This is a genomic window from Psychrobacter sp. S4(2024) (assembly GCF_036861305.1).
Taxonomy (GTDB): Bacteria; Pseudomonadota; Gammaproteobacteria; order Pseudomonadales; family Moraxellaceae; genus Psychrobacter; species Psychrobacter cryohalolentis.
Genome location: NZ_JAZAQR010000002.1, coordinates 171,339 through 229,009, shown reverse-complemented (window position 1 = coordinate 229,009; position 57,671 = coordinate 171,339). Strand labels below are relative to the sequence as shown.

Below are 57,671 nucleotides of genomic sequence, written 5' to 3'. Positions count from 1 at the left end.
GGTCGTGGCCTTTAAAGTCGCCGTCGGTGATAGCGTGAAAAAGGGCGAGCCATTGGCTGTCATTGAAGCGATGAAAATCGAACATACCATTACTGCACCGACAGATGGCGTGGTGGCAGAATTGTTATTTGGCGCGGGTGACTTGGTTGCTGATGGTGATGAGCTGCTGCGTATTGATAGCCAAGAGAATCAGTAAAAAGGACAATCTGTATGAGTATCTCGTACCCAAAACACGTCACCATCGTCGATGTCAGTCCACGTGATGGCTTGCAAAATGAAGCCATGACCGTGCCGACTGCGGTTAAGCAAAGGCTTATAAGTGACTTGATTGCCGCAGGGGTTAAAAAGCTCGAGGCTACTAGCTTTGTCTCGCCAAAGTGGGTACCGCAAATGGGCGACAATAGCACGCTGTTAGAGGCACTTGCAGCCACACGCCACAGTGATGTGAGCTATTCGGTATTGGTGCCGAACATGCGCGGTTTTGAAAATGCTATCGTGCATCGTCCTGATGAGATCGTCATCTTTGGCTCAGCAAGCGAAACCTTTAGCCAAAAAAATATTAATTGTAGTATTGATGAAAGTATTGAGCGTTTCGCGCCCGTGGCCGCTGCGGCTAAAGCGCAAGGAATCAAAGTACGCGGCGTTATCTCTTGCACGGTCGGTTGCCCCTATGAAGGCGAAATTGACCCACGCCAAGTGGCTTATGTCACCAAGCGTTTGGTTGAGATTGGTGCTGAGCAGATTGGCATTGCTGATACGATTGGTGTTGGTACGCCGCTCAAAGTACAGTGGGCGCTACAAGCTGCATTAGAATATGCTGATATCAGCATGTTGTCAGGGCATTTTCATGATACTTATGGTCAAGCGTTAAGTAATACCTTAGCTGCCTTACAAATGGGTGTCAGTGAATTTGATACCTCCGTCGCTGGACTTGGTGGTTGTCCTTATGCCAAAGGCGCAACGGGCAATGTCGCAACCGAAGATGTGGTATATATGCTGCATGGTATGGGTATCAGTACTGGCATTGATTTGGAAAAGTTGGTCGTGGCAGGCGAGCGTATCAGTGCGTTTTTAAAGCGTCCGAATGGCTCAAATGTGGCACGTGCCATTATCAATAAACGTCAGTCTTAAACAGCATAGTCAATCCACTATAAAAGTCTGATAGCGTTAACCTCGCTTGAAGTATTCAATATATATCGACACTCGGTTGCCTTGTCAGATTTTCACATTGAATTGACTATGACTTCAAAAATGACATTATAAATACAGTTACAGTAGTTTTAAAAAACAGATTGAAATTCGAAATTTAAAAATATCAAAACACAAGGAATGGTTATGAGTTTACCTGGATTGAATTTTCAGCTTGGCGAAGATATCGATGCCTTACGTGATATGGTACAACAGTTTGCGGCTAATGAAATAGCCCCACGTGCTGCCGAGATTGACAGTAGCGATGAGTTCCCAATGGATTTATGGCAAAAGATGGGTGATATTGGCCTACACGGTATTACCGTTCCTGAAGAGTACGGTGGCTCTAATATGGGCTACGTCGCACATATGGTGGCGATGGAAGAGATTAGCCGCGCTTCTGCCTCTGTAGCGCTGAGCTATGGCGCGCACTCAAACCTATGTATCAACCAAATCAAACGTAATGGTTCAGAGGAACAAAAGCAAAAATATCTGCCTAAGCTCATCAGTGGCGAATTCATCGGTGCTCTAGCTATGAGTGAGACAGGCGCTGGCTCAGATGTGGTCAGTATGAAGCTAAAAGCCGAAGAAAAAGACGGTCATTATGTGCTAAATGGTAGCAAAATGTGGATTACCAATGGTCCTGATGCTGATGTGATGGTGGTTTATGCCAAAACCAATCCTGAGCTGGGTGCTAAAGGCATGACGGCTTTTATCGTTGAAAAAGGCATGGAAGGCTTTGGTACGGCACAGAAGCTCGACAAACTCGGTATGCGTGGTAGCCATACTGGTGAGATGACTTTTAATAATGTAACCGTACCTAGCGAAAATATCTTGGGTGGTCTCAATGAGGGTGTTAAGGTACTGATGAGCGGACTAGATTATGAGCGTGCTGTATTAGCCGCAGGTCCTATCGGCATCATGCAAGCAGTGATGGACAATGTTGTCCCTTATATTCACGATCGTAAGCAGTTTGGTCAAGCGATTGGTGAGTTTCAGCTTATTCAAGGCAAAGTCGCAGACATGTATACGATATTGCAAGCAGGTCGCAGCTTCTTGTACACTGTCGGTAAAAACCTTGATATGTTGGACGCGCGCGGTGCTGGTCATAGTCGAGAAGTACGTAAAGACTGTGCCAGTGTGATTTTATGGTGTGCCGAAAAAGCCACTTGGATGGCAGGCGAGGGTATTCAAATCTTTGGTGGTAATGGCTATACCAACGAGTATCCACTAGGTCGTTACTGGCGTGATGCCAAGCTATATGAGATTGGCGCGGGTACCAGTGAGATTCGCCGTATGCTGGTTGGTCGTGAATTGTTTAACGAGACTAAGTAAAAGTTACTGAGTGTTTATTAGATATGAAGTTCAAAATAAAATCGATACATTGATATCCTCGTGCTAATGGGCTAAATTTTTCTTGCGTGCTGTTCACAGGCGTAACAGAGTCTGCGAACAGCTCATCCCTTTAGCCCTCTGTATTGCTCTCAAATCAAATAGACATAAAAAAGCAGGACGTTTTAAGCGTCCTGCTTTTTTAATTTCTAGCTTATAAAATTTTTTCAGTCATCATGCCTGTTTACTATGATCAAAATAGCGCGCAAGACCATTTAATAATAAATCGTCACGCAGGCGCACTGGGCGGTTGACGTGTTGGGCGATAATAGCTGCATCACCGCCAGTCATGATCACTTCAAAGTTGGGATGACGTGTGCTAATCTCGTTAATAGCACCGACGATAGATAGTAGTATCCCGCGATGTACCGCATCTTGCGTGGTGAGACCTTGGCTAACATTATCAAAAGTACCGTTAGAAATGGTGATTTGCTTGGTACCAGAAAATAGCGACTCGCGTTGCAGGTAAATACTAGGGAAAATATAACCGCCCAAATGCTCTGCATGGTCAATCAAATCAATGGTCACTGCTGTACCACAACCTATCACACATTGACGTTTGGTTCTATCCACTGCGCCGAGCATTTGTAGCCAGCGATCACAGCCAAGCTGCTCATCATTATAAGCGCTTTTCATAAGTGGATAATTGGCATCGACATGGACAAATTCAAACGGGATATTAAGGCGACTGAGCGTCTCTGAGACTTTGACATTGAGATCATCACCGAGCACCGATGAGATACCGATAAAGTCAGGGGCATAACGCTCAAAGCGGTCGGTCAAACCCATGAGTAATTCGGCAGGTGCTTGCAAATGTTGCTTGGCATCATGTGAGACTATCTGTCCGATATCATCGGTTAGCCAGTATTTAAGGCGGGTGTTGCCGAGATCAAGCCAGAGCATAAAATTCCCTTTAGATAGAGCGCATTCAGTAAATGCTTTAAGCGTTATCAATAACGTCGATGCGTCCGGTAAAAAGCGCAGAAATATTACCGTTATCTTGGCGTAATTGCAAACATCCATGTGTATCAATACCGCAAGCATAGCCAGTGAGGATCTCTGTTTGACCGTTGTGCTCTTGGCTAATACGTAAGCGCCTTCCTGCTAGTGCATCCATTGAGTCAAATTGCTGTAAAAAGCTGTCTAAATTATAGGTTTGACCGGTTGGTTTCTCTAACCCTAAATGCTCAAAGCGTGTCATTGCTGCCATTAATGCTTTGCTCATTTGTTGATAAAGCTCTCGTAGACTTGGCAGCGTACTTGCTGGTTTATCTGGCGCTAGCAGCTGCTCGATATCTTGTAAGCTAATGGCTTGGTAGCTCATACCTTCGCAGGTTTGGGCAGTAAGCTTGGGAGTTGCTTGTACATTAAGACCAACTCCCATCACCACGCCGACCAATTTGCCCGCTTGGGTAACCGGCTCAATTAATATACCAGCAAGTTTGCTAAATTGAATAATTTGAGTGCCTGATATGGCTTCATCTGCTTCAGAGAGAGATTGATAAAATCCCAAGTCATTCGCCCATTTTACCCCGATGGGCGTTAAGTCTTGAGCATGTAATTGTTCATTTAATGTTTGAATAACAGGCATTTTTGCCAGCTCAATACCGATGATTAACGACAATAAACCGCTAATCGGCATATGTGCTGGATAATATAACGATAGATAAACATTGCCACATGGTGATTGCCACGAGCGTCCATGTTGTCCACGACCTGCGCTTTGGGTTTCGGCAGTCATTAAATGCATTTCATGGGCATTGAGCGTGCGATCCTGTACTGCTGCGATGAGCTCACTATTAGTCGAGACGCTGCTAAGTAGGTGCCGATGGTTAAGTTCTGGCAAATGAGTAAGCCGGTGAGACTTAGAGTCGCAGTTAGATAAAGAGTCGAGTGGCAGCATACGTTTTTTCGCTGTGGTTAATAGAGCAAATGTGATAAATGAGGCAGGGGAAATCTTTGATATACTGAGCGATGGTCACAAATATTCAATACAGAGTAGATAGGATAAAGGTCAATGTGAGATTTGGCAAATGCAATTAAGCGTATGATAAGTAAATGCTGAAAAGATAAAGTAATCTAATAAAAAGACGCATGATAAAAGGCTGATTCAATGATGTTATATGTATGGTTTGTGATTGCAGGGGCGTTTGCTGGCGTCAGCGCCGGCTTGTTTGGCGTCGGTGGCGGTATGATTATCGTACCAGCATTGGTGTGGATTTTTGCGGCTTATAATTTTCCTCCTGAAGTGGTGACCCATTTGGCGATTGGCACTTCCTTGGCGACCATCGTTGTGACTTCGATCAGCTCATTAACTGCGCATAATAAACGCGGCGGTGTACGTTGGGAAGTATGGCGCAAGATGGCATTGGGCTTGGTCATCGGTAGTCTGGTTGGTGCCGGTATCGCGGATATGATTGATGGCAAGGTATTGCAAGCCATCATCGGTGTTGGTGCATTACTGGTCGCGGTAAAGATGCTATTTTTATCCAATAAAGAGCAGCTCGGTAAGCCGTTGCCATCTACTGGTGGACAGTTTAGTGCGGGCACGGGCATTGGTATGGCGTCTTCTATCTTTGGTATTGGCGGCGGTAGCTTGACCGTGCCATTTTTAAACTGGGCAGGGCTAACGATGAAGCAATCGGTCGGTACGTCTGCCGCTTGTGGTTTACCTATTGCATTGGCTGGTGCAGCAGGATTTGCATGGTTTGGTCAAGATGTAGTTAATATGCCCGAAGGTACGATAGGCTTTGTCCATATCACAGGATTTTTATGTATTTCCGTTGCTAGCTTTGCGATGGCAAAGGTCGGTGCCAAACTTGCCCATGTATTGCCTGCGCTCACGCTTAAGCGAGCTTTTGGCATATTATTGTTATTTGCGGGTGGACAGTTATTGTTAAGTGGGATCGGGGTAATTTAGGTTTTACTTTTTATCAATTGCATCGAGCCCCAAACGCATCCATTTTCTTGCCAGCTCGTCACGGTCAGTGAGCATATTCCACAGCGCATCTTCACTAAATATAGAGTGCTCTTTACCTGAGTGCTCAATTGGCAGATCTGCTTCACGATCCGCCATCCATTGTGGATTAAGATAATAATCTTTCAACTCGTTTAGCAATGCTTCAGCTTGCAAAAACTGCTGTTGCGCTTTGAGCTGCTGGCGGTATAGTGCGCACCATTGCTCATATTTTTGCTGTAGTTCTTGCGGATTATAGCTAGTCATTTTAATTCTCTTGATTTTTAGTGTTTAAATTAATGATATTGATTTTAAGCCCTATTATAGCGTCCCTCATAAACCCTAAAAATTTAGCACAATTTGAGGTAGAATAGCCGCCTGTTTTCGCCATATTTACTGATCCTTCATGCGCCTAAAATCTCTCAAGCTGGCAGGCTTTAAATCCTTTGCCAATCCAACAACTTTTACCTTTCGTCATGGCATCACCGCCATTGTCGGGCCAAACGGCTGTGGCAAATCCAACGTCATTGATGCCATTCGCTGGGTGCTGGGTGAGACCTCTGCCAAGCAATTACGCGGCGGGGCGATGAGTGACGTTATCTTTGCTGGTACGCAAGATAAAGCCGCCAAAAGTGCCGCCAGTGTTGAACTGACTTTTGAGCATACCCAAGATGAGCAGACGGGTATTCGCCATGAGTTTAATTTATATCAAGAGTTGTCCGTTCGCCGTCAGGTAAATCTGGAAGGACGCTCGGACTACTTTATCAATAGCACGCGCTGTCGTCGTCGTGATGTGGTCGATGTATTCTTGGGTACGGGTCTTGGCGCGCGCAGTTATGCCGTCATCGAGCAGGGTATGATTGGGCGTATTGTTGAATCTAGCCCACTGCAGCTACGTGAATTTATCGAAGAGGCGGCAGGGGTGTCGCGCTATCAAGCGCGCCGTGAAGAGACGCAAAAGAAGTTAGAAAAAACTAAAGACAATTTGGCACGTCTGCATGATATGCAAAGCGAGCTGGTCAGCCAACAAAAACGCTTGTCTAAGCAAGCCGCCAGTGCTGAGCGTTATGAAGAGCTGGCGTTAACGCTTGCTGATATTAAACAACAACTTGCCATTCAACAGTTATATCAAGCCAAACATAATCAGCAGCAGCAGAAAATCGCTCATGAGCGTATTGCCACTGAGGTTGCAACCTTACAAGCCAACTATGACACACTAAAAGCCAAACAGGATAAGCTTGCTGCTCATATCAATCAAGAGCAGTGGCTCAAAGACGATGCTCAAAGTAGCCATTATCAGCAGCAATTAAGCTATCAACAAGCAGAGCATCAATTAGGCGATGCCAAGTCACAGCTGACTGCTATTGAGCAACAGCTTGCCAGTTTAGAGCAGCAGCGTCAGCAAGCAGTCGATGAGATTGAGCGCTTAAAAGCTGAGCAAGCCGAGCAGCAGACTGTGCTAGAAGCATTGCGTCCGCAACTCGATGAACTTAACAGTAAACGCGATTCGCATAAACGCAACGAGCAGCCATTACAGCGCGCCTACCATGACGCGCAAAATCAGCTATCACGCTTGCAAGATAATGCGCGCACGCTTGAACAACAGCAAGCCATTAATAGCCAAGCACAAAAACGTTATCAGCAAAATCATGATAAGTGGCAGCATCGTCACACAAACTGGCAGCATTTATGGCAGCAACTACAACAGTCACTATCACCAGTTGCAAGTGCTGGTTTGCAAGATAATTCTGATACGAATAATTTGCAGCAGACATTAGCGGCGCAAGTTGCTGAGCTAAACAAACAATTGCAGCAGATTGAACGCCAACAAGACAGCGTCGATGAGCGACTGTCTGAGCTACAACCGCAAGCGCAGGATTTACAACAGCAATTGCACACGCAGCAGCGCGAGTCGAGCGAGAGTGAGAAGCGCCACGCGGTATTGGCAGGCGAGTACGATACTTTGCATCAGATATTGCATCCTAAACCTATTCCAAAATCGCAACCGCTTGTTCATGCAAAAACTGCTGATGTTAAAGGCGATTTAGGAAGCGAAATAGTCAGTGATTATAAAGAGCTGTCCATATCAACCTTGCGCGAGCAGATTGAGCTAAGCGCGAAAGGCAAACAACATGCGCAATTACTCGATAGCGTATTGGCGTTGTGGTTGGATAGTCATGTATTGGTTTGCAATCAAACCATGCAGCCAAGCATTGATAACACGAGCGATGATTCTGAGAAACTACACAGCTTATGGCAAGCGCTTGAATACGATTTGGATAGTCTGTTTACTTATCAAATGGCACAAAACCAGCCTATTTCTAATAAAGATAAATCGTCAGTAGGTATGGGTCACAGCTTATGGTTATCTACAAAGCAAAATGAGGCAAATACAAAACCATTTATCAGTAAATTGCCAGATACTCTAAGTGATAAAGTACTATCTCTATCAGAGCTGATTAGCGCGCCGAACTTAGCGCTTTGGCAGCAATGTTATTTATATCTTGCGCAACCTGAGACAAATAATCAGCAGACTCTTGATACGCTCACTGATATTTTAAAAGTATTGCCATCATCAGCCATTTTGCTAACGTCTGATGGCTGGCTTATCAGTCGTCAGGGGACGATTAATCTAAGTAAGTTTGCTGGCACGCAAAATGGTCAAAACGATAGCAATAGTCAATTTTTAACTCAGCGTTTACAGCAGCGCAGCCGTCTGCAAGTGTTAGAAGAGTTGCTTGATGAGTTTGAAGCCAAAATCCAAAATCAGCGAAAGGCTATTGCTAATAACCAGCGTAACTATGATGCACTAACGGTCAGCTTAGAAGAAACCCGTGCGCAAGCTGAGCAATTGACCCGTGACCAGCATAAATATCAGCAGCAGCTCACCACTCAACGTGCTAATGCTGAGCGTCTACAAGCGGACAGCCAACGCTTAAGCGCTGATAAAATAGCCCTTGAGCAAGAGCAACAAGAGTTAGCTCAAGAGGGACAAGCGCTCACTCATGAGCAGCAAGATATTCAAAGCCAGATAGTAGCGTTAACACCGCAAATATCTGATGCTCGAGCGACAACGCAGCAATTACAAGCTGAGCGCAGTGAGTTAAGTCGCACCCGTCAGGCAGACGAGGATAATTGGCAAGCATTGCAGCTTCGTATCCAGCAGAGCGAGATGCGTTTAGAGCATGGCGTAAGCAGCCTTATGCGTGCGACCGAGCAACACGATAAGTCACTGCAAAGCGAGAAAATTTTACAGACAAATTATGAACAGCAGCAAAGTAAGCTGCCAGAACTGCAAGCAGCCCTGCAAACAGTGCAAACGGCGCGTGATGAGCAGCAGTTATTATTAACAGGGCGCGAGACAGCATTAACGGCACTTAAGCAAGAGTATAATCAGCAGCAGGTCGAGCTAGATACGCTGCAACATACATTGCAAACTCAGCAAAGCGCGCTTGCCCATCACTCGACCGAGTTGGCACTAAGCGCGGCGAGGTTAGAGGATGCTAGTAGCCATACACAAGAAGCGCTAGATGCGTACTCTAATGCGAGTCATAAATATAAAGCGCAGTCGGATATATCACAGCAGCCACAACATCAGCAACAAGTGATAAGCGTCTCAAACTTATTGGCAGATTTTATCGCTCATGATCGCCGTGTGCGTCCAGACAAAATCGCAGAATTAGAATCTGAGTGTAACAAGCTTGAGCAGCAATTAAGCAAAATTGGCGCAGTTAATCTTGCAGCCGTGGCAGAGTTGGCAGAAGTTAATGAACGTTTAGAGCCACTGGCGCAGCAGACCGCAGATATTGCTGCCAGTATGCAAACATTGACAGAAGCGATTGCCTCGATTGATGAAACTACCAAGACACTATTTATGCAGACACTTGATGCGGTTAATAATGAGCTTGCTAACTTATTTGCCAAAGTCTTTGGTGGCGGGCAAGCAAGCTTAACCCTAAATACTGAGGATATGCCTGCTAATGCGCCAAAATCAGAACAGTGGCGGGCAGGGCTGACTTTGATGGCACAGCCAAAAGGTAAGCGTAATAGTCGATTAGCCGTGTTATCAGGCGGTGAAAAAACCCTGACCGCGCTGAGCTTAATTTTTGCGATATTTAAGCAGCATCCAGCCCCATTTTGCGTGCTTGATGAGGTTGATGCGCCGCTTGATGATGCTAATGTCGCTCGTTTTACCAGTCTCATTCATGAATTAGCAGACGATTTGCAGTTTATCTTTATTAGCCATAATAAATTAACCATGCAAATTGCTGATGAATTAAAAGGTGTTACCATGCCAAGCGCAGGGATTTCTACCTTGGTCAGCGTATCGCTCGATGAAGCCGCACTTTATATTGCTGAATAGCAAAAATAGTGATAACTGGCAGCGATTGTCAGTGGTATAGTTAGGGGTCAGGGCAGAAGGTCACGCAAGTGTGTCAGCCTCACGGTAAACGATGACTATATGGTGACGATGTTAATTAGCCATGCTAGACTATTGCCATTTATTCCCTCTTATGTATTCTCTTTTGTCGTAGATTAGGATTATTTCTCATGACCGCTATTCAGTTTATATTGATCGCCATTGCTGCATTGATTGTGCTTGCCGGGCTAATTATGGTCATGCGTAGCTTTAAGCGTCGCAAAAATGCAGAAGCTGCCGCGGTCAATTATGATAAAAACGGTATTCCTATCATACCGCGTCATGAGCGCAATATCGTCGACCAGCCAGATTTAGACGACACGATCGCTGGCGAAACCAGTATCACGCCTGACCGCAGTTATCTGAATGCAGTCGTTGAAGATGCACCTTTGAGCCAAGCGCGTCAGCAAGACGATGCACAGCTGATGTCTGGATATGATAATGTCAGTAGCGATGTAAACGATAGCTATAGCCAAGTAAATGATGAAGATTATGCGCGCTGGCAGGCAGAGCAGCATAACGATAATAGCGAATTTACTTCTGCTGCTGAGCAAATGAATATCGAACAAGAGCCTGATGCGTTTTCAAGCTTGGTATCGGCAACTGACAGCCTGATGCCATCTATTGATACGGCAGAAGAGCCAAGTTTCAATGATAATAGCCCGATACTTGATCAGCATTTATCAGAGCCAGTCGATGATACGCAAAATGCACCACTTATCAATGCCAAAGACAATATCAATATCACCATCTTGCCGCACCAATATCGTGACCGTCCAGCAGCGTTGATTCGCGGTCGTGATTTATTGGCATTGATCGATAAATATGGTCTGCGTTATGGCGCGATGAATATGTTCCATCGCTATGAGCAAAAAGACGGCACCGGTATGCTATGGTTTAGCATGATGGGCATCACCGATAGTGGTATCGCGCCTTTTGATCCGCATAGCGTGGCGACCAATAACTATAACGGTGTGGTAGTTTTCTTATCGTTGCCGCATCCGCAAGCGCTGCGCAGTTTCGACAGTATGATGAGCATCGCTTATATGATGGCAAGCGATTTGGACGCTGTGATGCTAGATGAGGAGAACGACCCAATCACGCCTGAATACAAGCAACAATTACGCAACCAAGTGCGCGATTATGAAGGTTGATCGCTACCAAAGTTAATTACAATTGATAAATAGTATCAGTACTAAAAAAGGCAAATAGCGATGACGTTATTTGCCTTTTTACTTTTTCAAACCATTCATTTTCATTAAAAGTTTATCCGAGTATCTTGCAAACTTGTTATCATATCGACATCTTGAATTGCAAAAAAAAGACACCGACTATGACTAACCCTATCGCACCGCTTACCTCTAAAGACATCAATACTGCAAAATCTGCAGCAAACGAAGATGCTATCGTGGCTCAAATGCGCACGTTTATTGATGCCCTTAAGCAGCACAATTATGCCTATTATGTGCTCGACAATCCCATCTTAGAAGACAGCGAATACGATCAGTTGCGTCGCTCTTTATTGGAGCTTGAGGAAGAATATCCCGATTTGGTACAGCCTGATAGCCCAATCAATCAAGTCGGCGATATGCCGCTATCGGCATTTACGCAAGTGACCCACGATATCCCTATGCTATCGCTTGGTAACGTTTTTGAATACGATGATTTGCGTGATTTTATGCGCCGCGTTAATGACCGCTTAAGCGTGGCTCAGCAAAACCCTGAATACGAGATGGAGCTAAAGCTAGATGGCTTGGCGGTATCACTCAAATACGCTTATGGCAAGTTTGTCCAAGCGGTGACACGCGGTGATGGGCAAACCGGAGAGGACATCACCCAAAATGCCAAAACTATCCGTAACTTGCCGCTATGGATTCCTGCTGCAAGCGATATTGAGCTATTAGAAGTGCGCGGTGAGGTACTGATGCCAAAGGCAGGTTTTGAGCGTTTGAACCGCCTTGCTGAAGAAAAGGGCGATAAAACTTTTGCCAATCCACGCAATGCTGCTGCTGGAAGTTTAAGACAACTTGACCCCGCCATTGCCGCCAGCCGTCCGCTCGCATTTTACTGTTATTCAGTCAATCAAGGGTTACCTGAGCATATCAAAACTCAATCAGCAGCGCTTGCTTGGCTAAAAACCATTGGCTTTACCGTCAGTGCGGTCGAAGTAGTGCAAAATCCACGCGAGGCTCAAGCCTATTATGAATCGGTAAAAGAGACACGTGGCGAGCTGCCGTTTGAGATTGATGGTATGGTCATCAAGGTAAATAGTCTTGCATTGCAGCAGCAGCTTGGTTTTTTATCACGTGAGCCGCGCTGGGCAACCGCTTATAAATTCCCTGCCGAAACTGTCATGACACGCTTGCATGCTATCGAGTGGCAAGTCGGACGCACTGGCGCGATTACGCCCGTTGGTAAATTAGAACCCGTGAAAGTCGGTGGCGTCACCGTCAGCAATGTCACCTTGCATAACTTTGGCGAGATTCAGCGCTTGGATGTGCGCGCAGGTGATATGGTCAGCGTCCACCGTGCAGGGGATGTGATACCTAAAGTGACCCGTGTTTGGACAGATCAACGTCCAGAAAATTCTGAACCGGTACAGCTACCGTCGACCTGCCCAGTATGCGAATCGCCTGTGGTGCTGCCCAAAGATGAAGCGTTGGCGCGTTGCACTGGTGGGCTATATTGTCCCGCGCAGCAGGTCGAGGCGCTCATTCACTTTGTCTCGCGTCGGGCGATGGATATCGATGGCTTAGGCGCAAGTTGGCTGGTCAGCTTTTTTGAGCACGGTTTGGTCAAGACTGTCGCCGATATTTATCAATTGCACAATCATCAAGACGAGCTGATTACGCTTGAGAAACTGGGCGAAAAATCCGTACAAAACATCATTAGCGCTATCGAAGCCAGTAAGCAGACGACGCTCGCACGCTTTATCTATGCGCTGGGTATTCGCGGTGTTGGTGAGACGACTGCGCAGAATCTTGCCCAGCAATTTGGCGATTTAGACAGCCTAATGACAGCGGATATCGAAAAGCTACTGCAAACGCCTGACGTCGGCGCGATCACCGCTGAACTTGCTTATAAATTCTTCCGCGCACCGCATAATATCGAAGTCATCACGGCACTGCGCGAAGCGGGCGTGCATTGGGATAAGGTCGAGCAGGTAGCGTCAGAAGGATTGCCACTCGATGGGCAAACGTGGGTCATAACGGGCACGCTCGATAGCATGGCGCGTGATGAAGCCAAAGCCAAACTGCAAGCACTCGGGGCGAAAGTCTCAGGTAGTATCTCGGCAAAAACCACCGCGCTACTGGCAGGTGATAAAGCTGGCTCGAAAATGGCTAAAGCTGAAAAACTGGGTGTGAAGGTGGTGGGTGAGGAAGAGTTTTTGGCGATGGTTGGTGAGAACCGTTAAAACAAAGCACGGCTTTGTTAGGTTCGCAAGAGAAAATTCCTTAAAGGGAATTTTCTGGGTAAGTTATTCTTTAATAAATAGCTCGTCTCTAGCGCAATCGCAAAAGACAAAAGCATGGCCTCAGCATCGCTTGCTTTAATAGGGGGCAAATATGCGTTTAATGGTTCACTCGGCGCTCGTCCCTCGCGCAAAAAAATCGCATATATTTGATTAGGGTGCGGTGCGCCCAGCGCACTACTTGGAAATAGTGTTTTCCAGTGTTAGATAACGAGTAATTGAGCGTTCAATAACTTTTGCAGAACATTGCTTAATCAAAATTTTTATATTTATGCATTGAGCGCACCTTAGATCATTGACCAAAAATATGATGATGGTATAGTCAGTCCTAAATAAAAGAAATACAAAAATTATAAGGTGCTACTGGTACCAATTTTTCTTGCTGACTGTGCCTACGCAGACAGAGGCTGCGAATAATTAATCCCAGTGGCACTGTATTCTTTTAAAAGTGTATCTACTATAGTTATAGATTCTGTAACTATAAGATATGTAGTTTATATTTTATAGATATTCTCAGCGTTTAATCGACAAGCGTAATAATGATAACCACCGATATAGCTCATTACTCCACTGTTCTCAAACTGCAAAATTGGGTAGTTTCGTAGTGCGCTGGCTTGAATGAGAATATTTTCATAACCGCTTAAATATTCTTCTTTTGAACTTATGGCGTAAACTAAGTTCAATATATGAAGGGCAGCGAGAGCGTTCAATAAGTTTTTAATGTTAGCTTGATGAAAGTTTTCTGGACGCTGATGTTTAACATCATTATAAGCACTCCACCATTCAAAAGCTTTGTCTTCTTCAGATAATAGCTCAAAAGGTCGAAAAGTAAGCTTTTCATTACTAATGTCAAGAAATATCTTAGAATCACTAATTATAGAGAAGTGCTTTGATAGCATTTCTCTATGATGCCTCATATTTGGTTGTTTAATTGAAGTTAAGTTTAAATTACTTCTTATGTGTTTGAGGACACTGTCTATATCGGTACAAACTGCGAAAAATAATTGCATATTCTTAAAAGAATAGCTTTTATAGTTTTTTTCATGAATAGAAATATATTCGCTAATTTCTTTTAAACTATTTTCTAAAGATAAATAGTGTGACCAAAATTGATTTGTATTTTCGATGGTACATCTAGGCTCACTCATTATCTTTTATCGCATCAGGTTTAATCTCAATCGGTAATATCAACCCTTTTGCAAATTCCCCAGCCAACACATAATCATAGCTGCTGGCAGCGACATCCGGCGTAGTATGAATGATCAGCTTCATATCTTTATCATCAGTCAGCTCATGCGAAACATAGCTTTCACTCAGCTGATCCAACGCTTTAGATAGTGCCTCATTACTTGCCATGCTTATCGTTAGATTATGCTGAGCCGTTGCATTATCTACCTTGAAATACTCTGCATAATCGCGGACATTTTGGCTATCAAGCGCAAACGGATATTGATAGTTAGCGAGATCGGCGGGCTTTTCGCCGCTATCCATAACTGACCAATCTATCGTATTTGCTACCGCTGAGCCCGTTGTCGATACCGATGTATCCGTTTTTTTAGTAGTATCCGCACTATTATCGCAGCCTGAAAGCGCCCACATACTGGCAGTCGTAATAATGAGCATAGTTATAAGACGCTTTGGCATCGAGGTATCCTATTTATGATAAGTCATGAGATGTTTTGATAGAGGCGCTATTTTGACAGCTTTCTGTGTGCTTCTCTAGCGAAATGCAAAAAAGGATGCTTTTCACTCTAGCAATTTCTTATTCTAGTAAGTCAGATAAGAAGACGAGTTTTCTATAAACCGTTTAACAGAGGAAGCACAAAAAAAACAGCCATCTTTCGATGACTGTTTATAGTAATGCTAAGCTTAACAATTATAGATTTATCATTATTAATGAATGATTAAACCGAAATAACTATCTACCTACTTGGCAGTTTACTTGGTATTCTTTACCATTTGCCCATTTCATAGCGAAGATACCTTTGTCGGCTTTCATGTGCCATGCATAGACCACTTCTGGATTTGACTCATTCACATAGCTTGCTGTATCGGCTTGAACAGCGCCATTCAAGATAATTGGCTGGTTTGCCCAGTTTACTTTAGGCAAAGTGGCGTTTAGCATTACTTGCTTCTTATTGATTGACTGCTTTGCCAAGATTTTGCTGCCATCAGTACAGGTATAAGGTGCTGGTGCCATACGGTCATAAGCGGCGTCAGTCACACTTTCTGAAGCAGGTGTATTTGGCGTAGTAGGAGCGGTAGTCGCACAAGCGCTTAATAGGGCAAGTGCAGGTAGAGCAGTAGCAAGTTTGGTTAGGGTATTCATGGCATTCTCCAAAAATATAAAAGTCATCGTGTATTTGTTATTAACTATGCGTTAAGCATATAGCGCATATAGTATCCAAAACTCACTTTATAGAATGTTAGAAATTGTTTGTTACGTGTTCACTTGGTTACTTAAACACTGATTACTGTAACGATTGATTTAAGGATGCTTAATGAATTTCTGATTTGCTTATTTTCAGCAAGCAGCATAATCAATTTCAAGATCAAATAAAAAAGCGCCTATCAACGTGTGGCTGATAGGCGCTTATCTAATCAGGCATTAGCTAATAGATATTATTGATCCACTGTATGACAGAGGATCATTTATGATTTGATTACTTGGTTTTACGCGGTGGTAGACCCGTATGCTGAGTTTGGAAGTTGCCTTTACTCACATTCTTTTTGCCGCCAGTAGTTTTGCTCGAAGTACCTTTATTTGACCAGCTGTCAGCTGTTTTATTGCTACGTTTCACCGAGTCATTACCCAGACGGCTGTTTTTCTTACGCGCTGATTGATAGCTGTCTTGCGCCGCATCACGACCTTCTAAGCTGGCATTAAATGGCGGGATTAAGCAGCCGCGATTTTTACCAATCAAATCACCGCGCCCCATATCTTGCAGGGCTTTACGCAGCATTACCCAGTTTTTTGGATCATGATAGCGTAAGAAAGCTTTGTGCAATTTGCGCTGCTTACCTGATTTGACGATATCCATATCACCTTCGTCACGGCTGATTTTATGCAGTGGGTCTTTATGCGTGTGATACATGGTGGTCGCGGTCGCCATTGGGCTTGGGTAAAACGCCTGTACTTGGTCAGCGCGGTAGCCATTACTTTTGAGCCAAAGGGCAAGATTCATCATATCTTCATCTTTGGTACCCGGATGGGCGGCGATAAAGTAAGGAATCAAATACTGCTCTTTGCCCGCTTCTTGGCTGTATTGCTCAAACATGGCTTTAAATTTGTCATAATTACCCATGCCCGGTTTCATCATTTTTGATAAAACGTTTTCTTCTGAATGTTCAGGGGCAATTTTTAGATAACCACCGACATGATGGCTGACCAATTCTTTGACATATTCAGGATCTTTAATCGCCAAATCATAACGTAGACCAGAGGCAATAAGGATTTTCTTTACGCCTTTGATATCACGCGCTTTACGATACAACTGTGTCAAATTGCTGTGATCGGTAATCAGATTTTCACAAATATCAGGATAAACGCAAGACGGTTTACGGCAATTCTTCTCAATAGTTTCATCTTTACAGTTTAGACGATACATATTGGCCGTTGGACCACCAAGATCAGAGATAACACCGGTAAAGTTCGGCGCAGTATCACGAATCGCTTCGACTTCACGTAGGATAGATTCTTCTGAGCGATTTTGGATAATGCGTCCTTCGTGCTCGGTGATAGAGCAAAAAGTACAACCACCGAAACAGCCACGCATAATGTTGACCGAAAACTTAATCATGTCATAAGCAGGGATACGCGCATCGCCATAACTTGGATGCGGCAGGCGAGCGTATGGCAAGTCAAACACGTAATCCATCTCTTCCGTCGATAAAGGAATCGGTGGCGGATTGAGCCACACATCGATAGAGGTATGTGAGTTACCGGCGCCACTGCTATGACGCTGTACCAACGCGCGTGCATTACCCGGATTGGTCTCAAGATGCAAGATACGGCTAGCATGAGCATAAAGCACAGGGTCAGATTTGACATGCTCATAATCAGGCAGACGAATGACGGTTTTCTCACGCGGCGGCATTTTAATTTTATGCTTACGTGCTGTCATCGGTTTAGTAAAGCCACGCATTTGTACGACTTGTGTCTCTTCATCGACTTGGTCAGTATTCAAGATTTTATTGGTCACTGGCTCAGATACAAATCCTGGATATTGCCCTGACATTCCTGACATTGATTGTCCAACAGGAGAGGCGCTAGGCTTATCTTGTTCGATTGAGCATTGATCAAGATCTTCGGTCATCACATACGGGTTGATGATCGGATCGACACGGCCAACGGTATCGACGTCGTTACTAGCGACTTCGGTCATGCCTGCTTGCCAATGACGGCGCGTCGGCGTGAGCAAGTACGCTGTACCGCGCAAATTGCTCATTTGCTCAAAGCTATAGCCTTTTGATAGACCATGTACCACATCGACGATGGCGCGCTCAGCATTACCATACAATAAAACATCAGCACGGGCATCAAGCAAAATACTACGGCGTACTTTATCTGACCAATAATCATAATGCGCAATACGACGTAGACTGCCTTCGATACCGCCTAAGATAATCGGCACATCAGGATAGGCTTCACGGCAACGCTGACTATAGACGATAGCCGCGCGGTCAGGACGTTTGTCCGCGACATTACCCGGCGAATAAGCGTCATCACTACGGATCTTACGATCAGCCGTATAACGGTTAATCATGCTGTCCATGTTGCCCGCCGTCACGCCATAAGCGTAGACAGGTTTGCCAAGTTCCATAAAGGCATCTTTACTTTTCCAATCTGGCTGAGCAATGATACCGACGCGGAAACCTTGTGATTCTAGTAAGCGCCCGATAATCGCCATACCAAAGCTTGGGTGATCGACATAAGCATCGCCCGAGATAATGATGACGTCACAGGCATCCCAGCCAAGCTCATCCATCTCTTTGCGGCTCATTGGCAAATAAGGCGCTGGCTCGTAGCAGCTTGCCCAATGTTTGTCGTAGTCGTAAAGGGGTTTGGTGCCTTGTTTAAAGGCGGTGCGGGCGATGGTATCGGCAGACATGGGATAACCTTAATCAGAAAATCAGAAAAAATGCATATATATAATAGCCATTATAGATAACGGTAGTTGATGGCTAATTTAAAGGCGCTCATTTTAACATGAATAACGTTCATGATGTAATAAACGTATTAGCGATAAGTTATTGATAGCGCAGAGTAATCTATGGATAGCTATTAGGCAAAAAGCAGCTATCAATCTAAATAAATCTTCGTACCACTCTTGGTAAAGTTCATCACAAATTGACTCTTAAAATTACGTACATTATTTTCGTAAGTGAGCAAATTGCGAGTGAACTGATGATAATCCTTCATATTTTTAGCACTCACCATAAGCATAAAGTCAGCATCGCCAGATACTTCATAACAGCTCATCACTTGCGACTGGGCATTCATCAAACGCTCAAATCGATGCTGCATAGAGTTATTGGAGCGCTCCATCTCTACCATCACCACCGCCGTCAAGCTATAACCAACCTTATGAGGGTCTACTATAGCGACTTGCTTAGTGATCACCCCATTGTCTATCAGCGCTTGCACACGACGTTGAGCCGTAGCGATAGACACATTGACGTGTTCTGCAAGGGTTTTTAAGGGCAATGTCGCATCATCTTGCATCAAATTCAAAATGGACTTGTCGGTCTTATCTAGTGGCTGATTCATAGAGTTTCGCTTTAAGGTAGAGACATTAACAGAGGATGATTACAATTCGCTTACTATAGAAGTATTGTCACTATTAGAAGTATTATCACTATAAATCATAAAGTAATAAATTATTAGTAATATAGGTAACTATAAGATAAATATATTCACATTAAGATAAATATAGAGGTTTTTTCGCAATCACTAGCTATAAACTAAGCTTTATATATTAGAAAATAATAATCTCTATCAAATAGTGTTCTCACTGCTCATGCAAATAAAGGTGCTTTATGTCTACTTCAATCCTAACCAATACTATAGCATCGACTTTGTCACGTTTCCCAATGCCAGCAATGTGGACCAAAGGCAGCGTACAGCAGCGCACTTTAATGATGGGTGTAGCGCTAGCAGTCTTATCCAACGTATTGTTTGGCGTACTGTATGCTTACAGCAGCTTTTTAGCGCCGTTATCAGGGACACAAGTGTTTATCTGGCGGATGCTAGCGATGTGGGCCGCACTGATAGGATATTTGCTTATTAGCGGGCGTTTAGGTTTGCATATGGATAAACTCAAAGCATTAGGCTCTGTTAAACAATGGGCATGGTTGCTATTGCCCACACCAATATTCTTAAGCCAGTTTTGGTTATTTATGTGGGCGCCAGTCAATGGGCAGGGCGTACAGACCGCGATGGGTTATTTTTTATTTCCATTGATGATGGTGGTGTTTGGATGCGTATTGTTCGGTGAAAAACTAAGTCGCTTACAATGGTTGGCGGTTGCTTTTGCCGCAGTTGGAGTCGGTAGTGAAATTATTCGTACGCAAAGCGTCTCGTGGGCAACGCTATGGGTCTGCGGTACTTATCCTGTTTATTATATTTTGCGCCGTTTGCAAGGTATTGGCGCAGTTACTGGGTTATTGGTTGATTTAACCATATTCGCACCATTTACTTTGGCGTACTTATTTTTTATTGCCCCAAGTAGTTTAAGCTTAGTCAGCGGCTCTGGGTTCTTTATTGCGATGCTGGTAGGACTCGGTGTTATGAGCGTGCTGGCCATGAAAACCAACGTCGATGCCAGTCAAATGCTACCAATGAACATTTATGGCATGATGAGTTATTTGGAGCCAGCATTACTATTTATCTTAGCAATAACCGTTTTGGGCAATCCTTTTGAATCGGCGATGATTTATAGTTATGGTCTTATTTGGATCGGGATAGCTTGTCTGATTGTGCATGGTGTACGTCAATTACGCCGCGCCCATCAACAATCGCAAACGACAGAAATTGCACCAGTTATTTGAAAATTAATAAATAAGAGTAATCGAATAAATAAAAACGGACGATTCAACATTATGCTGAATCGTCCGTTTTTTTAAGATTAACACCAATCTTTTGAAAGAGGGCTTTAATCTAAATCCTTCTTAAAGCCACGCTGCTTATCACGTTCCCAATCACGGTCTTTAAGCGTTTTACGTTTGTCATGCTGTTTTTTACCCAGTGCCAAGCCAATTTGACATTTTACCAGCGAGTTTTTCCAATAGCAGGATAATGGCACGCAGGCATAGCCTTTTTGGTTGACTGCACCCATTAGCTTTTCGATTTCGCGGCGATTAAGCAGCAGCTTACGGGTACGGATACTATCAGGGCTGACATGCGTCGAGCTAGATAGCAGCGGCTGAATATGCGCGCCAAATAGGAATGCCTCATTATTACGAAAAATAATATAAGCTTCCGTAATGGTCATTTTGCCTGCGCGAATGGCTTTAACTTCCCAACCTTGTAACGACAGACCTGCCTCAAATGTCTCTTCAATAAAGTACTCATGACGAGCCTTTTTATTGGCACAAATTTGATTTCCCGGTTTTTTTGATTTTTTTGACATAATGTCTCCATAAGGACTGCTTAAATATATCTTGTCCCTATATTTCTAGTCTTACTAATTCCTCATCCTAACCCTTAAATGCGAGTTATTTTTTATAAATGCTAAACAGATGAGTCGAACTGGCTATTGTAACAAAGCTTCCGCTGCAAATGTAGCCGCGCTGTTAGGACAAATGTAGCAGATAAGTATTAAGTTTGGATAAAATTTGCTAGCATATAGCTTATTATTTTATCACCAACCACATTGGTCCTGCTATGAGCTCTTCTGCTACTTCTTCAAAATTGCATACCAAGATTCTATACCCTGGCACCTTTGACCCCATTACCAATGGTCATGTGGACTTAGTGACGCGCGCGACCAAATTATTTGACGAGGTGGTGATTGCAGTGGCATCTGGTCATCATAAAAAGCCGTTATTTAACTTTGAAGAGCGTGTGGCTTTGGTCGAGACCGTATTTGTTGATTTGCCGCAGGTATCCGTCATAGGCTTTGAGGGCTTGCTAGTCGATTTTATGCGCGAAAAAAATGCCACTGCTGTCTTGCGTGGTTTGCGTGCGATGTCAGATTTTGAATATGAGTTTCAACTTGCCAATATGAACCGCGAGCTTGATGAAAATTTTGAAGCCGTATTTTTGACGCCTTCGCAGAATTACTCATTCATCTCGTCGACCATGATTCGCGAAATTGCTAAGCTCGGCGGTGATGTGACAAAATTTGTGCCGCCTTGTGTCTCTGAAGCTTTTATTCAAAAGCTCGGTAATAAATAGGTCGCGTATCTGTGTTAGATTGCGTATTTCTTAATAAATAGAAATGCCTGATAGAAAAAAAGGAGCAGTCTATGGCGTTGTTAATTACGGATGAATGCATCAACTGCGATGTGTGTGAGCCTGCCTGCCCAAACGAAGCCATCTCAGAGGGCGATGATATTTATGTCATCGACCCTGACTTATGTACCGAATGCGTCGGTCATTTCGATGAGCCGCAATGCGTGGTTATTTGCCCTGTCGATTGTATTCCTCATGATCCCAATCATATCGAAACCGAAAGTGATTTGATGTCTAAATACAAACGCATTACTGGTCAATAAAATATGACAACTGTATCAACCAACGATTTTGACCAGCAGCATCTTTGGCACCCGTATGCCAGTCTACCACCGACTTATCCCAATATCGTGATTGACCGTGCTGACGGTATTTATATCGTTACTGAAGATGGTACGCGACTGATTGATGGTATGTCGTCATGGTGGGCAAGCGTGCACGGTTATAATCATCCCAAATTGAATGCGGCGATGATTAAACAATTGGGCAAAATGGCGCACGTCATGTTTGGTGGTTTAACCCATCAGCCAGCGATAAACTTGGGCAAAAAACTGCTGTCAATTGTGCCTGCCGGACTGGATGCGATATTTTATGCCGATAGCGGCAGTATCGCGGTAGAAGTTGCGCTTAAGATGGCATTGCAATATCAAATTGCCGCCAAGCGTCCAACCAAGCAGCAGTTTGCCTCGACCCATTCAGGTTATTACGGTGATACATGGCATGCGATGAGTGTCTGCGACCCTATTAATGGTATGCACAGTCTCTATGGTAAGCAATTACCGATGCAACACTTTGTCGCAGCGCCACCAATGGGATTTGAGCGTGACTTAACCCAAAGTGAGCGTGAGGCATTAACGGAGTTTTTTGTCAAAAATAGCGACCAGCTTGCTGGATTTATCATTGAGCCGATTATCCAGGGCGCAGGCGGCATGCGCTTTTATAGTCCTCAGTATTTTCAGCTCTTACGCCAATTGTGTGATGAACATAACGTGGTATTAATTGCCGATGAAATTGCCACCGGTTTCGGGCGTAGCGGCAAGTTATTTGCGTGTGAACATGCTGCTATTAGCCCTGATATTATGACGATTGGTAAGGCACTGACCGGCGGTTATATGACTTTTGCCGCGACCTTATGCACGCGCACTATTGCCGATACCATTAGCCAAAGTGATTACCCGTCACTGATGCATGGTCCGACCTTTATGGGCAACCCGCTGGCATGTGCCGTTGCTTGTGCGTCGATTGATTTAATACTGTGCTATGATATTGAAGCGCGTACAGCAAATATGCAATCTGTCATGGAGCAGCAACTTGCGCCAGCTGTGAGTTTAAATGGCGTTGCTGAGGTACGCTGTTTGGGTGCTGTAGCAGTGATTGAGCTGCAAGAAGCCGTTAATATGCCAGTCTTTCAATCCTTACTGATTGAAAACGGCATTTGGGTGCGACCCTTTGGGAAATTGGTTTATATTATGCCGCCCTATGTGATTACCGATGATGAACTTACCACTCTTTGCCAAGCGTTATTAAAAGTGGTCAGTAGTTATTTAACGCGAAAGGATTAATGATGAGCGTGCTCTTTGTTTCAGGAATTGATACCGATATTGGCAAAACTTATGCAACCGGTATGATTGCTAAAGCCTTAATGGAGCAAGGCGTTAATGTCATTACCCAAAAACTGGTGCAAACGGGCGTCGCAAGAGATTTAATTAGCGGAAAAATGGGAATTGCTGACGATATTATTACTCATCGTCAGCTGATGGGCATTCCGCTACAGCCGTGTGATATTGATAGCACCACTTGCCCGTATCGTTATGAGAAACCTGCGTCACCGCATTTATCCGCCGCACTTGCCAGTGAAATTCTTAATACTGATGTGATTACAAGCGCTACAAAAAATTTGCAAGCGGATTATAAGGTGGTGCTTTTAGAGGGGGCAGGGGGCTTATTAGTACCCATCACTGAGCAATTATTAACCTTGGATTATATTGCTAAACAAGGCTATCCGGTTATTTTGGTCACATCAGGTCGGCTGGGCAGCATCAACCATACGTTGCTAAGTTTAGAGGCGATAAAATCTCGTGGTCTAGACGTTCATAGTGTCATTTATAATCATATTCACGACAATGCTGCTCAGACGGATACAGAGATAGCCGCTAGTACGATAAAATTTTTGCAAAACTATTTAGCTGAGCATCATCCAACGGCGCATTGGTTAGCCTTACCTGTACAAGAGGATAATGGGTTTAGTAACACAGATTTTATACTCCCCCAAAACTTTGTATAAATCACCGCTAAAAATAAGCCAAAAAAACTTTCCGAAAGCAATATGAATTTTGCTATACTAGCGCGCTTGGTAGACTAGGCAATCGCCGCTGCACACTGGTAACAGACATGCAGGGGAGGAAAGTCCGGGCTACATAGGGCAGCGTGCCAGCTAACGGCTGGGCAGGGTAACTTGACGACCAGTGCAGCAGAGAGTAGACCGCCTTTAGTGTCTGACACTATCGGTAAGGGTGAAAGGGTGCGGTAAGAGCGCACCGCGTGGCTGGCAACAGTTCACGGCATGGTAAACTCCACGCGTAGCAAGACCAAATAGGCATCGGCATGGCGCGGCCCGCGTTCGATGCGGGTAGGTTGCTTGAGCGTATTAGCGATGATACGCCTAGAGGAATGATTGTCCACGACAGAACCCGGCTTATCGGTTTACCAACCTTTTTAGCAATGTTTTAAACATGTTTCTTTATTAGCTAATTTTTAAAGAAGCACAGCAGTACCGGTTTGGTGTTTTAAAATTGCGCTTATTTTGAATTTAATTCAATTTTTTTGCAAAAAATGCCTTTTAAGGGTTGACGTAAGTCACTCATATCGGCATAATACCGAGCCTAAAATGGCGATGTAGCTCAGCTGGTTAGAGCGCATGACTCATAATCGTGAGGTCAAGAGTTCAAGTCTCTTCATCGCCACCATTTTTAGCAAGACCTGTAACATTAAAAATGCCAATCATTATTTGATTGGTTTTTTTTTGCCTATTTTATGGCTAAAAATAAATATCTACTCATAGAATCTATATCAGATCTAACGAAGTAAATATTCTTGATTTAAAGCTTGCTTGTCTACCTTCATTTATAAAACCAAGGCTTGCTGACAAAATCCACTTACTTTATAGTGGAAAACTGCTAGAATACCCTCACGTGCCTGCGCGTAGTTATAACTAATAATCAGCGCTGTAGGCACTTCACTTGCTACAATACGGTTTGCTTAATGTAGTGATATTGGTGTATTGACCGATATTAACTATGAATAAGTATTCTATTGTTGCCATCTGACAGTATTTATATTCGTTATTCAATCCTCCATTATTTAGTAGGCGCTTTGTGACTGCATTAGCCAATATTCGTAACTTTTCTATTATTGCCCACATTGATCATGGCAAGTCGACCCTTGCCGATCGTTTTATTCAAATGTGTGGCGCGCTGCAAGATCGCGAGATGCAGGCGCAAGTCCTCGATTCTATGGATATTGAGCGTGAGCGTGGTATCACGATCAAAGCGCAGTCGGTGACGCTGTATTATGACCATCCAAATGGTGAGCGCTATCAGCTGAATTTTATTGATACGCCTGGTCACGTGGATTTTTCTTATGAAGTCTCTCGTTCCTTAGCGGCTTGTGAAGGCGCGCTATTGGTTGTTGATGCCGCGCAAGGTGTTGAAGCACAGTCGGTTGCTAACTGTTATACCGCGGTCGATCAAGGCTTAGAGGTCATGGCAGTTTTAAATAAAATTGACTTGCCACAAGTTGAGCCTGAGCGGGTGATTCAAGAGATTGAAGACATCATTGGTATTGATGCCGTTGATGCGCCACGCGTGTCGGCAAAATCTGGTCTCGGCGTTGATAAACTGCTTGAGGCGTTGGTTGAATTTATTCCTGCACCAACAGGTGATCGTGACGCACCGCTGCAAGCGTTGATCATTGACTCATGGTTTGATAATTATTTGGGCGTTGTATCATTAGTCCGTGTCCGCCAAGGTACGATAAAAAAAGGTGATAAACTTTATATTAAATCGACCAAAGATGCGCATCTAGTCGGATCAATTGGTGTCTTTACCCCGAAGCCGTTAGATACGGGTATCTTAGAAGCGGGTGAAGTGGGCTTTATTATTGCGGGTATTAAAGATATTGCAGGCGCGCCAGTTGGTGATACGATTACGCATGCCAGTACGCCTGACGTCGATCGTATTCCTGGATTTAAACAGATTACGCCGCAAGTGTATGCCGGTATGTTCCCTGTAGAATCTACCGACTTCGAAAAATTCCGTGAAGCACTACAAAAACTGCAAATTAACGATGCGTCGCTATTTTTTGAGCCAGATACCTCAGACGCGCTAGGCTTTGGTTTTCGTTGTGGCTTCCTCGGTATGCTGCATATGGAAATTATACAAGAGCGCCTAGAGCGTGAGTATGACTTGGATCTGATTACTACTGCACCTTCTGTTATTTATGAGATTGTAAAAAAAGATGGCAGCATTATCTATGTTGATAATCCATCAAGACTGCCTGAACCGAATAATATCGAAGAGTTCCGTGAGCCGATTGCTCGTTGTCAGATTTTAGTACCGCAGGATTATCTCGGTAACGTTATGACGCTTTGTATTGAGCGCCGCGGTGTGCAAGTCGATATGCGCTTTATGGGTCGTCAAGTGCAGCTCATTTTTGATATTCCGATGGGTGAAGTGGTCATGGACTTCTTTGACCGTCTAAAATCAGTGTCACGTGGTTTTGCGTCACTTGATTATAATTTTGAGCGTTATCAGGTCGATAAATTGGTTAAAGTTGACGTTCTGATTAACGGCGACAAAGTCGATGCGCTTGCTATGATTGTCCATGAAACTCAGTCGCGCTACCGTGGTAACGCACTGGTGACCAAAATGAAAGAGCTGATTCCGCGTCAAATGTTTGATGTCGCTATTCAAGCGGCAATTGGCAGCCAAATTATCGGGCGTAGTACTGTGAAAGCCATGCGTAAAGATGTCTTGGCTAAGTGTTATGGCGGTGACGTCTCGCGTAAGAAAAAGCTACTGTCTAAGCAAAAGGCCGGTAAAAAACGCATGAAGCAAGTGGGTAACGTCGAGATTCCACAAGAAGCCTTCTTAGCCGTATTGCAGGTAGATTAGATTATTAATAAATGAATCATCATTGCTGTTTTTACGGATGTCATCATTGGATAAGTAGCTCGCTAATAGGCAATTAAGTATGGATTTTGATTTCAATTTGATTTTAGTGCCATTAACCATAGGTTTGGGTATTATTTGGCTATTAGATAAGCTGACACTGAAACAGCGTAAAACACGGGGTCGCGGTAAAGAGAGCTTGCTGGTACGCTGGGCATATGATTTTTTCCCCGTGCTGGCGGTAGTATTAATTGTGCGCTCGTTTTTAATTGAGCCGTTTAATATTCCGTCGTCCTCGATGGTGCCAACGCTATATACGGGTGACTTTATTGCCGTCAATAAGTATGCTTATGGTGTTCGTTTGCCACTGACTTATAATAAAGTAATCGATACTGGCACGCCTGAACATGGCGATGTTGCCGTTTTTCGTTATCCAGAGAACCCAAGTATTTATTATATTAAGCGCGTCATTGGTCTGCCGGGTGATACGGTTAGTTATAATCAAGGCACAATTGCGATTAATGACGTGCCTGTTGCTACTCAAGCCATTGATTTTGACGCCAATGCAGAGCTGACGTCACAGTTATATTCGTCAGGGGAAGTTGCTCCGGGTCAAATGCTGACAGAAGAGAATGCTGCTGTGATGGGTCAGCAAGAAGAAAGCGACGCAAAATATTTTAAAGAAACTCAAGGTAAGCATGAGTATGTTGTTCGTTATTTGAATGGTATGAACAGCTCGCAATATGCGCCATTTTTACAGCAACAGTCGCCAGAAGTGGTGAGCTCAGAAGGCAATGAATGGCGTATTAATGTGCCTGAAGGTCAGTATTTTGTCATGGGTGATAACCGTGATCGCAGTGCAGATGGACGCTTTTGGGGCTTTGTTCCTGATGATAATTTAGCAGGAAAAGCAGTATATATTTGGATGCATAAGCCGCCAGGTCTACAGCTACCTACTTTTAAACGTAATGGTGCTATCGATTAATGACATCAATGTTCTATAGATATATTTACCGACAAACGTTTTGTGCTAATATTATGGCTATTCAATGCAATGATATTTAGCTTATAAACATCCACTAAGAAATAGTGTTTTCTAAGCTAGATACATTACAAATATAGCTATTTTTCGTTGAGAGGTATTATGGTGCAACAGTTATCTGGCTTATCTACACAGCGTGGTGCTAGTGTCACGAGTATCGCTTTTATTATCATCGCTTTGGGTGTTGCTGTTAAATTGATTGTTGCCATTGTGCCAGCACAAATTGGCGATTATCAACTGACCAAAACCTTGAGTGCGCAGCTTCAAGAGTCTAATAACAAGAAAGAGACTGCCAAGCAGTTCGTCGAGCGTGTTGATAAGCAGTTGTCTATCAATGCTGATTACGATACCAAAGCAGAGGATGTATTTACCTTTAAAGATAAAAAAACAGGTCAGTTGGCTATCTATAAAAAATATGAAAAAACCAATACGCTCTTTGGAAATATTGATATTGTGAATCGCTTTGAAGGCGATATCGATCCTACAATAGCAGAGTAATTCGATTTTCTAAAATACGAGCAGCAACGATCTAACAAGCCAGTACTCTAGAAAACAGTTCTTTATGAGCTGGTTTTTTGTATTTAATATTTTTAAACGTTACTATTTAATGACCTTAAATAGTACAACAAAAGGGATAATCATAAGCCACGCATGAAACCAACTTCGCAGTATCCTCAGGCGGTTCCTAACCCACCAAAAAATAGCCTGTCTGATGACACGCTTATTATTAGCTCAGAATTTATTCAACGCTTAGCAGTATTAACGCGCAAGTTGGGTTATGTGTTTAATGATTTAAGTCTACCTAAGCTGGCACTCACGCATCGCTCGTTTGATAGTAAAAAGAACTATGAACGCTTAGAGTTTTTGGGTGATGCATTGCTAGGTATGATAGTCGGTGAGGCGTTATATCATCGTTATCCAACCCAAAACGAAGGTCGTCTGACCCGTATGCGAGCGACGCTCGTGAGGCAAGAATCCTTGGTCATTATCGCTCAAAATCTAGAGCTGTCTAATCAGCTAATATTGGGTGTGGGTGAGCGTAAAGGTGGCGGACGCAATCGTGCTTCTATATTGGCGGACGCCGTCGAATCCTTGATTGGTGCTATTTATTTAGACAGTCAAGATATGAATATCACACGAGAATGTGTATTGTCTTGGTATGGTGATTTAATTGATAATGTCAATGATCAAAAAGCCCTAAAAGATGCCAAGAGCCGTTTACAAGAATGGCTGCAGTCGAAGCAATTTGACTTACCACATTATGAGTTGATGGAAACACGCGGTAATGCCCCGCATCAAATATTTGTGGTACGCTGTCAGGTAAACATTCTTAACTGTCCTGATATTACCGAATCTGGTGAAAGCCGCCGTATTGCTGAGCAAAAAGCGGCAGAATTGATGATTAATCAACTTCATAAGCTGCCAAGTGTGCCTAAAAAACGCAGCTAATAGTTTTTGTAATATTACTCTGATTTTATATTGCTGAATTGATAGTAATGCCTTTAAGACTATCATTTCTATATTGTAAAAACGCTCATTCTTTAACGAATTAGTATTGCAACATCAAATATTCTTAACTTGATAACAGTGCTGCTATTTATGTCATATGCGCATACAGCAGTTTAACTGACGATAACCTCCACAGGATTACCCTATGAGCAATCATACTGACTTGCCATTAAACAATGAAGATAATGCCACAAATATGACCGAAAATACTGACCTAAATACAAGTACAAACAATGCAGTAGACATGAGTGAAGTAGAAATCAACGAAACAGAAAACAATGTAGTAGATAACGATTCAGCAATCGAAGATTTCTTTTCACCAAATAATGGTGCGCTTGCTGCTGAAGGTTTCAAAACCGGCTATGTCGCCATTGTTGGTCGTCCAAATGTCGGCAAATCAACGCTGATGAACCATTTGTTGGGTCAAAAGCTGTCCATTACCTCACGTAAACCACAAACGACGCGTCATCGTATCCATGGTATCTTGTCTAATGATGAGATGCAGGCAGTATTTGTAGATACCCCCGGTATTCACCGCAACGAAGTACGTGCTATCAATGAACGCATGAATAAAGCGGCCGTCTCTGCATTGGTAGATGTTGACTTAGTTTTGTTTGTCGTTGATTCTGATCAATGGCGTGACGATGATTTACTGGTTCTACAAAAGCTTGGTGATACCAATTTAAATGTGGTTTTAGTGATTAATAAAGCAGATACCTTAAAAGATAAAGGCAGCGTTTTACCGTTAATGGAAACCTTTAATGATAGCTTTGATTTTGCTGATATCGTTCCCGTTTCTGCATTAAAGAATCAAAACTTGGATCGTCTGCAAGAAGTAATCGCATCACATTTGCCAGTCGCTGCGCCAATTTATGATACAGAACAAATCACTGATCGCTCAGAGCGTTTCTTAGCCAGTGAAATTATTCGTGAAAAAATCATGCGCAGTGCCGGTGATGAAGTACCTTACGATTTAACGGTACAAATTGACGGCTTTAAAGATGAAGCGGCTCATACTGACCCAAAAACTGGTCGTCCACGTAAAGCCTGTACCTTTATCGATGCCACTATTTATGTTGAACGTAGCGGGCAAAAAGCGATTGTGATTGGTGACAAAGGGCAACGTATCAAACAAGTCGGTATGGATGCTCGTAAAGATATGGAGCAGCTGTTTGATAAAAAAATCATGTTAACGCTGTGGGTAAAAGTTAAGCGCGGTTGGTCGGATGATGAAAGAGCCTTGACCAGTTTAGGCTATTAAAAATATTAATAGCGACTCTCTTTTATATTGAGTGAACTATAGCTGAGGTAATAATCATGCGTAACGAAGCGTTAATCGGTTATTTATTACATCAGCGCCCTTATCAAGAAAAGCGCGCCTTATATTATTTATTTTCTCAGCAGCATGGGGTGATACATGGTATTGGTAAAAAAGGCGCGCCACTATTTATGCCTTTACAACTCTTTGCTACTGGCAAACGTGATCTCAAAACATTCAGTCAAATCAATATAGCCTCTTTTAGTTCAGTCCATACACAAGCTGTCCAAGATGATAATGCAGCAAATGTAGATATACGACATCAAGAAAGCATTACAGGTCAGCATCAATATGCAGCCTTGTATTTGAACGAGATATTGTGGCGATTATTGCCTACTGAAGATCCTATGCCCATATTATGGCAGCATTATCAAAACAGCCTAGATGCGCTCAAAAAACCCCTAACCGCTGACGAGCTACGTCTGTGCTTGCGCCAGTTTGAGAGCTATCTATTTAATGAGTTGGGATTTTCACTGACGTTACATCAAGACAGCCTTGAAAACCCTATTGAGCCTGAACAGGCTTACCGATTCTTACCCGATATGGGCTTAGTGCCGACTTTGCATACAGAAGATGGCGAAAGTATGGTTGGTCATGCGGTTTTTAAAGGGAATGATATTTTGATAATGGTAGAGCAAGGGTTGTCCGTTAGTACTCTGAACGCATGGTCGCGTTTACATCGGCAGTTGATTGATCATATGCTCGATTATCAACCGCTGCAAAGTCGTCTACTTTGGCAGCAGCAACAGCGTTATCAACTATAAAGCGTACTTAACAATAGAATATGTTCACAACTACTTATCATCAATAAGCTATTTTTAGTAAATAATCTAACTATTAATAAAAGGATTTTTTATGACGGATACAGCGCAGATTTTGCCGACTACTACATTAGAGCAAAATCCACAAAATACTTCAAAAAAACCACTCTTAGGTGTCAACGTTGACCATGTGGCAACCTTACGTCAAGCACGCGGTGTGAGCTATCCAAGCCCACTAGCTGCAGCTCTTTTGTGTGAGAAAGCAGGTGCTGACGGTATCACTATTCATTTACGTGAAGATCGCCGTCATATTCAAGATGCCGATGTATATGAGATGGCAGGGCAGCTGACTACGAGAATGAATCTAGAGATGGCAGCAACGACTGAGATGCTAGAAATAGCCTGTCAAGTCAAACCATATTGGGTATGCCTAGTGCCGGAAAAACGGGCTGAACTGACTACAGAAGGGGGGCTTGATGTGGCAGGGCAGCTAGCTTCATTGACAGATTATGTCAGTCAGTTACAAGCAGCAGGTATCAAAGTCTCTTTGTTTATTGATCCAGAAGATAAGCAGATCGAGGCAGCAGTTAATTGTAGCGCTGACGCAATCGAATTACACACAGGTTCTTATGCTGAAGCAGGTCTGGCAGGTAAAACAGATAGGGTAAATGTAGAGCTTGAACGTATTAAAAATGCAGTGATTACCGCTAAACGAGCTGATAGTAAACTGTTGGTCAATGCTGGTCACGGTCTAACACGTGATAATGTTCATGCGATTGCCCAAATTGACGGTATATATGAGCTAAATATTGGTCATGCTTTGATAGCAGATGCGCTATTTGTGGGGATAGAGCAGGCGGTTATTATGATGAAAACAGCGATGCACCGATAGCTACGACAGTTTATTCTTAGCTTATATTGATATATCATTATGTACCACATCCGGTCGGATGGTTTTCGTTAGGTTTGTAGGTAATACCGCCTGTCTGATTAAAAGAGATTTGGTACATGGTGTGATTATAGGTTGAGGTTGGACAGTATTTAATATGTCCGAAATGCCCACGAGGACTGCCGCTATCGCCCCAAAATTTAGTGTAGTGACGGTTATTACCGACCCGTAAATATAAAGTACTGTATTTTGGGTTCAGCGCTTGGTCTTCTAACAAATCATCAATACCAACATCAAAATTGTTATTATTATTTTTATCCGAGAATAATAATAACTTTTTAAAGCTGTCTCTATGGCAAAGACCACCACCATTAGATAAGCAAACCAGTAAATCCTGTCTTCTAATATGACTTTCAGCTTTTGCTAAAGTCAAGGTAGTGTCTATTTGGCTTGCAATACGTCTGGCTTCCATACTTGCCAACTGAGTCAAAATATAAGGTGTGGCAATCATTAATATAATAGCTAAGATAGCAATGGTTACGATTAATTCTACTAAATTAAACCCACGTTCATCATGGCGTTTAGAATCCTTCGAGCATATTGGAAGTGTTATATATGATATAGCCATAATGGACTGCCACCTGTATGAAAGGGATAGCTAAGATGGTTTTAAATGTTCATTGTGTTTTTAAATTTGTTGTTCTTGTCACTATTTGTTTTATCAAGTTGCATTACTAATATAGTGAATAACAAAAAAAGCCATTAATCGAAATAAGTAGAATATTGTTTGTTTCTATAATTGTAAATATAAACCAAATATATGTCTACTGTCAAAGAATGTTTCAATTCGTGAATAGATGCTTTTAATAATAGAGAAAATTAACTACTTGTATTAAAATGAGTTGCAACAATAGGTAGGAATCGTTTCATCATCTATTGCGACCTAACATACAAAAGATAAAGAGTGTAAAGTGTGTTAGCTCTCAGTAAGTTAAGCGGGCTAATGTGTTTTAGTTATGACATTATCGTGTAATAATGTGTAGCTGGTTTACGAAAAAAGTTGTAAACTGAATTGATAATCGCTAAGCTACGTCTTAATTGGTTTTGCTTTGTAATTTTAAGTTCGTAAATGATGTTTGTTTTTGAGCAATAGTTTTGCTTAATGCACTACTAAAATTATCCTTTGGAGGAAGTTTCATGAAATTAAATAAAATTGCTTTGGCTTTGTTTGCCATCACAGCAGCCCCACTAGCAGCTAACGCTGGCGTAACTATCAGCCCATTATTACTTGGTTATCATTATAGCGAAGGTGCTGATGAAGAGCAGCTTTCAACTATGGGTACAGCTACTGGTGATAGTTTCTATAAAGAGAATGGTTTATACACTGGTGCTGCACTAGGTATCGAATTGACTCCTTCTACTCAGTTCCAAGTAGAGTATGGTGTATCAAATACTGATGCTGTAAATCGTGCTGGTACTGTAACTAATGATGCTGAACAAGAAATGATTTCTGGTAACTTCTTGATCGGTACTGAGCAGTTTACTGGTTATACTGATAGTGCATTAAAGCCATATGTATTGGTTGGTGCTGGTCGTTCTAAGATTGAAGTTGAAGATGCTGCTGGTAACTTCGTTACTGGTTCTAAAGATACTATCGGTAACCTAGGTCTAGGTGCTATGTACCGTATCAACGACGCTTTAAGCCTACGCGGTGAAGCTCGTGCGATTCATAACTTTGACGAAAACTGGTGGGAAGGCATGGCTTTAGCCGGTCTAGAAGTAGTACTTGGTGGTCATTTAGCACCTGCAGTAGCTGTTCCACCGATGCAAGAGCCTGATGTTCAAACGCCACCAATCGTTGTTGTTGAATCTGATCTTGATTCTGATGGCGATGGCGTACCTGATAGCATCGATGCTTGCCCAGGCACTCCAATGAATGTTGTTGTAGATGAGCGCGGTTGCCCAGTACCAGTAGATATTACTGATGAATTGAAAATGGAACTACGTGTATTCTTTGATAACGATAAATCAGCTATCAAAACTCAGTACAAACCTGAAATCGCTAAAGTAGCAGAGAAGATGCGCGAGTATCCTAACTCTACCGCTCGTGTTGAAGGTCATGCTTCTAAAACTGGTCCATCAGCACGTTATAACCAACGTTTGTCTGAAGCCCGTGCTGTTGCTGTGAAATCTATGTTGACTAACGAATTTGGTATTGCTCCAAACCGTCTATCAACTGTTGGTTATGGTTATGATCAACCAATCGCTGACAACAACACTGAAGAAGGTCGTGCTATGAACCGTCGTGTTTATGCCATCATCACTGGTGACAAAACAATGACTGTTGAACAAACTAAAGATATGGTTGTTCAATAAGTACTAGCTACTAATTATGTAATAAGCTAATTAGTTACAAAAAAAGTCATCCAATGGGTGGCTTTTTTTTATTTATGTATCGAGAAAAGTAAGTTATTACATAAATTTATGATGTAATAATGCTATACTAGCCACCCAAACACTTTGTAAATTGACAAAGTGTACATTAGCATAGCTATCTGTACGATGGATTCATCACCATAAGTCTATGTTTTACTTCTATTAATTATCTAGCTGTACCTATTGTATGGTTACTTAATCATAGCGTAATACTACTTATCTGGTTAATGGCAAAAGTTTATCCAGCGGTGCTTACTGCTACTGCATTTTTTTAAGACGAAACGAGCATTTTATATGGCGAACGATATCAAACACCTGCGTAACATTGCAATTATTGCCCACGTTGATCACGGTAAAACAACTTTGGTTGATAAGCTATTACATCAGTCTGGTACTTTTGGCGACCGTGCAAATATTGCTGAGCGTGCAATGGATTCAGGTGATATTGAGCAAGAACGTGGTATTACTATTTTGGCGAAAAATACAGCCATTCGTTGGACAGATAACACTGACGGTACTGAGTATCGTATTAATATTGTGGATACCCCAGGTCACGCCGATTTCGGTGGTGAAGTTGAACGTGTAATGTCTATGGTTGACTGCGTACTTCTAGTGGTTGATGCTGTTGATGGTCCAATGCCACAAACTCGTTTCGTAACGCAAAAAGCGTTCGAGCAAGGTCTAAAGCCTATTGTTGTTATCAACAAAATTGACCGTCCTGGTTCACGTCCTGATTGGGTAATGGATCAAATTTTTGATTTGTTCGATAATTTAGGTGCAACTGATGAGCAATTAGATTTCCCAGTGGTATATGCTTCAGCATTGAATGGTATTGCAGGTCTAGAAGCTGATGATTTAGCTGATGACATGACGCCACTGTTCAAAACTATTGTTGATGTTGTACAGGCCCCACAGGTTGATGCAGATGCACCTTTCCGTATGCAAATCTCAAGTCTTGACTACAATAGTTTCGTTGGTGTTATCGGTATTGGTCGTATTCAGCGTGGTAAAGTAAAAACCAATACACAAGTAACTGTCATTGATAAAAGTGGCAATACCCGTAATGGCCGTATTTTGAAAATTATGGGTTATCATGGTCTTGACCGTATTGATGTTGAAGATGCACAAGCTGGTGACATCGTTTGTATTACTGGTATTGATTCGCTTAATATCTCAGATACGATTTGTGATCCTAGTGCTGTCGAAGCATTACCAGCATTGACGGTTGATGAACCTACCGTTTCTATGAACTTCCAAGTAAATAACTCACCTTTTGCTGGTCGTGATGGTAAGTTTGTAACCTCACGTAATATTCGTGAGCGTCTTGAGCGTGAATTGATTCATAACGTAGCATTACGTGTTGAAGATACAGAATCTCCTGATAAATTTAAAGTATCAGGTCGTGGTGAGCTGCATTTATCTGTACTTATCGAAAACATGCGCCGTGAAGGTTTCGAGATGGGCGTTTCAGGCCCAGAAGTTATTGTCAAAGAAGTTGATGGTAAGCTACAAGAGCCGTATGAAAATGTTGTCTTCGATATCGAAGATGCGCATCAAGGTCCTATCATGGAGCAGGTTGGCTTGCGTAAAGGCGAGATGACCAATATGGAGCTTGATGGTAAAGGTCGTATGCGTATTGAAGCGACAATGCCTGCCCGTGGTTTGATTGGTTTCCGCTCTGAGTTCTTAACCCTGACTTCAGGTACCGGTATCATGACGTCAAGCTTTTCACATTATGGTCCACAGAAAGTTGGTGAGGTGGGTGCTCGCTCAAACGGTGTCTTGGTTTCTATGGCAAAAGGTGTTTGCTTAGGTTTTGCTTTATTTAACCTACAAAAACGCGGTAAATTATTTGCTGAGCCGCAGCTTGAAGTTTACGAAGGTATGATTATTGGTCTTAACTCACGTAATGATGACATGGCAGTTAACCCGACGACTGGTAAGCAGTTAACCAATGTTCGTGCTAGTGGTACTGATGAAGCATTGACACTGACTCCAGCGGTTAAGTTTACGCTTGAGCAAGCACTTGAATTCATCCAAGATGATGAATTGGTAGAAGTAACGCCAAAAGCGATACGTATTCGTAAACGCTACTTGACTGAAAGTGAGCGTAAACGTTATGGTCGTAAGAAAGGTGCGTAATATTGAACAATAAATAGTGGTTATCCATTATTTGGTTTCGCATTAAAGATATCTAGTGAGCAACATAGAATAGTTGGTATACCACTGTTCTATGTTGCATTTTACATAGAATAGAAAGACAATAGTCGAATGTCACTTACTAAAAAAAACGAGTAATCTTACGGTTATTATTAAAATCCCAAGTTGGATGCATCATTTACACGCTTATCTTATGATCAATAAGATTTTTGAGGAGATAAAACATGAGTATGGTATCTGAGTTTAAAGAATTTGCTTTAAAAGGTAATGTGATGGATCTGGCCGTTGGTGTGATCATCGGTGGAGCATTCGCTACAATCACAACGTCTTTAGTAGAGGACGTGATCATGCCCATTGTTGCTTTTATCGTCGGCGGCGAAATTAATTTCAAGAATATGTTTTTGATACTGGGTGATGCGCCCGAAGGCGTGGCAAGAAACTATGATGCCCTCAAAGCTGCTGGTATTCCTGTATTGGCTTATGGTAGTTTCATTACCGTACTGATTAACTTTCTAATCTTGGCGTTTATTATTTTTATGATGGTAAAAATGGTCAATAGATTGCGCCGTGCAGATGAGGTAGAAGAAGCGATAGAAGAGCCATCAGAAGAAGTGCAATTGCTTCGTGAAATTAGCGCCAAGCTTGGCAATATTAATAAGTAAACACATTTTACTGACCTTCAGATTAAAAAATAAAAAAGGCTAACGTCATGTTAGCCTCTTTTTATTGGATTTCTTATAATTACTTAATGGTAGTTATGTTTAGGGTCTAACGACAACATAGTCATTGGTATTAATAATAATCTCTGATGGTTGATCAACGACGATACGCACAACGTTATTATCAACGATTTGCGATTTGTAATAGTTGTCTTCAGCAACCGTACAGCCTAAGCAGCGACTCATGGCATTCCATGGTTCAACAAAGAGCTTCTGCTGTGCTTGGTCAGCATTACCGCCGATCAAAGAGAAGGGCAAACTGACGATGTAAGCGGCTGTACCTGCGACAGCTGCTATCAACTGTAATGGCTTGCCGACAACGGTATCTACAGCCATGGTCTCATAAGAGGGACCAAAATCTGTTTCATCAATCTCTATCGCTGCTAAAGCGGGCTGCATACTTGCAAAAGCTAAGCTGGCACTTATCAATATAGTTGATAGCGTATATTTTACGGTGCGTTTGGTGTTAGCCTGAGCAATCATAATGATGTCCTAAAACTCATAAGTAGTATGGTAAATAGCTGCTGCTATTTTTCCATAGAAATAGAAATATTGCGGCAACGACAGATAGCGTATATATTACGGTCAAATAAATGGTTTGCACTATTTATGTAAGTGCTAGCACTATTAAAGCAATATATAGGCTAATAAGCAACAAAAATGCGCAGCATATAAGGATATGTTTATGAATTGCTCTATTTTAATGACCAGTAGTTAAAGAGCGCCGAACTGGTCTATTTAAGTAAATATTGAAAAAAAATTAATATTGGAAAATCTAGAATCTAATTAATTGGCTGACAAGCAGGGCAGTAGACACTGGCACGTCCATTGAGCTTGATATTCTCTAAAACTGAATCACAGTGCGGACAAGTTTCACCTTGTCTACCATAGACATTCAAGGTCTGCTGGAAATAACCTGTTTGACCATCAGCAACCGTAAAATCACGTAGTGTTGAACCACCTAGCTTGATAGCTTTCTGTAAAATCGTTTTGATATGGGCGACTAAAATTACTATTTGGTCATATGATATCTTATTCGCTGGAGTAGCAGGATGGATGCCTGAGAGGTATAAGCTCTCAGTGGCATAGATATTACCAACGCCGACCACAGCTTGCTGCTCCATAATAACTGACTTGATGGCTCGTTTGATAGGCTGCTTTTTAAACGATTTGCTGTTTTGAGTCTGGATGGATTGTTCACTACGTTGGATAAGATAATACAAATACTCTGCTGTGAACGCATCTGATAATGGCTCAGGTCCTAAATGGTTTAGTAGTTTATCCCCGTAATCCTCAAGCCATAAGATAGAGCCGAAGCGTCTGGGGTCATAATAATGTAGCTGAGTTTGAGTATCGTCAGCGCCGATAAAACTCATAACCAAATGATCATGTTTGCGCTTATGGCTTGCGTGACTGTGTTGTTGCAAGCTACCTGACATCCCAAGATGAACCAAAAGCTGTCTCGGCTGTAAATTCCTAGGTTCAACAGAAGATGAAATGCCATCATCAGCTAGCGGTATAAAATTGAGGATTAAATACTTTGCCCGTCGCTCAACGCTGTCCAATGTATAATCAATCAAATCTGCTAAATTATCAGGCATCGACCAACGCAGCTTTGGTTGAAAGACTTGTACGTTGGTGACTTTTTGTCCTAATAAAGGCGTCAGACTGGTTTTTGTCGTTTCTACTTCTGGTAACTCAGGCATAATATTTTATAAAATCTCTATTAAGAATTAAAGGTATTATCAGGCAACAGCGCGGCGAGCATGTAAGATACCATGCTGCTGTTCAAGCTTAGCAAGTAACTTGGATAAATGTGCCAGCCCCGACACTTCAATATGAAACTTTAAAAAGGCAATATTATCATCATTGCTCAGAGTTTGAACTTGACGAATATTGACGTTTTCTTTATCAATAATTTGGGTTAAATCGCGTAATAAACCCCGCCTATCATAGGCCTCTATATGAATATCAACCGGCTGATAGCGACCAGATTTAATCTTCCAAGCTGCCTTGATTTCGCGTTCAGGATCACGTTCAATCAGGCGCAGATATTCAGGGCAACCACGATTGTGGACACTGACACCACGCGATAAAGTAATGTAGCCCGCGATAGGCTCACCGTGCACAGGGTGACAGCAGCCTGCCAAGCCAACTTCAATATTATCCAAGCCATCGATTTGGATTTTGTAAGCATCGAGCTTACCTGAATCTCTTTTATCGATAATAGGAGCAAAATCTTCTTCAGATCTTTCAGGCTCTAAATGCAGCTGACGAGAGATATGACTGGTAAGCTGATTTAGACCAATTTCTCCCGTCACCAAACCAACCACAATATCGTCGGTATTGTTGACATTAAAATGTTGCGTATAATCGTTTAAATCGATGCTGTTCGGATGTACCGATAGACGTTCAAGCTCTTTACTGAGCATCTGACGCCCGATTTCGATATTCTTATCGCGATCTTGTTTGTTAAACCATTGACGCAGTTTTGAGCGGGCACGATTGGTATGAATATAGCCTAGTGAAGCCACTAGCCAGTCGCGATTGGGCTCACGTGAAGATTTGGTGATAATCTCAACTTGCTCGCCCGTTTTGAGCTGATAAGTTAGTGGTACATAACGCTGATTGACCCGCGCTGCTTGGGCGCGGTTACCGACCTGCGTATGAACATAATAGGCAAAATCCAGCACAGTCGCGCCTTTTGGCAACTCCGTAATATCGCCATCACGACTAAATATGTAAATACGTTCGAGTTCATCAAAATCAACCAATTGCTCTTCTTCATCATATTCAACTTCCTCTAATTCATCACCGGTTGATAAAGATGAGCGCGGCTGATTATTGATAGACAGCAATTGACGTAAAGAACTGATTCGCTGATTAAGGTAATTGTCCTTTTTATTTTTGAGCCCTTCTTTGTAGTTGACATGGGCACACATGCCAAGCTCAGCTTCAAAATGCATCTCTTGAGTACGAATCTGTACTTCAAGCGATTTGTTTTCAGCGATGACCGCAGTATGGAGTGAGCGATAACCGTTAGATTTTGGATTGGTAATATAATCGTCAAATTGCTCAGGAATATAACGCCATAACCCGTGTACCAATCCTAGCACGTGGTAACAGTCTGAAGGAGTGGTGACCAATACTCGCAGCGCACGGATATCGTACAGCTGATCAAAAGACAATCCTTTAAGCTTCATTTTTCGATAAATAGAATAAATGTGCTTCACGCGTCCTGAAACTTCGCCTTCAATACCAGATTCTGCTAAAGACTCGTTCAGTCTATCTTGTACACGCTGGATATAAGACTCACGCTCGCTACGCTTTTCTGATAATAGTTTGGCAATTTCTTTATAACGATCAGGGGCAAGGTAGCGAAAGGCTAAATCTTCAAGCTCCCATTTCAGCTGGGCAATACCCAAGCGATGTGCCAATGGCGCATAAATAGTCATGACTTCACGCGCCACGCGAGCTTGCCGAATTTCATTGGAAAAGGTCAGCTCGCGCATAGCAAAAGTGCGTTCAGCAAGCTTAATCAGTACTACTCGAACATCGTTGGTGACTGAGATCAGCATGCTATAAATATTCGATAATTGATCCCGCTGATTATTTACGAAGTGATCTTCTAAGCGCTTATTGCTTTCGATAATCTCAGACAGTTGTCCCATCGCCAAGGTATCTTTAACCAAGGTTGAGATATCGGTGCCAAACTTTTTTTCGATTTCGCTAAGACTAATAATCGATTTGCGCGCACTGCGATAGAGCATGGCAGCGACAAGGGCATCTTCGTCTTGATAAAGGTAAGTTAAGATATCAGTCATGCCGATACCAGTCACGTAAGCGCCCGAACGCTCCGATTCACTGGTATTCATGTGATTACGGACGAATGCACAGGCAGCGCTAAGATTGGGTACTGAATCTTGCCCAATACGCTTTGCAACATTATCAAGCCAAGTAGGTACATCAATATTGATTTGATTTAAATCTAACGCTTCAAGCTCTTGCTGTGAAAACGCCTCGGATTCATCAAGGATTTTATCCCTTAGATAGTCATTTTCAAGATTTGAGTCATGACTGTAGTAGGCGTAATTAACAGAGCGATCAAAGGTAGTATGGAGTTTATGAGTGGCAAGTTGATACTTGATATCTAGTGGGATTTGAGCATAGCTATTGGCAGACTGGTGCGAGCGTTGACTCGCGACCAGTTGCGCTGCCAAAGTTGCACTGTCGGCTTGCGTGGTTTGTCCATCTACCAGCGGTAATCCTTCACGAATTTTTACCATTGCCCACTCCTCTTAGCTATTTTGACTTGATAATAACGCCATCTACAATGCTAGAGCTAAACATGAGCTTGCTATCGATAAATGGTCAGTTATAAATCAATACAGCCGCTAAAAAATCCATTTTTTAGCAGCTATAAAATCAATTATAGGGATCTTGCATAGAATTATGAGCGCTTAGACTCACTATGTTTTATAAATAATAAAAACAGTGACTATTATTATCGCATGTTGCGATGACAAATCAAGCAAGGCTCTGTAATGATAGCGTTAGCCGCATGTGCGAGTAACGCAGATATCATTCTTAAATTGCAGCTATTAACGCCTCTAAAAATCATAGGTTAATACTACACTCTGCCATTACATACGGTTTAAGCAGATACTTTTTCAAAGCGCGCGATGGACTCAACGTGACCAGTATGACAAAACATATCCATGACGCCAGCGTGAGTCAAACGATAACCTTGTTCAAGCAATGCTTTGGTATCGCGAGCAAGTGTAGCAGGATTACAGGAGACATAGACAATCCGCTCGGCGTTAAACTTAGGCAAATATTGCATAATCTCCCACGCGCCAGAACGCGGTGGATCGATAAGCAGCGCATCAAACCCTTGGTTAGCCCACGGTTTGTCCGTACAGTCATGCGTCAAATCTTGGCTATAAAACTCAGTGTTATTAATGCCATTACGGCGCGCGTTATCAGCGGCGCGTGCAGTCATAGCTTCACTGCCTTCAACACCAACGACCGAGCCGGTTTCACCAACCAAGCGCGCGAGAGGCAGGCTAAAATTGCCTAAACCGCTAAATAAATCTAGAACGCGTTCACCTGCTTTTAAATCAAGCAAGTCACAAGCAAGCTTGGTCATTTGACGATTCACCGACAGATTAACTTGGGTAAAATCGGTAGGAATAAATTCAAACGTCAAATCATACTCTGGTAATTGATAATACAAACGTCCAAACTGCTCGCTTAAATCATCTGTATCCCTCAAGGCAATACGTTGGATACTATCCGCACCCTTTGATTGTAGATACAGCTGCCAATTACGTGCTGCAAAAAATACTTTTAGCTTATCAATATCACCATCTGATAACGGTTCAAGATTACGCACAATTAGCGCGACTGGCTGATCGCCATCAGGCAGCTCTGGTAAATGCTCGCCCATTGCCAACTCAAGCTGAGCAATCTTGTCACGGCTATCTAAAATACTAATAAGGGTTTTTAAGTTTTCAATCTCAAAGCCAATACGCGGATCTAAGATATGACACTCATTTAACTCTGCCAAGAAATTACTTGAACGCTCGCGAAAGCCGACCAGAGCCGTTTCTTTTTTGACCACATAACGTACGCCCAGTCGGGCTTTGGTACGATAACCAAGGCGATCACCGACTACTGGCTCAAGCCAATGGTCAGGTGCCACATTGGCTTGATGGACCAACATCTCAGCAAGGACAGATTGCTTAAATGTAATTTGTGCATCTGGCTGCCAATGCTGCAAATTACAGCCACCGCAAACACCAAAATGCGGGCAGGGTGGTACAACGCGCTCAGGGTTTGGATTGGCAGTGATGCTCACCGCATCGCCCTCTTCAAAGCTCGTGCGGCTATTGGTAATCTTGACCAACGCACTTTCACCTGGCAGGGCAAAGCTGACAAAGATTTTTTTGCCATGCTTGTCTGTGATATGACCATCAGTTTCACCAAAGCCATTACCGTATACCGCAACGCCGCGCCCATCATGTGACAAGCCATCGATGGTAAAGGGGAGTGGCTCAGCATCTTTTAGACGACGACGCGTCTTTGATGATGGCTTAGATTTTTTCTTACTAGGCGGAATCGTAATCGTTTGCGTCTCATTTGCCTGTTCGGTTACATCTACGTTGGTAAGCGTCTTTGAATCGGTGGGTTGCATAAACCTGCCTATAAAATGAAGGTGTTAAAAATAATAGCAATTTTAACATATAAAGCTGCCAAGGTATTAGGCGCTCACAAAGTAAAAAAGCGGTGATTATAAAACTATAATCACCGCTTACATGTATCGTTCATCAATATATCAACTGGCTAAAATTGCTAGCTGATAAGCCAGTCATTCAAAAATGCCTGATGACGTGGCGTGCCATCTACTTGGGTAAATTTGGTTAAATAATCACGGCTTTGCTGCTGCCAAACGGCAAAATCTGGTAAGGATAGCTGACCGGTCAGGCGCAGCCAACGCAGGTATATTAACCAAGTATTCATCACATCAGACTCGCAATATATTGACAGCGTTTGCCAGTCATTATTGCTGACAAGCTCGCCGACCATACTGCCATCAACATCTGTCTTACCGGGCAAGCCATATAAGCTAGCAACGACATCCATAGCCTCGCGGCGGCTGGCACCGTATTGGCTAAATCGATCCATCAAGTCAATATGGCGCGTATGGAAGCGATTGACATAGTTATCAAAACGCATGTTTTTGATACGCTCACCTTCTTCAAATAACCAAGGCGCTGCCAAATCATATTGCATGGCACGATAAATAAGTACAGGAATGTCAAAACCTGAACCATTCCAGCTAATCAGTTTAGGCAGTTTTGCAATATCATTAAAGGCGCGAAAAAACTTGGCAAGAATCTCTTCTTCGCTAAATTTGTCTGCAGTAAGGGAAAATAATGAAAAAGTACCATCCTTAATATATAGAGCAGAGATACAGACAATGCGCTGTAATGGCAAACGCATGAAATCATGCCCGGCTTCTTGTATACGGATGGCAGTTAACGCACTGAGTGTATCTGCATCATTGAGCTTAGCCAATTGCGGATAGATACGGCGGGCAGCATCGGTATCTGCAACCGTTTCAATATCAAAAACCAAAATAGGGTCAGACGAAAAAGCTTGTGACATAGAGGTTTCTACCTGATTATTGTCTTACTACACTGCATTAAACGCACTGACCGCATCAACGACATTGTCAGCGATTTATAAATTATCTTAGTTTACATTATCTAAGCTATCATCAACATTATATAAGCCGGTCGATAAATAACGATCACCACGGTCACAGACGATAAAGGCAATGACGGCATCAGGATTTGCCTTAGCAACTTGTGTGGCTGCCCATGCTGCTGCACCTGATGAGACGCCCGCAAAAATCCCTTCGGTTTTAGCAAGCTTACGCATATAAACCTCAGCGACGCGCTGATCGATATCCATAATCTCATCGACTAATTCGGCATCAAAAATCCCTGGCATATAAGCGGCAGGCCAGCGGCGGATACCAGCGATAGCTGCATCCTCATCAGGCTGTAGCCCGATGATTTTGACGTTAGGATTCTGTTCTTTTAGATATTGTGCCACGCCGGTAATGGTGCCTGTGGTACCCATAGAGCTGATAAAATGGGTAATTTTACCGCCTGTTTGCGCCCACAGCTCAGGACCTGTAGTCAGATAATGCGCCTGTTTATTATCAGGGTTATTAAACTGATCTAAGACAATACCTTTACCGTCCGTTTGCATTTGTAATGCCATGTCGCGCGCGGCTTCTATCCCTTCTTCTACCTCAATCAGCGTCGCACCATAAGCCGTCATGGCATCTTTACGCTCTTGGGTTGAGTTGCTTGGCATAAACAAGGTAATCGGATAGCCACGCATAGCCGCTACCATGGCTAATGCAATACCAGTATTGCCACTGGTTGCCTCAATCAACATGTCACCCGGCTTAATATCACCGCGTAGCTCCGCTTGATAAATCATATTAAAAGCAGGGCGGTCTTTGACAGAACCAGCAGGATTATTACCTTCAAGCTTGGCTAGCATGATAGCACCATTGTCAATCTGCTCTTGTTCAGGTAAGCGCTGCAATTTGACTAATGGCGTTTGACCGACGCAATCAGCAAGGTCAGTAATTTGAGTAATAAAATTGGCGTTTGACTGAGCTGTAGCGGACATAAAGTATCCTTAATAGTATCTATTTTTAAAGTAGTTTAACGCTATAGTAAAGTGCTATATATTCGGCAATACTTTGAGGTAACGGCAGCGTTTTTATTATTTGATAAGATTATGGTATTAAAGTGTTAAATAACCATGTTTTTATAAATGCGTCAATAATAAGTCAATACATCGTGACTGTCAGGTATTTATTATGGAAAATAAAAATTTGCGACATTGTATCATCTTGTTTTTGATGGCGCTTAACGCAGATAGCTTTATCTATGATTGTCTAACAGCGGCTAATGGAATCCTGTTAAGATAATCACAAGCTATATAGTCGTTAATAGATGATACCTAAGCGGTCAGTCAAAGTATTGTAAAATGCCAGTAACAAAAACAGTAGTGGAGATGGTGCCCAGTATGGCTTACAAAAAACGTTTTGATACCAGTAGTGCCTATGGTCAGCTGGTCATATTGGTATTTTTGCCCATCTGTTTACTCGCAGCAGTGGGCGGTATCTTGGTGTTTTATGAAACCATGCGTGCCAGTAATTCAGAGCAAGCAGTGTTGGCTGAGGCGGTACTTATCCGCTATTCACCTACGATTGCAGAGATAATACCTGAGCTGTTAGAGCAAGATGCTGCCAAGATACAGACTTCAGAAAATAATAATGAAAACGCTGATGACGATAATAATAAAGTCTCGCAAGCTGCGATTGCAAAGTTAGAAGGCATCCAAGATAAACTCAGACGTATGCGGGCAGAGCAACATGTTCAGCGTATCGCTATTGTCAATCAGAGCAACGACATACTTGCGACAGTTGGCTATGGTACGGAAGAGGCGTGGCCTGCAATCGATCCATCAGAGCGTTTTTTAGCGCAAAAATCCACTCCTATCGGTACCGCTTACGGCAGTATATTAGGTGAATTTGAGGGTCAAACACTGTGGTTATTAGTCGATATGGATAGTGAGCCGCTTTATATTGCGCGCTATCGTATCGCTATGGCATTGGTGATTACCGGTTTGTTTACGTTATTAATTCTACTACTAAGTTTAAACATTTATTCAAAACGTTGGATTGCGCCGATTTATGAGCTGCGGCTGCAATTACAGCGTACTCACGTCGATAATCTTTATCAGCCTATCCCCGTTGAGTCGAATGGTGAGCTAAATCTATTACAACAAGACTTGGTGAGAACATTACGCCGTTTGTATGTCAGTTTCCAAGAGCTGAAAGAACATGCGGAGCAGACCGAAGATGATTTGCGTCTTGCTTTTGATGAAATGGAGATGCAAAACATCTCTATTCGTAATGCGCGTGATGCGGCAATCTCAACCAGCCAAGCCAAATCAGCGTTTTTAGCCAATATCAGTCATGAGCTGCGTACACCGCTCAATAGTATTGATGGTTTTATTAATTTGCTCGCGCGTCACGGTGAGCTTAATCCCGAACAAGACTTGTATGTACAAACCATCCGTAAATCGTCTGCGCACTTATTGGCATTGGTCAATGATGTGCTTGATTTCTCTAAAATCGAAGCGGGCAAGTTGGTACTAGATCGCCATGAGTTTGATCTTTATGACACTATCTATGATGTGGTCGATATGCTGTCGCCAGTGTCTGCAGAAAAAGGTCTGCGAATGGCGGTATTGTTTTACAACGATGTGCCAATGCGTATCAATGGTGATGCGCTGCGCCTCAAACAAGTACTAACCAATATTGTTGGTAATGCGATTAAATTCACTGATAGCGGTGACGTGGTGGTGCGCGTCAGCTTAGATGACTATCAAGACAATTATTTGATGATTAGCGTGCAAGACAGTGGTAAAGGCATCTCGCTGTCTGATCAAAAAATGCTCTTTCAAAGCTTTAGTCAAGGAGATCCATCCATCACGCGTCAATATGGTGGCACAGGATTGGGTCTGGTCATCTCTAAACAATTAACACGGCTGATGGGCGGCGATATTGGTTTCTATGACAATATGCAAGAGAATATTTCCAATCAAGGCGCGACGTTTTGGTTTCGTATGCCAGCCCATGTTGATGTGGTAGAGGCAGCGACAGGACAAACCATTGAGCTGCCTGTATTGGCACCATTGGCAAGTGCGACTGATGAATTTAATGTTCTTATTTGGATTAATCATACCGCGTCTATACAAGTACTGAAAGCTAGTCTGCATCATTTGCCTATTAAGCTAACCCAAGCCAATTCTTTGCCAGGTTTGCTTGAATCGTTAAAAGAGCGTGGTAATTATTGGGACTGGGTCATCGTTGATGATGATACCCAAGACGATATGATGGCGCTGCTTAAGCAAATCCGTTTACATTATCAAGGTAAACTGGCCGTCTTTGGTTATCAAGTTGCCGCTGATCAAGCACTACTCAATCGTTACCATGCCAATATCTTGTATGAGCCATTAGACAAGAGACAGTTGTATGCCATGCTAGATACGCAAAAGCGTAGTGTACCTACTGGTATTGCAGAACCACGTTGGAAAGGCGTTACCGTATTGGCAGTTGACGATCATTTGCCAAACTTACTGGTGCTTGATGCGCTGCTGAGCGAGCTTGGTATTCATGTTATTACGGCCAGTAACGGATTTGATGCGATAGAGCTAATCAGTAAACAACAAGCGAAAAATATCAAAGCTACTAAAACTGAAAAACAAAGCCTGTCGAAAAAAACTCAAATCTCAAAAGCGGTCACGCGAGATGATGTCAGTAAATCAGCGGTTAGCACGTTACATATCGAAGACGTAACGATAGAAGAAAAGGGTAACGCACAACCTAAAGATAGGATCGATCTTATCTTTATGGATATTCAAATGCCACGTATGTCAGGGCATGAGGCGGCGCGACAAATCCGTAAGATTGAAGCAGCAGATAGTCATATTCCCATTATTGCACTGACTGCACATGGGTTGGCAGACGAGCGAGATAAATTAATCGCTAGTGGTATCAATGATTATGTCGGTAAGCCTATTAGCCAGCCGCAGCTGCTACAAGTATTACAAAAATGGCTTGGACGTAATGCGTCGTCATCACCATTAACGGCAGAAAATGATGAGCATCCACAAAATCTTGGCATAGCAGGTGACTTACAAGTATTAGAGTCAAAAACCATTGACGCTCAAAGTTCTAATGTACCAAATATGATGCTGCAACCTTCCTCATCTGCGCCTAAAAATGCAGCGCCGCCTACCTATCAAATGATTCGAAGCGAGCAGGTTCAGAGTTATAAACCTATCAAGATGAGCAATGAGAAAAGAGTGAAGCGACCTCTGTCACTGAAAAAAATCCGTGATGACTATCTGCGTGATAGTCAACCACGTGAAGACTATCGACGTGAAAACCTGCGCGAAACGCAGCCACGCTATGAAAACCTGCGTTTTCAAGAACAAGGGCAGGCGGCATTTGGTACGCGTTCTATTCAAACGCTCGATGATAATAAAGATGAACTATCAGTCAGTACTGTGTATCTGCAAAACGATAATAACTTAAATGCTTCTTTATTTAATACCTTGGATATTCTAGATTGGCAAGATGCATTGACGCGCTCAGCCAATAAGCCAGATCTTGCTGCCAAGCTAATCATTATGATGCTTGATACCATTAATGAGGAAAAACAAGCATTGACGCAAGCATGGGAGGCACACAATCGCAGTATGCTCGCGCAAATCGCTCATCGGATATTGGGCGGCAGTCGTTATACGGGCGTGCCACAACTGCGCCAAGCCAGCCAAGATTTAGAAGATAAGTGTTTATTAAATATCCAGCATACCACGCCTGCACAGTTTGCAATGTTAGAGCCTTATTATGAGGCTTTATTAACCGCTTTGAATAATTTGCAAACGCTTGATTTGTCTGCTTATCCGCAGCTTAATTACCATCGTCTAAGTGAGAACGATATGACTTGGAAAATGATTTAAGGAAAAGTTTTATGATACTAAGAGCTAACGATATCGTGGCAGTCAGTTATTGATAAGGTAGGAGATAGGCAAGGCTGTTAATATCACTCTATATATAAGCTATTATTTCAATTATTAAGGATGATTATGCACACTATCGCCACCTACCAATATGAAACACTGCAAGTTAGCGCGACTGATGATATTTTAACCGTGACAATCAATCGACCTGAGAAAAAAAATGCCATGAGTTTTAAAGTGGTCGAAGAGTTGATTGCGGTAGCCGGTCGCATCAGTAAAGACAAAACGATACGTGCAGTGATTTTAAATGGCGCTGAAGGTACCTTCTGCGCAGGGATTGACTTGGGCGACTTAAATCACCCCAAAAACCAAGTTTTTGCGCTATGGGAGCTGATCAAACCTTGGCAAAGCTCATTTCAGCGCGTGTGCTTAGTATGGCGCGATGTCCCAGTACCTGTCATTGCCGTACTTGAAGGATATTGTATCGGTGCAGGCTTACAGCTGGCGCTGGCATGTGATATTCGTATCAGCCATCCTGATTGTAAATTGGCTATTATGGAAGCTAAATGGGGACTAGTACCAGATATGGGCTTGACGCAATCTGGTTTTGGCGTGGTACGAGCTGATATCCTAAAAGAGCTGGCAATGACAGCCCGTATCGTTAGTGCAGAGCAGGGCAAAGAGCTAGGATTGGTCAGTCATTGCAGTGAGACGCCACTTGAGCAAGCGCAGCAACTTGCTGCTGAATTTGCTGAACGGTCACCAGATGCCGTGCTGGCAAGTAAACGCGTTATCAATGCCATGTTTGAACAATCTGCGACTACTTTATATATAGAAAAAGTCTGGCAATTAAAGATGATGTTCGGTCGCAATCGTAAACTTGCCCTTAGAAAAGCGAAGCAAGCCAGTACTGTATTTGGCAAGCGCCAGTTCCGTTAATACAGTTTAGATAGCTTATTGTTTTAAATGACTTCATCTTATTTCAAACGAACCATTGTTTTATTGATTAAAGTTTGTTTTATTAACGTGAGACCTCTATTGAAATATAGGCAGACAGTGCGATATAAGACTGTCTGCTTGCGTAGCGGTTCGTCGATAAAAATAAAATAACAATCACTAGATCAAATGGTTTAACTATGTCTGCTCCAAAATCCCCCCTTCCTAATAAACCGCTTGCTGCTGACCGCGTGCGCTCTGCCGATTTACCTGTCGCATGGATTATGATGCTGGGTCTTATCGTTGCGGTAGGACCTTTATCTATTGATATGTATCTGCCAGCGTTACCATCGATGGCGGATGACTTTGGTGTGTCGACTGCCTTTATGGCAAACTCCGTACCTGCTTACTTTGTCGGATTGGTATTTGGTCAATTGTTTTATGGTCCCTTTAGTGACCGCGTTGGCCGCGTCAAGCCTTTATATATAGGCATGGTCTTATATGTGATTGCCTCTATTATTTGTGCAACCACCAACAATGAATACGTGTTATTCGCTGGTCGTACCTTGCAAGCGCTCGGTGCTTGCGTAGGGGCAGTGGTTACCCGTGCTGCGATTCGAGACCGTCTAACCGCTAAGCAAACGGCAAAAGCGTTTTCTATCATGATTTTGGTAATGGGCTTAGCGCCGATACTAGCACCATCACTTGGCGCAGTATTTTTGCAGTATTTTAGTTGGCATTCTATCTTTTGGTTTTTGGCGGCTTTTGGCACGTTAAATTTATTACTGACTAAATTTTTCTTTTTTGAGACCCTTAGCGAAGAAAACCGCACTGTGCGTCCTGCCAAAGAGATACTCAGTCAATATTGGGATTTGCTGAGAGATCCCACCTTTAACTATCCGGCGATTGGCGGCGGGTTATTGATGGGTGCAATGTTCGTTTATATCAGCTCAGCCTCTGAACTTATCATGGATACCTATGGCATGTCAGCCACACATTTTGGCTGGCTCTTTGGTATGAATGCTGCAGGCTTTGTGGCATTGACGCAGCTTAACCAATGGCTGACCAATCGCTTCCGTATTTTGAGTATTTTACGTTTTGGTGCGATGATGCAGGTCATCTCAGCAGGGGCTCTATTTAGCCTCGGTATTGTATTTGGCACGGATGCTTGGTTGCCATTGGTCTTAGTCTGTATTTTCTTTTGTATCTCAGGTCTAGGTTTGACACAGCCCAACGCTTCAGCGATTGCGCTTGCTTTTCAAAAGCGCCGTGCTGGTATGGCCAGTGCGCTACAAGGCTCGCTTATGTTCTCAGTAGGTATCTTTGGTGGATTGTTATTAAACTTATTCCCCGTCAATCCAGTACTGAAAATCGGTATCGCAATGTTTGCACTGATGAGTCTTGGTTGCTATTTAATTTGGCAAATAGATCGTAATTTGGATTTAGATAATGCAGATTAATTAACTGACAAATTCTATTTATTAATATTCATCAGTAAAAAAGCATTCAGTACATATTCATCGTCTGAATGCTTTTTTTTATGCTTTTTTATTCATTGTTAATAATATCTATTTTTGGTACAAGCCTCAGTACGCTTAGCTGTATAGGCAAAAATCTCGAACCTGCTTTATATATCGTATATACATTTCTAGTTATATATAAACAATTGTTTGCCTTGACAAAACAAAGTGATTGCAATGACTGAGTTGCTCAATTATTATCCAAGGTAATTTTCTGTAATCAAGTGTTTTTTATACCTTGCTTAAAATTACAGAATTGATTTTTTTAGAATAAAATCGAGGCTTAAGGATAAGAGATGAAACTATTATATCGAGCATTACCGATTATATTGAGTGTAGGCTTATTTGGGTGTGGAAATTCTTCTACTCAAGACAACGCTAATGCAGCTGGCGCAACAGTAACGGAACATAAAGACAGTTTTGTCAGTAAGCTGCCTGATTCAGCGCCAGTAATTAAAGTTGGAACTGAGGCAAATTACGCACCTTATGAGTTTAAAGATGAATATGGAAATGTAACTGGTTTTGATATAGAGCTTATGCAGTATATAGGGGAGGATCAAGGTTTTAAGGTTGAAGTCTATAATGATCCTTGGGAAGGATTATTTGATAACCTAGACAGTAAAAATCGTGACATGATAGCTGCTGGCCTGACGTACAGTACTGAGAGAGCCAATAAATATCTCCTCTCTGATGCTTATGCCCCTCTTCCTACAAGCCTTGTATATTTAGATGAATCCTTAAATATACAATCATTAAATGATCTTAGTCGATTACGAGTTGGTGTGTTAAGTAATTCAGAACCGTATGAATACTTTATGCAAGGAAATTATCAACTTGGTGCTTTAGAACAATATCCCACAACATTTGCAGCAGTAGAGGCGATGGCACAAGATAAGGTCGATGCTGTTGTAGATGATTCAGGTGTGTTGCGCTACACATTGAATGATCTACCAACCCTCAAGCCACAATATTTTGATTATGAAGATATTAAGGCAAATGGTGCTCGTAAAGTATTTTTAATTAATAAAAACCAACCCGATTTACTTAAAAAAGTGAATTTAGGACTAAAAGAACTAAGAGAAGATGGTACTTATGCAAAGCTAACGACCAAATGGTTCGGGACAGATCTAACCAAAGCTTCATTACAACAGCAAGTGATACTACAAAAACCACAAGTGTAATGGGTTATGGAACGTATTATCTTTAAATAAACAGTAAATATAAATTTATCTATTAAATTCAAAGGAATATGCTATGACTGTCTTAAATCCAAGCGGTAATTCCCGTTATCGTGGCTTGATTTTATCAATTGCTGCCTTTTTGGCGTTGATTGGAATATTACTTGCATTTACATTTTATACTTCAAGTGTTCTTGAGCGTAATACTACGCTAGTAAATATATCTAATAAAACTGCTAATAATGCACAATCTATTATTAAGGATTTGTTTGATTTACAAAGTAGTATAGGCGAGCATATAAACTCTCCTCATCAAAAGCGTGTGAGAGAAAGGCTAGATTATAACACTAAAGAGATTGATCAACTGCTAGTCAGCATGCGTGAGGGTTCAGAGTATACGGATGTCGTTGGGAATGTATATCAGATTCCAAGTATCAAAACGCCCACTGAATTAGCAGCTTTAGAAGAAGCCCAGCAAGATTGGAGTATTCTAAAACCACTAATTACTAATTATCTTAAAGATGCGAGCGAAATTAGAATTGATTCTTCAGACGAGTTGGCATTAGCTTATGAGCAAGCAAAAACTTCTAGTTTGCGTATGAACGATGCATTAGAACAGCTAACAAATGAAGTTTATGAAGAAACGGCACGCCAAGCAAGTACTATCCGACTTATTCAGGTATTGGGTGTTGCAGCTATTTTTGCTTACTTCCTAATTTTCGTCTTTTTCTTTGTACGTCGTCTGCGTGATACCGATGCTGAAGCGTTGGCCGCTCGTCGTGAAACGCAAGAAATTATGGAAACGGTTAATACCGGCCTGTTCTTGTTGGATAAGGATTTGAATATTGGTCAGCAGCATTCTCGCGCACTTAATGGTATTATTGGTGAGGATAGGTTGGCAGGAGAAAACTTTGCCGATGTACTGCGTGGCCGTATCTCAGACAAGGATTTGAGAACCACCCGTCAGTTTATCGAGCAGTTATACAACCCACGTGTCAAAGAAAAGCTGGTTGATTCTTTGAATCCTTTGCATAAAGTCATGCTACACAATGCGTCTGGAGAAGAGAGTACCACCAGTCGCTTCTTAGACTTTAAGTTTTCACGTGTTTATGAAGATAAAGACATTGCCCGTATTTTGGTCAACGTCAATGACGTCTCAGATGCCGTTTATTTAGAGCAGCGTCTAGAGAAAGAACGCTCGCAAAATGACATGCAGATTGAGATGTTGACGACCATCTTAAACGTGAATCCAAAAATTATTAATGAGTTCATTAGTAATACCAAAGCTCACATCGATAAGATGAACAATATCCTGAAAAATCCTGGTAGCTCGCAATTTGAGCTAGAAGGGAAGCTAAAAGCGATTTATCGTGAAATGCATAGCCTAAAAGGTGAGGCATCTGCGCTTAAACTGCATAGCTTTACCAAAATCGCATCAGATGCTGAAGATAAGCTTGATGCGCTGCAAAATCAAGGCAAGCTGTCGGGTAATAACTTCTTACCGCTCGCCGTGCATTTGGATGACTTATTGAGCCTATCGAATACCATTGAAACGCTAGGTGAACGTATCAATCAGGCAGCGCCAAAAGCTAACAATAATGCAAAACCTGTAATGTCAGTAAAGACTGTACCACAACCAAGTGTTGTCCAAGCTCAAGTAGCAGACGTTGCTACCACTAACATAAATGTCGATGGCGGTAATGAAATCGATTTGAGCGATGAGTCAGATGACGAGCATCTATCTTATTACCAAGATTTTGCTAAAGATATTGCTATTAGACAAGGCAAGAAAATACAGCTTAACGGCCATAATTTAGCACATATAAATATCCCTGAACGTCTCAAACAACCGATCAAAGAAATCAGTATTCAGTTGCTACGTAATGCAGTGGTACATGGTATTGAATCACCTGAAGCGCGTCAGTCAGCGGGCAAGTCTGCCATCGGTAGCATTGATTTAGAAATGCAACGTGACAGTCAAAACTTAATCATCGCACTGCAAGATGACGGTCAAGGTATTGATTATGAGGGCATTCGTCATAAGCTGATTGCTGATGGTCGTTTCACGCAAGAAGAGGCGAGTCAGATGACTCATGGTGATCTGCTCAAAACCTTGTTTGCTTCTGGTTTCTCGACCAAAGAACATGCCGATGAAGATGGCGGTCGTGGTGTGGGCTTAGACGTTATCAAGGCGTTGGTCAAAGAGCACAACGGTAAGCTGAATGTAAATACTGAGCTTGGGAAAATGACCCGTTTTGTCATTACCTTGCCAGCTGCGTAATTAAGGACAATAAAAAATCTATGTATAAATTAATGATCGTCGATGACTCAAATATCATTCGAAACCGTATTCAGCGCGCTTATGACTCGGGTCAATTCATGTTGGTTGCTACGGCAACCAGCGGGGTTCAAGCGCTTGAAAAGTTCAATATCCATCGTCCAGATGTGGTGACCATGGATTTGACCATGCCGCAAATGGACGGTCTTGAATGTATTGAAAAAATCATTGCTATCGACCCTGACGTTCGTATCTTGGTGGTCTCAGCCTTGTCTGACAAATCTACTGGCATTGAAGCGTTATCATTGGGCGCGAGTGGGTTCTTGTGCAAGCCTTTTTCAGAAGAAGAGCTGGTAGAGTCTTTGTATGAGTTGGTACAAGACTAATATTGTCCAATAATTTTAATAAATACCTTATTAAAGAACACACATTATGAAAGAGCAAAATTTACAAATTTTTGTGAGTATCATTACCAACTATTTTACTCAGTTTGGTAATGATGAGTTGGTGGTCGATACGCCTTACTTGTTAGAAAACCAACAGCCAAAAGTCCATGATTATACGGGCGTCATCGGTATATCAGGGGTGCAAAAAGGGGTGGTTTATTTTACGGCGACCACAGCGTTATTGAGCAGTATTCTAGACAGTATGGGCGAGATAGATAAAGGTGAGGACAATCTAGTCGATTTAGCAGGCGAGGTTGCCAATACGGTTTCGGGTAATGCCCGTCACGAGTTTGGTCCAGAATTTCATATCTCTGTCCCGTTTGTCTTTAAAGGCTCGCCGCAAAGTATCATTTTGCCTAAAAGTGGCCGTTCTTTTATCATTCCAGTGAGTTGGCGCAGTCAAATCGGAGAGATTGTGGTTTGTTTGCAAGATTGATTACACAACCCCGTGCTGATAACTATGGACGATGAACAATTATGGTTAATGTAGAAAAGTTAGGCATCTTTTTAAGTTCAATCAGTGCATTTTTTGCGCAGATTGATGCTGAGGCAGTGGTCATTGATACGCCTTACCTAAACAGTAATAAAAATGCTGTTGGTTATGATTATAGTGGCATGATTAAAATATCTGGACCGCTTGAAGGCTGTGTCTATGTCAGTGCCCCAAGCAATATGTTGCGTGAAGTTATCAAAGTGATGGGCGAGCCTGACTCTTCCATGACGATGATGAAAGACTTGTTAGGTGAGATGGCAAATACCATCTCTGGTAACGCTCGCACCGAGTTTGGTGCCGATTTTATTATCTCACCTCCTAAGATTATTGAAGGGATACCCAGTATTCCTTATCTGCCAAAAGACCGCCAAAGCTATGTAACGCCATTTACGTGGCGAGGCTATAAAGCAGTCATCGGTATCAGTATCGCTTAATCTTATTCCAAATTGATTAAAAAAACGACGTCTCACCGTCGTTTTTTTAATCATTATCATCCACTTAAACCTTATAATAGCGCTAGCAGTCGCTAAGCGTTATATGATAAAATACAGCCCAGCTATTTTTTATCATATAGTATTCTGTACGTTCAAATCGTAGCTCAGTTTTTAACCAACCCATCAACCAATGACACACACATCATGGCAAAAAATTGCTGGGTGTTTGGCGACTTGATTAATTTGCTTCACGGCTAGGTACTTCATTGATGATATACCTAACTCATAGCAGATGCGTGTCGCTAGATAGGCAGTTTTTGTGATGTGGAGGCATAACCCAACCAACAGGACATTTAACATGGCTACAAAGAATCC

At 42.5% G+C, this 57,671-nt stretch carries 47 protein-coding genes, 1 tRNA gene and 1 other RNA gene (2 of these 49 cut by a window edge); 33 read left to right on the top strand and 16 right to left on the bottom strand.

Features of this window, described 5'->3' with window-relative positions:
• The 3 genes from VLA57_RS05900 to VLA57_RS05890 form a co-directional block, all read left to right on the top strand.
• Window positions 1–196 carry the end of an acetyl/propionyl/methylcrotonyl-CoA carboxylase subunit alpha gene (locus VLA57_RS05900; RefSeq protein ID WP_333954558.1) on the top strand. Its footprint begins 1,919 nt before the window's first position, so 196 of the gene's 2,115 nt are visible here — the last part of the coding sequence; its start codon lies off the left edge, out of view; its stop codon occupies window positions 194–196.
• A 14-nt stretch (window positions 197–210) separates the two neighbouring features.
• Window positions 211–1,131, top strand: coding sequence for a hydroxymethylglutaryl-CoA lyase (locus tag VLA57_RS05895; RefSeq protein WP_333954557.1), 921 nt, complete (start codon window positions 211–213; stop codon window positions 1,129–1,131).
• Between the two features lie 204 nt (window positions 1,132–1,335).
• Window positions 1,336–2,523: an isovaleryl-CoA dehydrogenase gene (locus VLA57_RS05890; RefSeq protein ID WP_333954556.1), complete on the top strand. Its 1,188-nt coding sequence runs from the start codon at window positions 1,336–1,338 to the stop codon at window positions 2,521–2,523.
• A 231-nt stretch (window positions 2,524–2,754) separates the two neighbouring features.
• Here VLA57_RS05890 and VLA57_RS05885 read toward each other — a convergent pair whose 3' ends face one another.
• Window positions 2,755–3,483 (bottom strand): pantothenate kinase, encoded by a 729-nt coding sequence (locus VLA57_RS05885; RefSeq protein WP_149408854.1) that lies wholly within the window; start codon window positions 3,481–3,483, stop codon window positions 2,755–2,757.
• 37 nt (window positions 3,484–3,520) lie between these two features.
• Window positions 3,521–4,483, bottom strand: coding sequence for a biotin--[acetyl-CoA-carboxylase] ligase (locus VLA57_RS05880; RefSeq protein WP_333954555.1), 963 nt, complete (start codon window positions 4,481–4,483; stop codon window positions 3,521–3,523).
• Window positions 4,484–4,696: 213 nt separating this feature from the next.
• Between VLA57_RS05880 and VLA57_RS05875 the strand changes: the two genes are divergently transcribed.
• Window positions 4,697–5,500: a sulfite exporter TauE/SafE family protein gene (locus tag VLA57_RS05875; RefSeq protein ID WP_333954793.1), complete on the top strand. Its 804-nt coding sequence runs from the start codon at window positions 4,697–4,699 to the stop codon at window positions 5,498–5,500.
• A gap of 3 nt (window positions 5,501–5,503) precedes the next feature.
• Here VLA57_RS05875 and VLA57_RS05870 read toward each other — a convergent pair whose 3' ends face one another.
• Window positions 5,504–5,803, bottom strand: a complete 300-nt coding sequence (locus VLA57_RS05870) for a DUF4298 domain-containing protein (RefSeq protein WP_333954554.1) — start codon at window positions 5,801–5,803, stop codon at window positions 5,504–5,506.
• 139 nt (window positions 5,804–5,942) lie between these two features.
• On the opposite strand from VLA57_RS05870, the gene VLA57_RS05865 reads away from it, so the two are divergent.
• From VLA57_RS05865 to ligA, 3 genes are all read left to right on the top strand, one after another.
• Window positions 5,943–9,899, top strand: coding sequence for an AAA family ATPase (locus VLA57_RS05865; RefSeq protein WP_333954553.1), 3,957 nt, complete (start codon window positions 5,943–5,945; stop codon window positions 9,897–9,899).
• Between the two features lie 188 nt (window positions 9,900–10,087).
• Window positions 10,088–11,110, top strand: a complete 1,023-nt coding sequence (locus VLA57_RS05860; RefSeq protein ID WP_333954552.1) for a cell division protein ZipA C-terminal FtsZ-binding domain-containing protein — start codon at window positions 10,088–10,090, stop codon at window positions 11,108–11,110.
• Window positions 11,111–11,289: 179 nt separating this feature from the next.
• Window positions 11,290–13,371, top strand: coding sequence for an NAD-dependent DNA ligase LigA (gene ligA / locus VLA57_RS05855; protein WP_333954551.1), 2,082 nt, complete (start codon window positions 11,290–11,292; stop codon window positions 13,369–13,371).
• A gap of 551 nt (window positions 13,372–13,922) precedes the next feature.
• Here the strand turns inward: ligA and VLA57_RS05850 are convergent.
• The 5 genes from VLA57_RS05850 to VLA57_RS05830 all read right to left on the bottom strand — a co-directional run bounded on the left by VLA57_RS05850 (window position 13,923) and on the right by VLA57_RS05830 (window position 19,198).
• Entirely contained in the window at window positions 13,923–14,576 is a 654-nt protein-coding gene (locus VLA57_RS05850) for a hypothetical protein (RefSeq protein ID WP_333954550.1), read from the bottom strand.
• On the bottom strand, window positions 14,569–15,072 hold the full coding sequence (locus VLA57_RS05845) for a hypothetical protein (RefSeq protein ID WP_333954549.1): 504 nt from the start codon (window positions 15,070–15,072) through the stop codon (window positions 14,569–14,571). Before VLA57_RS05845 ends, VLA57_RS05850 begins: the two co-directional genes overlap by 8 nt.
• Window positions 15,073–15,346: 274 nt before the next feature.
• Entirely contained in the window at window positions 15,347–15,757 is a 411-nt protein-coding gene (locus VLA57_RS05840) for a hypothetical protein (protein WP_333954548.1), read from the bottom strand.
• Window positions 15,758–16,091: 334 nt separating this feature from the next.
• Window positions 16,092–18,539 carry a YgiQ family radical SAM protein gene (locus VLA57_RS05835; protein ID WP_333954547.1) on the bottom strand — a complete coding sequence of 816 codons (2,448 nt, stop codon included), beginning with the start codon at window positions 18,537–18,539 and terminating at the stop codon, window positions 16,092–16,094.
• Window positions 18,540–18,730: 191 nt separating this feature from the next.
• The gene (locus VLA57_RS05830; protein ID WP_011512726.1) at window positions 18,731–19,198 is read right to left on the bottom strand and encodes an Lrp/AsnC family transcriptional regulator; all 468 of its coding nucleotides are present in this window, start codon (window positions 19,196–19,198) and stop codon (window positions 18,731–18,733) included.
• A gap of 269 nt (window positions 19,199–19,467) precedes the next feature.
• Between VLA57_RS05830 and rarD the strand changes: the two genes are divergently transcribed.
• Window positions 19,468–20,478: an EamA family transporter RarD gene (gene rarD, locus VLA57_RS05825; RefSeq protein WP_333954546.1), complete on the top strand. Its 1,011-nt coding sequence runs from the start codon at window positions 19,468–19,470 to the stop codon at window positions 20,476–20,478.
• A gap of 104 nt (window positions 20,479–20,582) precedes the next feature.
• On the opposite strand, the gene smpB is transcribed toward rarD, so the two are convergent.
• Window positions 20,583–21,059 carry an SsrA-binding protein SmpB gene (gene smpB, locus VLA57_RS05820; protein WP_333954545.1) on the bottom strand — a complete coding sequence of 159 codons (477 nt, stop codon included), beginning with the start codon at window positions 21,057–21,059 and terminating at the stop codon, window positions 20,583–20,585.
• Between the two features lie 254 nt (window positions 21,060–21,313).
• On the opposite strand from smpB, the gene coaD reads away from it, so the two are divergent.
• The 13 genes from coaD (at window position 21,314) to VLA57_RS05755 (ending at window position 32,573) form a co-directional block, all read left to right on the top strand.
• On the top strand, window positions 21,314–21,826 hold the full coding sequence (coaD, locus tag VLA57_RS05815) for a pantetheine-phosphate adenylyltransferase (RefSeq protein WP_020442709.1): 513 nt from the start codon (window positions 21,314–21,316) through the stop codon (window positions 21,824–21,826).
• 71 nt (window positions 21,827–21,897) lie between these two features.
• Window positions 21,898–22,146 carry a YfhL family 4Fe-4S dicluster ferredoxin gene (locus VLA57_RS05810; protein ID WP_011512730.1) on the top strand — a complete coding sequence of 83 codons (249 nt, stop codon included), beginning with the start codon at window positions 21,898–21,900 and terminating at the stop codon, window positions 22,144–22,146.
• A 3-nt stretch (window positions 22,147–22,149) separates the two neighbouring features.
• Window positions 22,150–23,445, top strand: coding sequence for an adenosylmethionine--8-amino-7-oxononanoate transaminase (bioA, locus tag VLA57_RS05805; RefSeq protein WP_333954544.1), 1,296 nt, complete (start codon window positions 22,150–22,152; stop codon window positions 23,443–23,445).
• Window positions 23,446–23,447: 2 nt separating this feature from the next.
• Window positions 23,448–24,167 carry a dethiobiotin synthase gene (gene bioD / locus VLA57_RS05800; protein ID WP_333954543.1) on the top strand — a complete coding sequence of 240 codons (720 nt, stop codon included), beginning with the start codon at window positions 23,448–23,450 and terminating at the stop codon, window positions 24,165–24,167.
• A 66-nt stretch (window positions 24,168–24,233) separates the two neighbouring features.
• An RNA gene (rnpB, locus tag VLA57_RS05795) (RNase P RNA component class A) lies at window positions 24,234–24,597 on the top strand.
• 175 nt (window positions 24,598–24,772) lie between these two features.
• A tRNA-Met gene (locus VLA57_RS05790) sits at window positions 24,773–24,849 on the top strand.
• 408 nt (window positions 24,850–25,257) lie between these two features.
• Window positions 25,258–27,054, top strand: a complete 1,797-nt coding sequence (gene lepA, locus VLA57_RS05785; RefSeq protein ID WP_011512733.1) for a translation elongation factor 4 — start codon at window positions 25,258–25,260, stop codon at window positions 27,052–27,054.
• Window positions 27,055–27,133: 79 nt separating this feature from the next.
• A complete protein-coding gene (lepB, locus tag VLA57_RS05780; RefSeq protein ID WP_149493154.1) occupies window positions 27,134–28,036 on the top strand; it encodes a signal peptidase I in 903 nt (300 codons plus the stop codon).
• 159 nt (window positions 28,037–28,195) lie between these two features.
• Entirely contained in the window at window positions 28,196–28,591 is a 396-nt protein-coding gene (locus tag VLA57_RS05775) for a DUF4845 domain-containing protein (protein ID WP_263240791.1), read from the top strand.
• 153 nt (window positions 28,592–28,744) lie between these two features.
• Window positions 28,745–29,542 (top strand): ribonuclease III, encoded by a 798-nt coding sequence (gene rnc, locus VLA57_RS05770; protein ID WP_011512736.1) that lies wholly within the window; start codon window positions 28,745–28,747, stop codon window positions 29,540–29,542.
• Window positions 29,543–29,846: 304 nt separating this feature from the next.
• Window positions 29,847–30,863 carry a GTPase Era gene (era, locus tag VLA57_RS05765; RefSeq protein ID WP_442968867.1) on the top strand — a complete coding sequence of 339 codons (1,017 nt, stop codon included), beginning with the start codon at window positions 29,847–29,849 and terminating at the stop codon, window positions 30,861–30,863.
• A gap of 56 nt (window positions 30,864–30,919) precedes the next feature.
• Window positions 30,920–31,684 carry a DNA repair protein RecO gene (gene recO, locus VLA57_RS05760; protein ID WP_333954541.1) on the top strand — a complete coding sequence of 255 codons (765 nt, stop codon included), beginning with the start codon at window positions 30,920–30,922 and terminating at the stop codon, window positions 31,682–31,684.
• A gap of 91 nt (window positions 31,685–31,775) precedes the next feature.
• Window positions 31,776–32,573 (top strand): pyridoxine 5'-phosphate synthase, encoded by a 798-nt coding sequence (locus VLA57_RS05755; protein ID WP_201530810.1) that lies wholly within the window; start codon window positions 31,776–31,778, stop codon window positions 32,571–32,573.
• A 37-nt stretch (window positions 32,574–32,610) separates the two neighbouring features.
• Here the strand turns inward: VLA57_RS05755 and VLA57_RS05750 are convergent, their stop codons facing one another.
• On the bottom strand, window positions 32,611–33,198 hold the full coding sequence (locus tag VLA57_RS05750) for a prepilin-type N-terminal cleavage/methylation domain-containing protein (RefSeq protein ID WP_333954540.1): 588 nt from the start codon (window positions 33,196–33,198) through the stop codon (window positions 32,611–32,613).
• Between the two features lie 569 nt (window positions 33,199–33,767).
• On the opposite strand from VLA57_RS05750, the gene VLA57_RS05745 reads away from it, so the two are divergent.
• From VLA57_RS05745 to mscL, 3 genes are all read left to right on the top strand, one after another.
• On the top strand, window positions 33,768–34,946 hold the full coding sequence (locus VLA57_RS05745; RefSeq protein ID WP_333954539.1) for an OmpA family protein: 1,179 nt from the start codon (window positions 33,768–33,770) through the stop codon (window positions 34,944–34,946).
• Window positions 34,947–35,300: 354 nt separating this feature from the next.
• Window positions 35,301–37,148, top strand: a complete 1,848-nt coding sequence (gene typA, locus VLA57_RS05740) for a translational GTPase TypA (RefSeq protein ID WP_133103759.1) — start codon at window positions 35,301–35,303, stop codon at window positions 37,146–37,148.
• 242 nt (window positions 37,149–37,390) lie between these two features.
• Window positions 37,391–37,828: a large conductance mechanosensitive channel protein MscL gene (mscL, locus tag VLA57_RS05735; RefSeq protein ID WP_201530808.1), complete on the top strand. Its 438-nt coding sequence runs from the start codon at window positions 37,391–37,393 to the stop codon at window positions 37,826–37,828.
• Window positions 37,829–37,927: 99 nt separating this feature from the next.
• On the opposite strand, the gene VLA57_RS05730 is transcribed toward mscL, so the two are convergent.
• The 6 genes from VLA57_RS05730 to cysM all read right to left on the bottom strand — a co-directional run bounded on the left by VLA57_RS05730 (window position 37,928) and on the right by cysM (window position 46,099).
• Window positions 37,928–38,368 carry a hypothetical protein gene (locus tag VLA57_RS05730; RefSeq protein WP_201530806.1) on the bottom strand — a complete coding sequence of 147 codons (441 nt, stop codon included), beginning with the start codon at window positions 38,366–38,368 and terminating at the stop codon, window positions 37,928–37,930.
• Window positions 38,369–38,667: 299 nt separating this feature from the next.
• Window positions 38,668–39,591, bottom strand: coding sequence for a bifunctional DNA-formamidopyrimidine glycosylase/DNA-(apurinic or apyrimidinic site) lyase (mutM, locus tag VLA57_RS05725; RefSeq protein WP_133103756.1), 924 nt, complete (start codon window positions 39,589–39,591; stop codon window positions 38,668–38,670).
• Window positions 39,592–39,630: 39 nt separating this feature from the next.
• Window positions 39,631–42,171 (bottom strand): RelA/SpoT family protein, encoded by a 2,541-nt coding sequence (locus VLA57_RS05720; RefSeq protein ID WP_333954538.1) that lies wholly within the window; start codon window positions 42,169–42,171, stop codon window positions 39,631–39,633.
• A gap of 368 nt (window positions 42,172–42,539) precedes the next feature.
• Window positions 42,540–44,081: a 23S rRNA (uracil(1939)-C(5))-methyltransferase RlmD gene (gene rlmD, locus VLA57_RS05715; RefSeq protein ID WP_333954537.1), complete on the bottom strand. Its 1,542-nt coding sequence runs from the start codon at window positions 44,079–44,081 to the stop codon at window positions 42,540–42,542.
• Between the two features lie 158 nt (window positions 44,082–44,239).
• Window positions 44,240–45,055 (bottom strand): 3'-5' exonuclease, encoded by an 816-nt coding sequence (locus VLA57_RS05710; RefSeq protein WP_201530800.1) that lies wholly within the window; start codon window positions 45,053–45,055, stop codon window positions 44,240–44,242.
• 87 nt (window positions 45,056–45,142) lie between these two features.
• On the bottom strand, window positions 45,143–46,099 hold the full coding sequence (cysM, locus tag VLA57_RS05705; protein WP_201530798.1) for a cysteine synthase CysM: 957 nt from the start codon (window positions 46,097–46,099) through the stop codon (window positions 45,143–45,145).
• A gap of 402 nt (window positions 46,100–46,501) precedes the next feature.
• Between cysM and VLA57_RS05700 the strand changes: the two genes are divergently transcribed.
• The 9 genes from VLA57_RS05700 to rpsB form a co-directional block, all read left to right on the top strand.
• On the top strand, window positions 46,502–50,011 hold the full coding sequence (locus VLA57_RS05700; RefSeq protein WP_333954536.1) for an ATP-binding protein: 3,510 nt from the start codon (window positions 46,502–46,504) through the stop codon (window positions 50,009–50,011).
• A gap of 126 nt (window positions 50,012–50,137) precedes the next feature.
• Window positions 50,138–50,950 (top strand): crotonase/enoyl-CoA hydratase family protein, encoded by an 813-nt coding sequence (locus tag VLA57_RS05695; RefSeq protein ID WP_011512751.1) that lies wholly within the window; start codon window positions 50,138–50,140, stop codon window positions 50,948–50,950.
• 197 nt (window positions 50,951–51,147) lie between these two features.
• Window positions 51,148–52,407: a multidrug effflux MFS transporter gene (locus VLA57_RS05690; RefSeq protein ID WP_333954535.1), complete on the top strand. Its 1,260-nt coding sequence runs from the start codon at window positions 51,148–51,150 to the stop codon at window positions 52,405–52,407.
• A gap of 356 nt (window positions 52,408–52,763) precedes the next feature.
• Complete coding sequence (locus VLA57_RS05685; RefSeq protein ID WP_133103749.1) at window positions 52,764–53,648, top strand: substrate-binding periplasmic protein; 885 nt, start codon at window positions 52,764–52,766, stop codon at window positions 53,646–53,648.
• Window positions 53,649–53,721: 73 nt separating this feature from the next.
• Window positions 53,722–55,926, top strand: coding sequence for an ATP-binding protein (locus tag VLA57_RS05680; protein ID WP_333954534.1), 2,205 nt, complete (start codon window positions 53,722–53,724; stop codon window positions 55,924–55,926).
• A 20-nt stretch (window positions 55,927–55,946) separates the two neighbouring features.
• Window positions 55,947–56,309 (top strand): response regulator, encoded by a 363-nt coding sequence (locus VLA57_RS05675; protein ID WP_011512755.1) that lies wholly within the window; start codon window positions 55,947–55,949, stop codon window positions 56,307–56,309.
• Between the two features lie 46 nt (window positions 56,310–56,355).
• Window positions 56,356–56,805, top strand: a complete 450-nt coding sequence (locus VLA57_RS05670) for a chemotaxis protein CheX (protein WP_020442730.1) — start codon at window positions 56,356–56,358, stop codon at window positions 56,803–56,805.
• Between the two features lie 41 nt (window positions 56,806–56,846).
• Entirely contained in the window at window positions 56,847–57,296 is a 450-nt protein-coding gene (locus VLA57_RS05665) for a chemotaxis protein CheX (protein WP_333954533.1), read from the top strand.
• A 358-nt stretch (window positions 57,297–57,654) separates the two neighbouring features.
• Window positions 57,655–57,671, top strand: the 5' portion of a protein-coding gene (gene rpsB / locus VLA57_RS05660; RefSeq protein WP_011279657.1) for a 30S ribosomal protein S2. It continues 778 nt past the right edge of the window; only the first 17 of its 795 coding nucleotides appear in the window; its start codon is at window positions 57,655–57,657; its stop codon lies off the right edge, out of view.

Coding starts and splice junctions, on each gene's coding strand:
- VLA57_RS05895 (WP_333954557.1), top strand. CDS start 211: ATGAGTATCTCGTACCCAAAACACGTCACCATCGTCGATGTCAGTCCA.
- VLA57_RS05890 (WP_333954556.1), top strand. CDS start 1,336: ATGAGTTTACCTGGATTGAATTTTCAGCTTGGCGAAGATATCGATGCC.
- VLA57_RS05885 (WP_149408854.1), bottom strand. CDS start 3,483: ATGCTCTGGCTTGATCTCGGCAACACCCGCCTTAAATACTGGCTAACC.
- VLA57_RS05880 (WP_333954555.1), bottom strand. CDS start 4,483: ATGCTGCCACTCGACTCTTTATCTAACTGCGACTCTAAGTCTCACCGG.
- VLA57_RS05875 (WP_333954793.1), top strand. CDS start 4,697: ATGTTATATGTATGGTTTGTGATTGCAGGGGCGTTTGCTGGCGTCAGC.
- VLA57_RS05870 (WP_333954554.1), bottom strand. CDS start 5,803: ATGACTAGCTATAATCCGCAAGAACTACAGCAAAAATATGAGCAATGG.
- VLA57_RS05865 (WP_333954553.1), top strand. CDS start 5,943: ATGCGCCTAAAATCTCTCAAGCTGGCAGGCTTTAAATCCTTTGCCAAT.
- VLA57_RS05860 (WP_333954552.1), top strand. CDS start 10,088: ATGACCGCTATTCAGTTTATATTGATCGCCATTGCTGCATTGATTGTG.
- ligA (WP_333954551.1), top strand. CDS start 11,290: ATGACTAACCCTATCGCACCGCTTACCTCTAAAGACATCAATACTGCA.
- VLA57_RS05850 (WP_333954550.1), bottom strand. CDS start 14,576: ATGAGTGAGCCTAGATGTACCATCGAAAATACAAATCAATTTTGGTCA.
- VLA57_RS05845 (WP_333954549.1), bottom strand. CDS start 15,072: ATGCCAAAGCGTCTTATAACTATGCTCATTATTACGACTGCCAGTATG.
- VLA57_RS05840 (WP_333954548.1), bottom strand. CDS start 15,757: ATGAATACCCTAACCAAACTTGCTACTGCTCTACCTGCACTTGCCCTA.
- VLA57_RS05835 (WP_333954547.1), bottom strand. CDS start 18,539: ATGTCTGCCGATACCATCGCCCGCACCGCCTTTAAACAAGGCACCAAA.
- VLA57_RS05830 (WP_011512726.1), bottom strand. CDS start 19,198: ATGAATCAGCCACTAGATAAGACCGACAAGTCCATTTTGAATTTGATG.
- rarD (WP_333954546.1), top strand. CDS start 19,468: ATGTCTACTTCAATCCTAACCAATACTATAGCATCGACTTTGTCACGT.
- smpB (WP_333954545.1), bottom strand. CDS start 21,059: ATGTCAAAAAAATCAAAAAAACCGGGAAATCAAATTTGTGCCAATAAA.
- coaD (WP_020442709.1), top strand. CDS start 21,314: ATGAGCTCTTCTGCTACTTCTTCAAAATTGCATACCAAGATTCTATAC.
- VLA57_RS05810 (WP_011512730.1), top strand. CDS start 21,898: ATGGCGTTGTTAATTACGGATGAATGCATCAACTGCGATGTGTGTGAG.
- bioA (WP_333954544.1), top strand. CDS start 22,150: ATGACAACTGTATCAACCAACGATTTTGACCAGCAGCATCTTTGGCAC.
- bioD (WP_333954543.1), top strand. CDS start 23,448: ATGAGCGTGCTCTTTGTTTCAGGAATTGATACCGATATTGGCAAAACT.
- lepB (WP_149493154.1), top strand. CDS start 27,134: ATGGATTTTGATTTCAATTTGATTTTAGTGCCATTAACCATAGGTTTG.
- VLA57_RS05775 (WP_263240791.1), top strand. CDS start 28,196: ATGGTGCAACAGTTATCTGGCTTATCTACACAGCGTGGTGCTAGTGTC.
- rnc (WP_011512736.1), top strand. CDS start 28,745: ATGAAACCAACTTCGCAGTATCCTCAGGCGGTTCCTAACCCACCAAAA.
- era (WP_442968867.1), top strand. CDS start 29,847: ATGAGTGAAGTAGAAATCAACGAAACAGAAAACAATGTAGTAGATAAC.
- recO (WP_333954541.1), top strand. CDS start 30,920: ATGCGTAACGAAGCGTTAATCGGTTATTTATTACATCAGCGCCCTTAT.
- VLA57_RS05755 (WP_201530810.1), top strand. CDS start 31,776: ATGACGGATACAGCGCAGATTTTGCCGACTACTACATTAGAGCAAAAT.
- VLA57_RS05750 (WP_333954540.1), bottom strand. CDS start 33,198: ATGGCTATATCATATATAACACTTCCAATATGCTCGAAGGATTCTAAA.
- VLA57_RS05745 (WP_333954539.1), top strand. CDS start 33,768: ATGAAATTAAATAAAATTGCTTTGGCTTTGTTTGCCATCACAGCAGCC.
- typA (WP_133103759.1), top strand. CDS start 35,301: ATGGCGAACGATATCAAACACCTGCGTAACATTGCAATTATTGCCCAC.
- mscL (WP_201530808.1), top strand. CDS start 37,391: ATGAGTATGGTATCTGAGTTTAAAGAATTTGCTTTAAAAGGTAATGTG.
- VLA57_RS05730 (WP_201530806.1), bottom strand. CDS start 38,368: ATGATTGCTCAGGCTAACACCAAACGCACCGTAAAATATACGCTATCA.
- mutM (WP_133103756.1), bottom strand. CDS start 39,591: ATGCCTGAGTTACCAGAAGTAGAAACGACAAAAACCAGTCTGACGCCT.
- VLA57_RS05720 (WP_333954538.1), bottom strand. CDS start 42,171: ATGGTAAAAATTCGTGAAGGATTACCGCTGGTAGATGGACAAACCACG.
- rlmD (WP_333954537.1), bottom strand. CDS start 44,081: ATGCAACCCACCGATTCAAAGACGCTTACCAACGTAGATGTAACCGAA.
- VLA57_RS05710 (WP_201530800.1), bottom strand. CDS start 45,055: ATGTCACAAGCTTTTTCGTCTGACCCTATTTTGGTTTTTGATATTGAA.
- cysM (WP_201530798.1), bottom strand. CDS start 46,099: ATGTCCGCTACAGCTCAGTCAAACGCCAATTTTATTACTCAAATTACT.
- VLA57_RS05700 (WP_333954536.1), top strand. CDS start 46,502: ATGGCTTACAAAAAACGTTTTGATACCAGTAGTGCCTATGGTCAGCTG.
- VLA57_RS05695 (WP_011512751.1), top strand. CDS start 50,138: ATGCACACTATCGCCACCTACCAATATGAAACACTGCAAGTTAGCGCG.
- VLA57_RS05690 (WP_333954535.1), top strand. CDS start 51,148: ATGTCTGCTCCAAAATCCCCCCTTCCTAATAAACCGCTTGCTGCTGAC.
- VLA57_RS05685 (WP_133103749.1), top strand. CDS start 52,764: ATGAAACTATTATATCGAGCATTACCGATTATATTGAGTGTAGGCTTA.
- VLA57_RS05680 (WP_333954534.1), top strand. CDS start 53,722: ATGACTGTCTTAAATCCAAGCGGTAATTCCCGTTATCGTGGCTTGATT.
- VLA57_RS05675 (WP_011512755.1), top strand. CDS start 55,947: ATGTATAAATTAATGATCGTCGATGACTCAAATATCATTCGAAACCGT.
- VLA57_RS05670 (WP_020442730.1), top strand. CDS start 56,356: ATGAAAGAGCAAAATTTACAAATTTTTGTGAGTATCATTACCAACTAT.
- VLA57_RS05665 (WP_333954533.1), top strand. CDS start 56,847: ATGGTTAATGTAGAAAAGTTAGGCATCTTTTTAAGTTCAATCAGTGCA.